Origin of the sequence: Pseudoalteromonas sp. MTN2-4, from assembly GCF_042848605.1 — a bacterium.
Classification (GTDB): domain Bacteria; phylum Pseudomonadota; class Gammaproteobacteria; order Enterobacterales; family Alteromonadaceae; genus Pseudoalteromonas.
On sequence record NZ_BTGK01000001.1, the window covers coordinates 173,014 to 230,684 of the forward strand.

Consider the following 57,671-nt stretch of genomic DNA (forward strand, 5'->3'; position numbering starts at 1 on the left):
GGATTTCGATGTCAGGCGCTTTATCTAATACAGCTTTAAATTCGGCATTGAGAATATCAATATATTTTAACTCTTGAACATTTGCAGAGGATGCATGCTCTACTAACCGCCACTCCACTTCGTTAATTAAATCAAGATTTTTTAACCGCTCGTGTAATACAAAACAAAACGGGCAATTTATATCAGCATAAACAAACGGTCTTTGAGTCATAATAGTCGGGCACAATGAAGTGTATTATTAAATATAGACAAGACTTTACCTTAGAATAAGCCAATAAAAAAAGAGCCAAGGCTCTTTTTTTAGAATTATCATAATTGATACTAGGGCGTGTTGACCTTTGCTGTTTGTTTTTGCAGCAGCGAGTTGGATATTTAGGCAAGGCAGAGGCTGCGTAGCAAGGGTTGCCCCGCATAGTTATTCTATGTAAGTCAGCCGATAACGCCGAATAAATGACCAACTCGCGCAGCTCGGAGAGTTCAACCAAAGGCTTCCACTACTTTGTCATTCGCCACTCACATAACCCATTATGCTTCGTAGCTCATTTCGTGTATTGAAAGCCTTTGATTTGAACAAAATTCATACCTCAAAGATAAACACGCCCTAATCGTTTTCTTCATAGAAGCGTTGTAGTTGCTCTTTTAGATTTGGCGGAATACCTTTTATTGTAAGCGTGTCATTTTGAGCATCATACAAGACCCGCTCGCCTAAGTGTTTACGCTCAAAACCCACACTTACACCGCCACCTAGACCTGAAAATTTCACCATAGTTGTTAACGTCTTCTTATCAACTGGGAAAGATTCAGCTAAGTCATAGCTTTGATCTTTATAAAAGTCTTCAAATTGAGCCTCTGAAGATTTTGACAGTGTTTCAGATAAGCCAGCTATATTGGCGTCTTCACCTGTTGTGATGCAGTCGTTACAGTAATCAAAGACTTCTTTCCTTAAGTCGTCTTTTTCTTCCTTATTAAACTGCTGTTCACTCAAATAATCTTCCACAGCTGCCAACATCACATTCGACTGCTGTTTAGCATCAATGCCTTCTTCACAGCCTAAAAAGTCTAAGAAAAAGTCAGCCACTTTTCGACCTGCTCGCCCTTTAATGAACGAGATGTAACGTGCATCTTCAGGTTGCGTATCCCAAGCAGACAAATCAACTCTTGCTGCAAGCTGCATGCGAGAAATATCTAAATGGCGCGAAGCAGATAAATCTAGCTCTGAAGTAATCGAGTAATGCTCTTTAATATTTATTAATGCGATTAGTACATATTCTGTTGCCACGTATTGGTAGTGGCAAAATACCAAGTACCCTGTTTCGTTAAAGGCGTATTTATTCAGCTCTTCTTTTAATACCTGCGTCGCTTGTTCGGTCACATTATAAAAATTGAGTTCATTATTGCGATAACTCTGCATCGCCGATGCAACTTGGCTATTTTTATCTGGGCTAAACGCACAGTATCCCTTGCCAGGTTTACTGGTGTAAGCATGATGTAATTGTTCAATAAATACATTCACTCGGTCGTTAATCGACATCTCATCATTGCGTAAATGGATTTGGGTATCTTCGTCCTGTTTGTCGACATAATGGACAACCAGTTTATTCACCTCAATGCTCATCTTTGTTTTTCGCGCCTCTGGTGTTAAAATAAAAAATTATTATTTATTGATTTTGAACCAACTGATGCCTATCCAATCTAAATATTCCAACAAACAAGTAGAACAAATTGTCGACCAGCTTATCGATGTGTTAACTCAACAACAGGCACCTGTTGATTTAAGTCTAATGTGTTTAGGAAATTCTATCACGCATATCCTAAAAGAACATGTGCCAGAAAATAAAAGACAAGCTGTTGCCGAAAATTTCGCTAAAGCGCTCGTGCAATCGGTAAAATAACTGAATGAATCTCACCCCTGACAACCAGTTTTCTTCGAAAGCCAGCCAACTTTTGAGTTGGGGACACTGGTTCACTTTTGCTAATATTGGCTTAGTACTGCTGATCAGTACAATTTATCTATTTGCCGAAAGCCAACCAAGTTCATCTCTTGGTTGGTTCTATATGTTGATAACTTGGGTGAGTCATACCAGCTTTATTACGTTTTGTGCGTTTGTTTTAACCATATTTCCACTGAGCTTAGTATTTCCTTATCCGAGACACATTCGTGGCATGGCTGCGGCTATTGCAACAATTGGTGTTTCAACCTTATGCCTAGATGCTTTTGTGTATTATAGCCTTGGCTACCACATTAATATTCAGTCGCTACCTGAGATAATTAGCTTACTTTGGTCGACACTCACTAGCTCGCCAGCCATAACTACTGCCATAGCTGGTTCTATCATTATCGTTATTTTAGGACTTGAATTGATTGCCAGTAACCATGCTTGGCGACACTTAGATAGACTGAAAAACCTGAAATTTGCCCGTTATGCTACTAGTGTGCTCGTGACTTGTTTTGCCCTAAGTCACAGTATTCATATATGGGCCGATGCAAACAACTATTTCGATATTACCAAACAAGACAATGTATTGCCGCTCTCTTACCCAACAACGGCAAAAACCTTACTTGCCCGTCACAATTTACTTGATATTGAAAAATATCAACAGGCTAGAAATGTACAATTAGAAGTCTCAAAGGGTGACTTTATAATTAAGTCTTCATTACCAAATTGTGAAGTAGCCAATCAAACCGTCAACATTATTGCCTTTAAAAACAGCGCTCTTTTGAGTGACTTTGTAGCTGGAAGTTCTGGTTTATCTGAGCTTGATAACATGTTACTGCCAAGTAATCGTCAAGATGCACTGTTTAACCTTATCTATGGGCTACCTGCATATTACAATTCTGAAAAGCTACGAGGCTCTTTACCCGCTTGGTCACAAAAAAATGCGCTGTTGGGCCTAACAGGCTTTACGGATTCAGGCTTCAAAGATATTGATGGTGAACACCCAGTCAACATCATCTTAGTAGATAAACTTGAAGGTCTTCCCACTGAGAATGTGATCGCTTTGTCTCTTGCTGACGACAACAACAAAGAGCTAATAAGCACCTCACAGGCTTATGTGTCAGATTCTATTCAAATTAAAAATAGTGATAGTTTTAAACAACTTAACGACATAATCTATTCTGTGGTATCAGAGCAACTCAATTGCCCTACACTTGCTGAGGCTACCATGTTAGGTAGAAACCTAAATCAAGACTTCCGCCAAGAGGGCGTGAACTACTCTAACGGTGTATTGATAACTTTCAAGAAAGACCGAATTACTTTAGTTAACCCAGATGGCAGTTATAAACAAATGTCAGGCTCAGAGGGTTTCCTATTAGAACAAAGTTTAGATATCCCTTTTCTAATCCAAAGTATCAAAGAATTACAAAAGTTCACCCACAGTAGTGGTGGCAATTAACTTGCATCTCCTTTTAGCTTTACTATATTTCTATAATCCTTCTGAAGGTCATGGAGAAAACTAAAAGGAGCTGTTTATGCTAAGAACTTATGCCATCATTCTTATACTAATGTCTATGAGTGTTTCTGCTGAAAAGGTTTCTGTCAGCTACTATAAGTGCGTTACAGATAGAGGCACAATTTTTAGTCAGCACCCTTGTGATAAAAATGGTACAATTCACACATTAACACATTCCAATCCTGAAGCAAAAATACCTGCTGAACAGCATTTCAAAACACTCAATAATCTTGAGAAGCAACAAATAGTTCGAAATTTAAAGCGTGAGATCCGGGCTAAGCGTCAGAAGTCTGCTATTTTAAGTCGTGACAGAGACAGAGACTCTAGAGAGCAACAAGCTCGCTTGAATCGCATTATGGATGACCGAAAAAAACAACAAACTATCCGAGATGTTAAAAAGCAGCTCAAATCTATCAATAAGCAATATTTAAAGGATGCCAGAGACATTGACAAACAAATAGCGAGACTAGAAAAGCAACTAGCCCGCTATCAATAAGGCTTAGCACAAGTTAAGTAAATCATAATCATCTGTAGACCATTGTGGGATAGCCAAGCACCCATTTTCATTATATAGTGTTAGCAAGATAATGCGTTTTTGGTAATTTTCACCCTATTTTGACGGCAAATTACCTAAATATCGAGGATGATGATGCACGCTTTCAGTCTAGCCCAATTGATACTTTCTGGCTTTGCTAAGCACTATCAATTATTTCAAGAGATCACAGGACAAGCCCCTATCGCTTTTGCCACACAAGACTGGGGGAAAATCCAGCAAATCAGCAAAGCACGTATCCATCATTATGATACTCGAGTCAACGAAACCATCAATGACGTAAAAGAACTATTAAACTGCGATGTGCTTGATGAATCTTTTTGGTATCAAGTAAAACAACACTATCTCGACTTATTAACCTTTCACCCTCAAGCTGAACTAGCCGAAACCTTTTATAACTCTGTATTTTGTCGTTTATTCGATAGACAGTATTTCAATAATGATTTTATTTTCGTCGAAACAACTTTAAAAGATGCTCCTGTGGTTGCCGTTGAAACCGAATATCGAAGTTATTTTCCAGTTGTTAAAGGGTTAAAGCCAACCATCAAACAGATTATTAATGAGTTTGACTTTCAGTGTGAGTTTGCCAATCTTGAGCAAGATATAAGGTTATTAGTAAAAGCATTTATTCAACAAGCACCCGATACGCACCACCAGCATCATCAGATGCGTTTTGATATGCTTCCCTCGCCATTTTATCGCAATAAAGGCGCATATATCATCGGTCGCGTAGTCTCTCTGAGTGGTATTCAACCTTTTATAATTTCTGTGTTGCACAACGAGAATGGTATGCTTTGTATTGATGCTTTACTGACAAACTCTTCACAGATGCGGGTCATTTTTGGTTTTGCACGGGCTTACTTTTTGGTTTCGACTAATACCCCATCTGCTATGGTACATTTTTTAAATCAATTAATGCCGAATAAGACTCCTGCAGAGCTCTACAATGCAATAGGCTTTCATAAACAAGGTAAAACCGAGTTCTATCGTGAGTTTTTACACCACCTAGACAACAGCAGGGACAAGTTTGTGATCGCCCCTGGTACACCCGGTATGGTGATGATGGTATTTACGCTCCCAAACTTTCCGTATGTTTTTAAAATCATTAAAGATAAATTCTCTGAAAGTAAGCCTTTTGGTCGCGATACTGTATTAGCCCGATATCAATTGGTTAAAAACCATGATCGTGTTGGTCGAATGGCTGACACCATTGAATACTCAGATGTTGTGCTGCCGCTAAATAGATTCTGCGCTGAATTACTTAAGCAATTACAAGCGACCATTGCTGGCAGTGTCAAAATAGAAAACAACCACATAGTCATAAAACACTTATATATCGAGCGACGAATGAATCCGCTCAACCTGTTTATTGAGCAAGCTTCAGATGAACAAAGCTTTGGAGTGATTGACGATTATGGGCTAGCCATCAAAGAGATGTTGCAGGCAAATATATTCCCAGGAGATATGTTGCTAAAAAACTTTGGTGTTAGCAAACACCACAGAGTGATATTTTATGACTACGATGAAGTGCAATATCTAACAGAAATGAATTTTAGAGCCTTGCCGAAGCCAAGTTTAGATGACTTATACTCAGGGGCTGATTTATATTCAGTTGCACCACAAGATGTATTTCCTGAGCAGTTATTAACTTTTGTGATGACGAACCCTAAATTAAAAACATTCTTTGAGCAGACGCATCCCGAATTACTAACCGTTGAATATTGGAAAAATGCACAAGCCGATATTCTCAACAAAGTGAGTAAGCATATTTACCCTTACCCGCCTGAGCAAAGATTTAACCACATTGCGAAACAAAAGAGATTAATGTGAATATCAGTAAAATAGATTTAAATTTATTAGTATATCTCGACACCTTATTACGAGAATGCAATGTTACTCGAGCTGCAAACCAGCTTAGTATTACACAACCAGCCATGAGTAATGGCCTAAAGAGGCTGCGTAACTTATTCAATGACCCAATTTTGGTTCGAACCAGTGATGGCATGGTGCCTACAGAGCGCGCCTTAGAGTTACAGCCCGTTATTCGCGGTATATTAATGACGCTTGAAGAAACGCTTGCACCAAATCGAGAGTTTGAAGCAAGTCAAAGTAAGCGTGTATTTAGGATCATGGCAAGTGACTACGCTGCAAGTACGCTTGCGCCAAAGCTATTAAATAAGTTACATGAAGAAGCACCTGACACCACACTCGATATATTAACGCCAAGTGACGTGACCTTTCATGATGTAGAAAATGGTAAGGTAGATATGGCCATCAACCGTTTTGAAAATCTGCCTCAATCTTTCCACCATAAACGTATCTGGAAAGACAGCTTTTGCTGTTTAATTAAGTCTGATAACCCAATTATCGATAAATTTAACCTCGATGCTTATTTAAAGGCACGACATATCTGGGTAAGTAAAACTGGTTTTGGTGTGGGTGTTGGAATGGACCCAGAAGATGTGCAGAAACTTGGTTGGGTTGATGAAGCGCTCGCGCATTTTGGTAAACACAGAAACATAGCTACCTTTACCCGTAACTATCATGTCGCTATTCACCTGGCGAAAGAACAAAACTTGATTGCTACACTGCCTTCAAAAGCCGCCAATATTTATAAAGATGATCCTCAGTTAGCTATTTTAGAGCCGCCGTTCCCTATTCCACCTTTCGAGCTGGATATGATCTGGAGCCCTTTGCTTCATCGCGATGCAAGCCATATTTGGCTTAGACAGAAAGTTGCAGAGGTAGCTGAAGAGCTAAAATAACCATAACATTATGAAATTAATAACGAATACCTGCTTTTGCAGGTATTTTTTTGTTCAGAAAACACAAGTTGTTTCATTTAAAATGGCAAATAAAGCTAACTCGAAGTAAAAAATTTTTGACTCAACCACAATTTTGACGTAATTTTATTAATGTTAAAAATACTTTACCTTAAGTCAAAAGGAACAAACATGACTAGACAACAAAAGTTTAAAGAATGGCTTGATAGCTGTAGCTTTCGAGAAGTGACATTACTCGTTGATTTGCTCGTTTGCGGGTACCTTTTATTTTATTATTTACGCGCAGTGTTATTTGCAAGTACCGAGCAATTGAGTGATATAACTTGGTTATCTGGGCTACTAGGTAATGTAATCATTTGTAGTATCATTTTGATGATCGCCAGTTACATTCTCTTAGCACTTGCAAGTGACAAAGAGCTAGAGCAACCCATGGATGTACGCGAAAAACAGATCAACTTAATCGGCTACAAATACTCTGCATGGATCTTACAAATAGGTTTGGGTATAGGCATTTTTCAATATCAGATTGAAGCTAACCAGTTTTTTGCAGATAAAATCAGTATGCCATTTTTACCACTACATATTATGGTAGTCGCCTTTATATTAGCTGAAATCGTTTTTTATGGTGTGCAACTTATTAAAGGCCGTACAGGAGCGATTTATGACTGATCGCGTTATCACTAATTCGATTAGGACGTTGAGATTTTTAAACAATGAGATGACGCAAAAGCAACTTGCTGAAGCCATCGGAGTGACTCGTCAAACAGTGATGGCCATTGAAGCCAACAAATACTCGCCAAGTTTAGAAGTTGCTTTCAAAATTGCAGAGGTCTTCTCTTTACCACTTGAAGAAGTATTTCAATATAAAGAAGTTGAATAAAGCCAAAGGGTTGGCTTTATTCTCTTTGAAAAGGGTTAGAGATTATTAGTCTCAACCTGATTTTTACCTTTAGCCTGTTCTAATTTATGTTGTTCAACTGCATCTTCATAACCAATCTGAATATATGTATGCATTGCACCTATGAACCCCACTATGAACAGTCCTAAAAACATAACTGCACAAGACTTCAAAAATACTTTTACTTTATTTTTATCAAAAAACGTCGTGTAAGCATAGATACTAAATAAGACTGAAATATACACAGAAGCAGAGGTTATAATTTTTGCATCTAACCAACTCGTAGCAACCAATATTGAAGTAAACCAGGTTACGTGTGCAGATGGTAGAATTGCTAATACGTAAAACTCAGTAAATTTAATCCCTTCTTTTCTAAAGAAGACTCTCAATAATAGGGCAAAAACTGCGGTATAGATAAAAGTTAAATACCACATTGAACTTTCCATAATTTGGCTTAATACCTCACCAAACCGTTGGGTTTCTGGTGTTGGAGAACCTATGAATGAGCTCGTTGCCAGCTCACCGACGGATTGCTCTGTTAACGCAGTTAAAAAGAAAAAAAATGTCAAACTCCAGAAAGCGTATTTAATAGGATTGAAATAGCTTGCCCTCTTGCCTTCAATATAATCTCTACAGACTCTACCTGGAGAAGTTGTCATGGTGATAAATGTTTTTAAAAATGGTGACTCAAATTCTAATATCGCTCTTTGAGCCGTTTTAAATAACTCTTTAAAAGTAATACGCCGAACTTTCTCTTGACCACATTCGCCACAAAAGCGTGTTGTTAATTTTGCACCACAGTTTAAGCAATTTGCTTGCTCATCAAAGTTTACCACGTGATTCATCCCTATCGAAAACGACTAAAAATAGAGTGTTAGACACTATACTTGTAAGCAAATTGTCCCTAACCTGATACTTCCTGTCAAAGATTTATTTACATATCCAATATTAATACATTGAATAAAGCATCAGTTTTAGTCCCTCAAAAAGATTAGGTATTAACGAGGGCTGGCATTATTAATAATCAGGAAAATAAAAAAGCTAATCATGTTATATGATTAGCTTTTCTAAATGCTTAAGAGGTCAGAGTGTACTTTAGGTAATGGCTTTTCGCCCTGAAAACGCATGCATTAGCGTCATACCATCAACTAAGTCAAGCTCGCCACCTACAGGCATACCATGAGCAATACGAGAAGCAAGTACATCATATTTTTGACAAAGCTCAGAGATAAAATGTGCAGTTGCTTCACCTTCTACGGTTGGGTTAGTAGCGAGAATCACCTCGTCAATATTACCTTCTGATAAACGACGCTCTAATACATCTAAACCAATTTCATTTGGGCCTATGCCGTCTAATGGCGATAAATGCCCCATTAATACAAAGTACAAGCCTGTGTACTGACCAGTTTGCTCAATAGCAAGCACATCAGTTGGTGATTCAACTACACATAATAAGCGACTATCTTGGCGTTTAATATTTTGACATAGCGAACACTCAGGCTCTTCACAAAACGTACGACAAGTTTGGCAATGCCCGATAACTTGCATCGCTTTAGTTAGACTTTGCCCTAACTGGCTACCGCCTTCTCTGTCTCTTTCAAGCAGATGAAAAGCAATACGCTGAGCCGATTTAGGGCCAATGCCTGGTAAACAGCGCAAGGCTTCAATGAGTTGTGATAAGGTTCCAGATAGTTGCATATCGCTTCTTTTTTATTTAAAACTCAACACTTATACCATCCTCTGTATTAAATGATCTACTTTAAGGCAGGTGGAACATGTCGATAACATGGCGAAAAGTTTCTATTTAGTTGTTCTAAATAATAAGTTTTCAACGAAGTTAACGTCAGTTTTATTTCCTCAAAATGATTGAATACTACTCAGAGGTGATATTGTGCACTAAGTATGTCTTATTAGATAAAAGTGATTATAAAAGTGCGACAAACCTGTCACAAGCATAATTGATTAACTAATAAAAAAATCATTGCTTAGTATCATTTAGGGCCAGCTTTTTATTTCCAGCTATACTAAAAAGATGAAAATAAATAGACGCCTTTTTATCAAAGGGGCATTGAGTGTTGGTGCCCTAAATTACTGTGCTCCGCTTTTATGTCTTCCAGTTGGAACTATTCAAATGGAATACGATCTTATGGAAGAGCGAGACAAACTAAGAAGAGCTGATTACATACTCAATTTTGCTTCCCCTTATCAGACCAGCCAGTACAGAACGACCCCACACCTTCACCAGCAACTAAAATTCTATATTGAGTCATTGTCTGAAGGTAAAATATATGTATCTCTATTTGATAATGGCCAGCTTGGTGTCGGTACTGAATTAATGGCCGCAATAAGCCATAAACACATTGATGCCGCATTAATTTCAGTTTCGAATTTATCTCGTGCCTTGCCATTACTTGACATCTTAAATATCCCTTTTTGGGCTAGTAACAACCAAGCTTACTTAAATTTAATTAGCTCTAAACAATGGCATGATCTAGTACTTACCCCCATCAAAAAGCAGGGTAAATTTCAAATTCTTTTGCACCATATTGTAGGTTCACGCACATTAACGACTATAAAACGCTCAAACAAACGCGTCATAACGCCAGGAGACCTTAAGGGGGTAACATTAAGAGTACCCGCATCTAAAGTGCTCACTCATTTTTATAAAATGACTCAGGCAAATATTGTCGAAGTACCATGGGGTAAAACAGCCAAAATGGTGCGCTTAGGTCTTATAGACGCGCTTGATCCAGGTATAGTTGGACTTCATTCAGGTCCTGGCGGCTTAAGAAAATACTTAAAACATGTCACAAAAATCGATAGTGTGCCAGATACATGGGTAACGGTTATCAGCCAAGCTTGGTTAAAGCAGCTACCAGGTACTTTGAAAGAGGTAGTTACCATTGCCGCAGAAAAGACATTTGAACATCACATCAGTAGTTTTAATGCCATTCATACCGAATGTATAAAAGGACTCTCAAAATATGGCACTGCTATTTACGAGCCTAGTAATAAAGAACAAACAGAATGGATAAGGCAATTTGGTCATCACCAACCTGCCTGGCGGGACATAAAAAAAGATTTATTAGGTGATCTCAACACATTTGAAAAATTACTTGATGCGACCAATGAAACCAGTATCTATCAGCTTTCTTAGTGTTGTGAACACCTATTTTTAGTTAATTATCCTTTGCTTTGGATAATGAATCTATTTTCATCAACAAGTTTTCGATTTTCATACTTTGGCCCAATAACTCACAACTAGTTTGCTCAAGCTTTCTGAATATAAGCTCATTATTTTTTATACCCTGCTCTTTATTAACAAGACTTGATATGTCATCAGTACAAAATACTTTAAGCCTTTCTCTTATCAAGGCGTCAGAGATCAAATCTTCTGAATGCCCAACTCGCCCATTTATTTTAATCTCTGCGAAACTTTCTACATTTGGATTCAATATGAATTCGCTACTTGCCGGGTAAAAATTATATAAAAATGAGTACTTTGAAACCTTTTCAAGTAGCACTACCCCTTGCTTGCCCAGCACAGAGAATTTATTTACTGCTTTTTCGACTTTAAGTGCTGTGGTTTCATCAACCCCAAAACCCCACCTTTGGTTAGTTTCGGCTAATAACACCGCTAGCCTTGGTGTGCGACCTCTTTCACTAAAATGCGTGTCTAGAATACCGAAATTAAAGCTGCCTAACCCACCTCGTTTGTCATATGTCAACGCATCATGGGGTAAAATGTCACATCCGCCATGTTGCTGACAGTTCTGCTTGGGCGAAGCTTTTGCAAATGCTCCCGACTCAAGCGCACTTAAGCTTGTGCCATTGGTAATCATAGGCACTTGTCCAGATGCATTTTGGCCACCAGACTGCACCGCTGTACCTGCACTGGTTCCAATCAGAACAGGCCGATTTTGTATCGCCTTCAACCAAGGAAACGCCTTGCCTGTTTCGTTATCAACCATGACCTGTTTTGTCAGAGACTGATCGCCGCCATTAAACATCATGCCACCAGCGCTTGTAATTTCTTGAGTGAGGTTGTCGATGCCTTTTTTACACAGAGCTAGCTCTTGCGCGGTTAAGTCGGGATAAACCAATTCACGATTAAACACGTTATTCAGCTTGTTTCGGTAAATATCTAGGTTGTCACAATCGTTATTACTGATTGCTTTGGCTAAAGCTGGGGTCAATGCAAACCAGGTTGCTTCTATACCATATGCACTAAAAAGACCCTGATAGAAATCAGCTGACTCGTATGGGTCACGAGAAGACGCGGTACTCAGGAGTAATTTTGCATTATTTTGCTGTTTTAGCGTTTTTACAATGTCATTTAAGATTTCAGTGCTGGCAGGTTCATTATTAAACTGCGTTAACACCTGCTCTTTCGCTCTACGTTGTTCATACAAAACAGGTACTTCTAACATATCAAAAACAAAGTAATATTCTTCATTACTCCAACGCTTATACAAGTAGCTATCTTGTTGCTTAATTGCAGCTATCAGCGCTGATTTTGAATACAACGTCTTCGATTTAATTGCTTTTAGCAGCTTTCTAGTGCGATGTTTATGTTGTGTGTTATGAGTTGGCCATTTTTCATTCACAGCATTTAGCGTGAGGTCATGAACTAAAAATAATTGTTGGCGCTTAGCAGCACTTTCAAAATTGACTTTTTTTGAACAATTTTGAGTACTTTGACTTGAGCAAGTTTTAAGCGAACCGCCAATAAGATAAAGGGTTTGCGCTAAAGATGACGCGCTAAAAAGTAACAAATAGCCCAGACTGATACTGGACAAAAAACGAGCAAAGTTCATACGGACTTTTCCATAAATTTAAAAAATCAGACTTGTCATCACAAAAAAAGCTGTGATATAACTTTTATGAACATTGCAGGAAGCAAGCTAGCACAGGCCAGTTTGCATTGTCAAAAATGAAGAGATGAAGCTATGTATAAAAAAGCGTTTAAGCTTGTTTGCTACTTCTACTCACCTCACTACCTTTCGGAGTGGTTCGACGAGTAGACACACGGTATCAACACCGTGGTGTTGTCTATTGGTATGCAACCCACCTCAAAAAATCATAAAAAATAAATTCTAGCTGTCGAAGGCTTTGATCATCTTGCGAGCTCTATGCTGATTAATGCCATTTACAGGATAGTTACGTTTTTTACCTGCTCTCATTATTCAGTTAAGTGTTTGTGAGGATGGTAAGACTCCTACCTGTTCACCCAAATTGCATCGACGGCTAACCAAAAGTTAGGTGAAACATGTACAACAAGTTATTTCTCGGTGTTGCTGCTGCGCTGCTGAACAGTGGCTACACTCATGCACAACAATCAGAACAAGCAAGTTTAGAAAAAGTCGAACGTATTGAAGTCACAGGCTCTCGCATTAAAGGCGTTGACCTAGAAGGTACTCAACCCATAACCATTATCTCTTCAGAAGACATTAGCCGCTCTGGCGCAACCTCTGTCATTGAACTTTTACAAGATTTACCACAACTTAAAGGTGGTGCGGGCACCTTTACAACCAGTGAAAGTGGCAGTACGTCGACTTCAACCCCTGCAGGTCAAGCAGCTGCCAGCCTTCGTGGTATGGGGCCTTCAGCTACATTGACACTCATCAATGGGCGAAGAATTGCACCAAGCTCTTTTGCAGCAGGTACACAAAACTTTGTCGATGTAAACGCCATTCCACTGGCTGCAATTGAACGTGTTGAAATTTTAGCGACCGGGGCTTCTGCGATTTATGGCGCAGATGCGGTTGCAGGCGTTATCAACTACATTCTTAAAAAAGACTTCACAGGTGCAGAGCTGGATGTGTCATTTTCAGATAGCTTTGAAGACAGTGATGAGAGCAAAAAACAACTTAACCTGATCTGGGGTAGCGAAATTGAAGGTGGCAATGTCACCGTATTTGCTGATTACTTCGATAAAAACCAGTTTAATGCCTCAGATCGTGAGTACACAGCTAACCCGTCTTTGATTAACAGTTACTCTTACCTACCTAAACTCGAAAATACCCCCAATATCTATTACTACAGTAGCCAAGATGGTAATGAAATAGGCGCGCCAGGCTGTAAAACTGAGCTTGTCACAACGGAATATGGGGAAGAAATTTGTGCCTATTATGGTAATCAAGATGACGTATTGAGCGCGCCATTTGAAAGCCTATCAGCCGGCTTTATAGTTAATAAAGCATTTAATGACCTAATCTGGAACACTGAATTTTTTTACAGCACCACTAAATCAACCGCCTATTCAACACCCGCAGCCATTAATCAGCTTGATGATGCTGAAGGTCCTTGGGTAAAAGAAGATGCGTTATTTATATTTGATGATGCCCAAGGCAATAACGCCCTCTTAGATGCTTTATATATCGACCCATTCGATACTTTTTTAGGCCAAGAACAATGGGGCTTCCGGTTTGATGCGCGATTTAACGACCCAAGAACCATTGAGGTAGAATCTAAAAACTTCCGCCTAGTTTCTAGTCTTGAAGGTCAACTTGGAGAGTGGGATTGGCAATCAGGTGTGCTGATCTCTGAGTCTCGCTCAGAGCAGCAAGCAATAAAGGGCGTGTATAACCGTTACCAATTCCATGCAGCATTGGCTGGCGAGATTTGCTCTGATGGTTCGATTGGTGCTCTTAGCGATAACGGTGTCACCTGTAACAGCGGTCAGTTGCTTGATTTTTATAATCCATTCTTAGTCGCAGACGCAAACAATGATGCAATTCTTGCACTCACACAAGCCATGCCAACACGCGAAGGCAAAAGTAGAGTCTATGGTATAGACCTCACTTTCTCGGGCGAGTTATTCACGCTCGGTGATATTGATGTGCAGTCTTCATTTGGATTTGAAGCCCGTAAGGAAGAGCTTTCCGATATTCCATCTGCAAATGCAGTGGCAAAAGCTGAAAATGACTATTTAGTTGATGTATTTGGCTACGGCTCGAGCATAGCTGAAGCAGAGCGTACGCAATATGGTGCTTTTGCCGAGCTTTATATTCCGCTCACTGAGCAAGTCGAGATGCAATTAGCGGGTCGATACGATCACTTTGATGATTTTGGCTCAACGTTTAACCCAAAAGTCAGTATCAGTTATCGACCAACTGACACCATTTTACTTCGCGCGGGTTGGGCAACGTCTTTCAGAGCACCGTCTTTAACGCAAGCAGGTGTCAAGCTTCGTACTACTACCTCAACTTTTGATTGCGGTACAAACCAAGCAATTGCTGACCTATATTGTGAAGGTGACGGCACACTTGTCAGCGTAAACAGCTTAGAGTTAGGTAATGAAAACTTAAACGCTGAAGAGTCTGATTCACTTTCAATTGGCTTTGCATGGAGTCCTTCTAGGCAGACCACAGTGATGATCGATTATTGGCAGTTTGACTACAAAGAAGTCATTGATACCAACATGACTGCAGTGTTAGAACGCGCTATTTCAGACGCCTCACTTCGCCACTGTGGCATCGTACCGCAAAATCAAATGGGCATATCATATGGTGAAGATGTTTGTAGTGTCACCGATAATGCAGGGCTTAAAATTGATGAATCTGGCGCGAACTTATCAGAAATATTAGGTGCTTATATCTCAGAGTTTGATCCACGTTCACGATCACTTCAGCTATATCGCGATCATGTAATCCAACTTGAAAATACTGGCACTCAGGATATTCGCGGGTTAGATATTAAGTTCGATCACAGATTCAAACTGGGTTTTGCCGATTTAAAACTGGCGTTAGATGCGACGCACTATCTTGAATATGACCGCAATAAGCCAGGCTCAGATCAAATTGAATCTCTTGTCGGCACATTTAGATACCCTGAAAATGTCGGGCGCCTGTCAGTCACATTAGATACTGATAGCTACTACATCTCGTTGTCTGCCAACTATACTGACAGTTACTCTGATGATATTGAAGGTTTAAAAGGCCGTGAAATTGATGAGCTTGACGAACTAGGCTTACTTGATGCACAACAGCAACACACAGTAGATAGCTGGACTGTTATGGATCTCAATGCAGGTCTGGAGTTGAGTGAAAACCTGTTTATTAGAGCCAGTATCAAAAATTTATTTGATAAAGCACCACCAACAGTATTTGGTTCAAAGCGTGGCTTTGATTCAATTAACCACGATGCGTTTGGTACGACTTATCAAATTGGCTTATCAGCTAAGTTCTAATGGAGGAATGGGGGTAACCCCATTCTAAATTAACATGCATCAAAAATATAAAATGCCAGATGCCTTCGTCATCTTAATGATGATGGTCGTACTATGTTATCTGGCCTCTTTTTTTGTACTCCCCGGTTTTTTTAATACGCCGGAGCAAACAAATACGGTCATGCTGTCGCAGTTTAGTCAAATTGCATCACCTGCCCCGATGGCATTGTTTGGCGAAGGTGGGACTCTCGGCTTCTTTAACGTCTTATTTGAAGGGCTAGTCAGTGGTGACAAAAATGGCGCGGCAATCGGTGTTATCGCATTCATTTTAATCACTGGCGGGGCATTTGGCGTGCTTATGCAAACCAAAGCCATCGATAATGGCGTGATGTCACTAATAAATAACACACAGAAAATTGATTGGTTATTTATCCCCAGTTTATTTGTTGCCTTTAGCCTAGGTGGGGCCATTTTTGGGATGGGGGAAGAAGCTATTGCGTTTTGTATTGTGCTCTACCCAATTATGCAAAAGCTTGGATATAACGCGTATGTCACCGTGTTAGTCACTTATGTTGCCACACAAATTGGCTTTGCCACCTCACCGATGAATCCATTTAGTATTGCCATCGCACAAAGCATTGCTGGGCTTGAGGTGTTCTCAGGTGCAGAACTTCGTGTTGCATTAACCGCTATTTTTATTGTGGTTGGCATGTTGTTTACCATGCGCTACGCCAAGCAATCTCGTAAAAGTGTGGACTGCTCAACACCACAGCCACATACTCAACTCTGCGCGGTCGATAAAGTACTGCTCATTGCGTTTTTAGCTGTAATTATATGGGTGGTTTATGGCGTTACTGCAAAAAGCTATTACATTCCTGAGCTCGCTGCACAATTCTTTGTTTTAGGCTTAATTGTGACCATTATTGCCAAGCTTGGTAAACGTCAAAGCATATCTGAGTCAGTCGACGCATTTAAACATGGTAGTGCCGCATTGTTACCGGCTGCTATGTTGGTTGGCTTAGCAAAAGGGCTGGTTTTATTACTAGGTGGCAGTGAATTAAACTCACCATCTATGCTTAACACCTTGCTATATCATTGTGCCAGTGTGATATCACATATACCCGATGTGATAGCTGCATGGTCGATGTATGTCTTCCAGTCTGTATTCAATTTTTTTGTTTCTTCAGGCTCAGGGCAAGCAGCTATAACCATGCCAATCATGGCGCCTTTGGCTGACTTAGTCGGCGTTTCTAGGCAAACGGCAGTGCTCGCATTTCAACTCGGTGACGGCCTCACCAATATCATCATTCCAACCTCTGCGAGTCTTATTGGCTGCTTAGGGGTGGTTAACTTATCTTGGGGCGATTGGGCAAAGTTCATTTGGCGGTTTATGTTGGTGCTTTTTGGTCTTTCTACACTTGCCATGGTTTTCGCTCAACTCATAAATTATCAATAAATTATCTATTAATTATGCTTACACTTATAAAAGATGCTGAGGTATATGCTCCACACTACCTTGGTAAAAAAGACGTGCTCTTCGGCGGTGAAAAAATCATTGCCATCGAAGAAAATATTACGCTTCATCATGACACACTCGTCAATCTAGTTGACGGTAATGGCTTTATCCTAGTGCCAGGGTTTGTTGACGCTTTGGTGCATTTCATTGGTGGCGGAGGTGAAGCCGGATTTGCCAGTCGTACACCAGAAATGCACCTCACTGATGCAACGTTAAACGGTATAACCACTGTCGTCGGCGCGCTTGGTACTGACGATATTAGCCGAACACATGCTGATTTGGTTGCCAAAGCAAAAGGGTTAAAACAAGAAGGACTAAATGCTTTTTGCCATACGGGTTCTTATCATTTTCCTATCAAAACGCTCACTGATTCGATCAGCAAAGACATCATGTTCATCGATGAAATAATCGGTGTCGGTGAAGTTGCCATTGCAGATCATCGTGGTCGCCAAATCACCGCTCAACAACTTGCCGAGGTCACCGCTGAATCACGCACAGCAGGATTGCTCAGCGGCAAAAGAGGCACAGTCTCAATTCATGTCGGTAGTGGCGATACACAACTCGCCCTATTGCATGAAGTGGCTCGCTCTACTGAGCTGCCTATAGATATATTTTACCCAACGCATATGAATCGTAATTCAGAGTTGTTGATGGCTGGTATTGAGTTCTGTAAAGCCGGTGGCACCATAGACTTCACCACCAGCACCACAGACTATGATTTAGCACATGGGGAATTAGCCGCTGCAGAGGCACTTGCCTACTGCCTTGAAAAAGGCGTCTCTGAGAGTCAGCTCACCATGAGCTCAGATGGGCATGCAAGCTTGCCTATTTATGATGCACACAATAACTTGGTTGGCTTTGAAGTGGGCCAAGAGTCATCGCTTTTACATGCATTTCAACAAGCTGTATTAGAATTTAACGTACCGCTTGAAAAAGCCTTGATGGCTATCACCCAAAACCCTGCGCATATACTTGGCTTAGTTAAAGGATTGATAAAAGTTGCAGGCGATGCCGATTTAGTCTTATTAAAAAAAGATGACTTAACAGTCCATAGTGTTTGGAGCAACGGGCGAATGATGGTTGAAAAGCAAAACATCATTACACAAGGATTCTTTGCAAAAGCCTAACGTATACCTCCCTAGCCTATTTTCGCTTTTAGCTTATTTAGGCTTTTTTACTTTCCTCCTAAAAATATAAGCCCCCAATAAACCACTGATAAAACCAAAAATATGATTTGAACTGCTGGTTTGAGCAGAAAAGTCTAATAATGTCGCCAAAAAAGCAAAATCCATGTAATAGGTAACGGCAACCAACACGGTAAAACTAATTGCACCAACCAAGTTACGATTGAACACAGCCGTGCCAAATAAAAAGCCATAATAGCCCATCACAATGCCCGATGCGCCAATATGATTTCCATATTCACCAAATACCCAAACCAAACATCCCGTCACAAACATTATAAAAACAGTGACACGTTTAAACCCAGCCTGCAAACTCGCTAAATATCCGCTAATGAATAAGCCAATGGTATTCCCGGTTAAGTGACCCCAACTCGCATGGATAAAAGGTGCTGTAAAAATACTGTATAAACGCTCGGGGAGCTGAGGCACTAACCCCAAATTAGATATAATAGGTGGGTAGAACGATGCCATTGCCATAAGTACATGCATAAGCAACATAGCTAACAGTAATAATCTGAAGTTGTATGGAAAAAGCTTTGTGCGCTTTTTTTCATTCATTCTATTTAGCATCTTTCATTATTTACAAAAATTTGTAGCTAGACATCATTCATCTAATTTACGGTATTTTTAGAGAAAATTAACACGAACTCTTACTATTCAACGGCATTTTACCCTCATTTACCTAAAAAACTTGCCCTTCACTGTTTGTGGGCTGACAATGGTTTCATTCCTCAATTGTTGTTTAATGAGGAACATTTCTTACTTAAAACATAGATTGAGATTTTACTCAATTAAAAAGAGAAGATAACAATGAAAAGAACTGTTATTGCGACAGCCTTGGCCGCTGTCTTTTTAGCTGGCTGTTCTGAGTCAGAACCAAAAGTTGAAAAAGTACAACAAGTAGAACAAACAGCTGGCAAAGCTGAACTTGGCACATTCGGTGTTGACCTAACTGCACGTGATGAAAGCGTTAAACCAGGTGACGACTTCTTCATGTATGCAAGTGGCTCTTGGTATAAAAACTACGAAATGCCTGCTGACAAAACGCGTTACGGCGCATTCACGTCACTTGCTGAGCGCAGTGAAAAGCAAGTTAACGCCATCATCGAAGACATTATTTCTCGCGATAACTTAAATGCAGAAGAGCAATTGATTGCTGATTTCTACAACGCATTTATGGATGTTGAAACCCTTAACAAATTAGGGATCACACCAATTCAAGGCTTACTTGATGAGATCAAAGCCATTGATAATACTGACGGCCTAACAAAAGCGTTCGGTCAGTCTTGGCTAACAGGCGTAAACTCACCGATTGGCGGTGGCATGTGGTTTAACCGCCTTGATCCAAACAAATATGAAATGTCTATGGGTGCGGGCGGTCTAGGTTTACCGGATCGTTCATACTATTTAGAAGAAGCAGAGCGTTTTGAGAAGACACGCGCAGAATATGTTGCTCATATCGCAAACATGCTTAAATTTGCAGGCTTAGAGAATACAACTGAGCGCGCCCAAGCGATCCTTGCGCTAGAAACTAAAATGGCTGAAGGCCATTGGCCACGTGAAAAGCGTCGTAACCGAGACCTGACACTAAACCAAATCAAACGCGAAGATTTAGCTAAAGAGTACCCTGGTTTCAATTGGGATCTGTACTTTGCACAAACAGGTTACAAAGTACCTCAGCTAAATATGTCTCAGCCTGAGCCAATCAAAGCAATGATTGACCTTGTGAATAAAGAAGACCTTGCGGTTTGGAAAGATTACCTGACTTTCCACGCTATTAGTGGCAATGCAAGCCTGCTTTCAGAAGATATCTTCAACGCATCTTTCGAGTTCTACGGTAAGCACCTGAGTGGTCAGCAAGAACCTCGTCCTCGTTGGAAGCGTGCTGTGAGCCAAATGTCTGGTACACAATCTTTAGGTTTCGCAATTGGTAAAGTGTACGTTGATAAACACTTCCCTGAGTCATCGAAAGAGCAAATGTCTGAACTGGTTGAAAACCTGCGTAAAGCCCTTGGTGAGCGCATTGAAGGTCTAGACTGGATGGGTGAAGAGACGAAAGTAAATGCGCAAGCTAAACTAGCCGCATTCGTACCTAAAATTGGTTACCCAGATGTATGGCAGTCATTTGATGGCCTAGCACTTAAAAACAATGACCTAATGGGCAATGTTAAAAATCTGCGTCAATTCTTCAGAGATGACAGCGTATCAAAAGAACTTGAGAAAACTGACCGTAACCGTTGGGGTATGACACCTCAGCGAGTAAACGCATACTACAACAGCTCATTCAATGAGATTGTATTCCCTGCAGCGATTTTACAACCACCATTTTTCGATCCAAATGCTGATGCAGCGGTAAACTACGGTGGCATCGGCGCAGTTATCGGTCACGAAATGGGTCACGGTTTTGACGACCAAGGCTCTAAGTCTGATGCTGAAGGTATCCAACGTAACTGGTGGACTGATTCAGATCGCGCAGCATTCGAAGCAAAAGCTGACAAACTTGCAGCTCAGTACAGCCAATACGAGCCAATCGAAGGTAATTTCGTAAATGGCCGTAACAGTCTTGGTGAAAACATTGGTGACGTAGGTGGCTTAGCAATGGCTTACCACGCGTACAAGCTGAGCTTAAATGGTAAAGAAGCACCAGTTATAGATGGTCTGACTGGCGACCAACGTTTCTTCTTAGCTTGGGCACAAGTTTGGAAAGAAAAGCGTACTGAGCAAAGCATGCTTAATCAGCTTCGCGCAGGTACACATGCACCAGGTCGCTTCCGTGCACTTGCACCTCGTAACCATGACGCATGGTACAAAGCGTTCGACGTAAAACCTGGTGATAAGTTATACCTTAAACCTGAAGAGCGTGTACGCATCTGGTAAAAAGCAACAAGCTTAATACTTAAAACGATAAACCCAGCGAATGCTGGGTTTATTTTTGTCTGCAATAATGTTTGAAAATAATAAAAGCTAACGTTTAATTTTATTTTGCCCATCAAACTTAAAACAAAAAAATAGCGCCTGAAGGCGCTATTTTTATGGGATTCTAAATTAGAACGGCATTTTGAAGCCTGGAGGCATCTGCATACCGCCAGTAACATCAGACATACGCTTAGCTGACTCTTCACCTACACGACGCACTGCATCGTTTACAGCTGCAGCTAGAAGGTCTTCAATCATGTCTTTGTCGTCTTCCATTAAGCTTTCGTCAATTTCAACGCGCTTAACATTGTGGCTACCTAGCATAGTTACTTTAACTAGGCCTGCACCTGCTTCGCCTGTTACTTCTAGGCTTTTGATCTCTTCTTGGGCTTTTTCCATGCGCTCTTGCATCTGCTGAGCTTGCTTCATGATATTGCCCATTCCACCTTTAAACATAATACGCTCTCTTACATATATTTTATTTGGCTAAAAGATAAGGTCTATTGTACTCGATTACAATGCCTGTATGGTATTTTCATCGACCTCGGCACTAAATTGCTCGATAAGTTGTAATACAATAGGATCTTGATTAATCGTTTCTATCGCTTGCTGATGCCTATGTGCATCTATTTTTTGTTGAATTAGATACGGTGAGTCTATCACCCATTCTGCAAATTCAACGATAAGTTCAACCTCAGAGCCGTACATATCGTTCAACGCTGCTTGAAGCTTTTGTCTTAAAACAGCACTGTCTAAATGACGCTGACTGATATCAACTTGAATGTTGGCTTGATTATTCTCGTAGTGATAAATCGAATGCAGTGCAAATTGGCGCATACGACCACCTAGTGCCATTTTCTCAATCAACTTCGCCCAGTCATCTTGCTGATGGGCAAAACGAATTTCACTGATTGGGCTCGCAAACCCTTCAGGTACTGGCACTGCTTCTTCTTTAGGCGCTTCTTGCGCCTGCGAGGTTTGCGGTGCAATTTGCTCTAACAACTCAGGCGCAAGTTTGCTTTCGTCCGCTTTGTGTCTTTCGCTAAATGGAACTGGTTTTTTCTTCGGTGTTACTTGCGCCACATTTGAGTCGGGCGCGTTTTGCGCCTCAGACTTTTTTGGCTCATCTCCTCGAGCAGATAATAACTGCCCTGCCCCTGAAATATTTCGATTCTGTAAAATACGAGCTATGGCAGATTGTGCTTGCCCTTGTTGAGCTTGTAAGCGTGCAGAAGCCGACTCTGAATTTTGAGAGCTAGCGTTTTGCTGCACTTCTTGTGTAGCCTGGGGTTCATAAGCTGGCGTATAGCCTTGCTCTTGAGCATCATGCATCACTTGCTCATATTGCGCGGCTAATTCTTGCTCTTGAGGCTCTGGCGCATATTCTTGATGCGCTGGTACTTGCGGATTTTGGTGAGCTTGCTGATTAAACGCATTGCTTTCAACATTCAGTTGATTGTGTGGTTGCTCAATAGAATGCTCTTGTGAACTTTGTGCAACCGATTGAGTTAATTCTGAATGCTGATGAGTAACATTATGTTCTCCTACCGACTGCTGGCTAGTTTCGGCCTGAATAGGTTCGGCCTGAATAGGTTCGGCCTGCTTAGGTTGAACTTGAACAGCTTCTGCTTCAACCTGAGGCGTTGCTGATTGTTCAGGTATCTCAGGTGCAGCATGAGTGTGCTGAGTGGTATTCCCACCTGCTGACGCATTATTTTGCTTTAAGCGAGCGCGAATGTCTTGCAAACCTTGTCTTGGTGACGCTGTAGGTGAAGGCTGAGCTTGAACCGAGTTGTTTGATGCAGAGCCAGTTTGGGCGCTAGACGCGGCAGAAGGTTGACTATCTGCATGCTCAAACGCAATTAAACGCAGCAACACCATCTCAAAGCCAAGTTTTTGCTCTGGCGCCCACTGAAGATCTTTTTTACCATTTAGCAGCAGTTGATAAAAAAGCTGTACTTGCTGGGGGTTAATTTGCTCACTGAGCGTTGCAATATCGGATTCTGAAAATACCGAAATTTTTGCTGCCTGTGGCACCAATTGCGTGAGCTGAATGGCGTGTAAAAGTGCAATTAAATCGTCTAATACGGCAAGATAATTACCATTTTTAACTGCAATTTGTGTAACTTCATCCAACACTGCCGGTGCATCTTGGCAAAGTACTGAAGCCAAAATACTCACGGCATGACTAACATCCATCAGACCGAGCATATCTTGAACAGCAGCTAAAGTAAGTTCAGCATTAGTTTGTGCTATGGCTTGATCAGTCAAACTCAACGCATCACGCATACTACCATCAGCGGCTTTCGCCAATGCTTTTAAGGCTGGCTCTTCAAACTGAATTTGCTCTTGCGGCAAAATATGAGTCAGTTGCGATACGATTTGCGATTGCGACATCGCATTCAAATTAAACTGTAAGCAACGTGACAAAATAGTAATCGGTAGTTTTTGCGGATCTGTCGTCGCCAATAAGAATTTTACATGCTCTGGCGGCTCTTCGAGTGTTTTTAAAAGCGCATTAAAACTGTGCTTTGACAGCATGTGCACTTCATCGATGAGGTACACTTTATAACGACCGCGAGTCGGCGCATATTGAACGTTGTCGAGGATCTCTCGCGTATCTTCAACTTTCGTTCTGGAAGCAGCATCGATTTCTATTAAGTCAATAAATTTACCCGCTTCTATATCTAAACAGCTTTGGCACTTTCCACAAGGGTTTGAAGTGATCCCTTCATCGCAGTTCAGACTTTTCGCGAATATACGGGCGATGGTGGTTTTACCAACGCCCCGAGTCCCAGTGAAAAGATAAGCGTGGTGCAACCTTTGCTCATTGAGGGCATTTACAAGCGCCTGTTTGACATGCTCTTGGCCGACAAGTTGATGAAAGGTTTGCGGACGCCACTTCCGTGCTAGGACTTGATAACTCATATTATTCGCCTTCGAACTCAACTAACTTAAGAATATTAATACCTAAGTCTGCAACACGTTGCTCACCGCCTAGTTCCGGTAGCGATACAACAAAAGCTGCGTCTGTTGCATTACCGCCAAGCTTTTGCACAAGCTTAGCTGTTGCTTCAATCGTGCCACCTGTTGCAAGTAAGTCGTCAACTAACAAGACTTTGTCACCTTCAACAATTGCATCAGTGTGTAACTCAAGCACGTCTTCGCCATACTCTAACTGGTAAGACTGGCTTATCACTTCACGAGGTAATTTACCTGGCTTGCGCACTGGAATAAAAGGAATACCTAGCGCATAAGATAAAGGGGCGCCAAAAATGAAACCGCGCGACTCTGTACCAATAATTTTAGTGAAGCCTTGATCTTTGTATGCTGCAATGAATGCATCAATTGTTTCTTTAAACGCTTTAGGATCAGCAAGTAAAGTGGTTACGTCACGGAACATAATACCTTCTTTAGGGTAGTTAGGTACCGTAGCGATACTCTCTTTGATCAGCGTGAGATTAGCTTGTGTCATAATGAAGCTTTCTATTTTGTAAAGAAAGTGATTATAACAAGAATGAGAAAAGTTGAAACTTTGAGAAATCACAAAGCCATGTTTTTAGCTTGTTTGCGCAATAAAACAGCAAAAGGCTACATAACGTAGCCTTTAGTTAAGACAAAATGTCTTTATTTTCTTTGATGATTAAGCTGTAAAAGCCGTTGCTAAACCAAGAATTGCATTTAGACAGCCAATACCTACAAAAACAGCTAAGAAAGCAATGAAGTATTTAGCATTAAACGGATCTTTAAAATCACCCTTTGACATAGTACACCTATAAATTTTTAAGCACGAAAAAACGGCGCTCATAATAGACGATCAGAGCTATGCGTTAAAGTGAGAAGTGCAAAAATTCGCTAAGCTGGTTCCACAAAAAGGTTATTTGGTGACTACAATGCCCAACTCTGCCAAGGCGTTTAGTGTTTGTGTTGCACCACCTATTAGCTGCTCCTCACTAAATTGTGGAATAATTTCTAACACTTTTGACACAAGCTCTAACAAGTTAATACCTGGATTATTATCTAGTTGCTCTAACAAAATCGCGGTCATAGGGTTTGAAGCGATGAAGCCTACATCATCCTCTTCGTCACGATACACGACAAAATAATGGGGTTGTTCACTGGGCTCAGTTGGTTGAAAGTCTTCACTAATTTGATGAACTGGGTATTGATAAGACAGGTTACGCGCGGTATTTGACAGATATAAAGGCTGATTATCTGAGTTTATAAGCTGTTTTTGCATTTCATCTTCAAAACAAACTGACACATCCAACTCAACCCACTCATAATGTGCAAGCTCTAACATAAATATGGGGTCATTTTCTTGCATAACATATTCATGCTGCAGAAAAGCTAAAAACTCAGCACTAATGTCCAAAAAATACGGAGATGAGCAATCATGGCTAATGAAAAATGTGCGAACAAGTGTCTGCCAATGTGATTCACAATATAAGCTTTTAAGAACCGGAAAGGCGGAGCTGACAAACCCTTCGACATTGTTAAAAAACAACTCTCTATAAACTGTCATTCTTTCTTCAGTTACATCATGAGGCTTTTCAACATTGTCTGGGTCACGAATATGAGCCATAAATTCATTTTGAACATCGATGAATGACACTAGGCAACCCCTTTACTTTTAGCTAAGAATTCTGACTGAAGTCTTTTAATTATATCTACTTCACTCAACACATCTGTCATGCTCGGAATGTTAAAGTCGCGTTCGAGCAAAGTAGGAAACAAACCATGATAATCATAGGCTTTTGCGAGTAAGTTCCACACAGGATCACATACATCCGCACCATGTGTATCAACTAGCAAAGAAGTACTTTCTTCATAATGTCCTGCAACATGGCCATACACAACACGTTCACTTGGCATGGCTTGTAAAAACTCAATTGCATCGTAACCGTGATTGACACTATTTACATAAATATTATTTACATCGAGTAGTAAGTCACAGTCAGCTTGCTTTAAAACTTCTAGCGTAAATTCTTGCTCTGACATTTCTTGACCGGGTGCGGCATAATAAGAAACATTTTCAACAGCGATCCGCTGCTCTAAAATGTCTTGTACATGCTTTATTCGATCTGCAACGTGTTTAATTGCGTCTTCTGTAAATGGAATCGGCATCAGATCATACATATGGCCTGTACCCGAGCAGTAGCTCAAGTGCTCACTGTAAAGTTTTATATTGTGAGTTTTAAAGAAACTTTTAAGAGACTTCACAAATTCAATATCAAGTGGCTCAGGTGAACCTAATGAGAGCGATAAGCCATGACAAATAAAAGTGTGCTTATCGGTAAGTTGCTTAAACTGCTTACCAAATTTCCCGCCTATTTTCAGCCAATTTTCGGGCGCAACCTCTAGAAAATCAACTTGACCCGGTGGTGACTCAATAAAGTCATCCAACATTTCACGTCTGAGGCCTAGACCGACCATGCCTATGTCACTAGCTACCATATTAATACCTTAGAATTCATGGCTTGTATTTAACCTGAGATCTGGATAATAAATCTATCTCCAGCGGCTACTTTCAGCGTTAACTGCGTCGGATTTTTTTGCAATAGACCCGTATTGACGCATAAATTCGCCTTGCCTACATAAATGTAGGTACCTTGACGATAGCAGGACGCGTGAGCGGTGTTATCGCTAAAACTTTCCGTCTGCAGACTTGAAAAGCGTTTATCATTATAATATCAATACGTTAGTAAATCTCTTACCCAAAGCTCAGGTTATTAAAATAAGAGGAAATTTTGCTAAGAAGTTTGAGGCAGATAACCTGCCTCAAAGAAGAAAACTAAGTATTAGTGAGCGCCACCACATTTACCTTCGCCGCACTTGCCTTCTTTCTTAGCCTTGCCACCACATTTACCTTCGCCGCACTTGCCTTCTTTCTTAGCTTTGCCGCCACATTTACCTTCGCCGCACTTGCCTTCTTTTTTAGCTTTGCCGCCGCACTTACCTTCTTTCTTAGCTTTGCCACCACATTTACCTTCGCCGCACTTGCCTTCTTTCTTAGCTTTGCCGCCACATTTACCTTCGCCGCACTTGCCTTCTTTTTGAGCTTTTCCGCCACATTTACCTTCGCCGCACTTACCTTCTGCAGCATCTAATTGGTAACCTGAAGACATAGTAGTAAATGCAAATGGGTTAGCGTTCACTTCTGCGGAAGCTGTTAAACTTGCAGTACCAACAACTACAGCACCTAACGTAGCAGCGATTGATTTAGTTTTTAAATTTTTCATACTCGACCCTTTGGGATATTTCGTTCAATTCACTTAGTAGACCCTACTACAAAAAAGAATATTTCATTAATTCTAAAAAAATTCAATTTTAACTTAGCAACACTCTTCCTCTCGTTTAAAATGAGCGCCCTTTAAGTAGTATAGAGCAAGTTATGAAATTGATTTTGGCACCAATGGAAGGCGTTGTAGATTTTAAAATGCGCCAACTTTTAACGAACCTTGGTGGCTTTGATTTATGTGTAACTGAGTTTATTCGCGTTGTCGATCTCACTTTTCCACGCAGAGTGTTTATCAAAACTTGCCCAGAACTATTAAATAATGGCTATACCGAATCAGGTACTCCCGTACGCATTCAGCTTCTTGGTCAAGTTCCTCATGCGCTTGCTGCAAATGCACGTAAAGCCGTCATGCTTGGCTCACATGGTATCGACCTTAACTTTGGCTGCCCGGCTAAAACGGTTAATAAAAGTAAAGGTGGAGCAGTTCTGTTAAAAGAACCAGAGCTGATGTATCAAATTATAAAAGCGGTAAGAGAAGCAGTACCATCCGAGCATGAAGTCAGTGCCAAGATACGTTTGGGCTTTGATGATGATAGTAATACTGCCGAAATTGTCGATGCTGTTCAAAGTGCGGGGGCTTCAAGCTTGGCAATTCATGCGAGAACCAAGCGAGATGGCTATAAACCGCCAGCATACTGGGAGAAAATAAAACCTCTTCTAGATCGAGTGACAATACCCATCGTCGCAAACGGTGAGATTTGGCAAGTCGAAGATGCTTATCGCTGTCAAGAGCGCAGTGGTTGCTCAGACCTAATGCTTGGCCGCGGTGCATTAGCTACACCAGATCTAGCAGCAAAAATTAAAGCTTACAGAAAGAATGAGGATTACACACCTTTATCTTGGGAAAATGTAATTTACCATATTTTGCATTCATCCATGCACCAAGACCCTTCTTTAAGTGAAAAATATTTTTCTTCAAGAACGAAGCAATGGCTTGGCTATCTTAAGTTGCAATATCCACAAGCCAATGATCTTTTTGACGAAATTAGAAAGCTTAAAAACAAAGACGAGGTTGTCTCTGTGCTAGAGAAATATGCAAAATGTCCTAGCATTGATTCAAATCATAACGACTTCGCCTAGAAGTACCATAATGATTGCTCATAGGAGAGCGATCATGAATGCAAATAAAACTAAAGACTTTCAAAGCAAGCTAAAAATTGAATTAGACTCTGTTCGATGTGAGTTTTTAAATGAGCTTAAAGACGCACAACATGAGTTTACTGGCGAATTGGCTTCAATGTTTGAAAACTCAACACCAGGAGAGTGGATTGACTTAGCTGTCACTAAAATTAACCCAAATCAGTTTCCCCGCTTTCAGCGGCTGATGGAGCTAGAAGCTGCTTTATGCCAAATAGATATTGGCCAATTTGGTTATTGTTGTGATTGTGAAACAAAACTTGATCTTTTTGAACTCTTAAAAGATCCTGCAAAACAACGTTGCCCGGTTTGCGAAGAGAAAAAGCGAAGAAAAGCGCATAACTAATAAAAAGGCCTTGGTAATAAAGGCCTTTTTATCATCAACTTCGCTTTAAAAATAAACTCTAGCTAAAGATAAAACTGCTGCGGGTTTCATGACGATATATTCTAAAAGTTTTCTGCCCTGCTCTTTTTCGAGTAATAACTTTTGATTTAATACCACCATAGCCTGATGCTCTGACCAAGCTTGAAAATGAATACCTAAATCTATTTCTGCCAATACTAGCATTAACGTTTTATAGGCTAGCAATCTCTGTTTTTCACACTGCTCAAATGTCTCATGTAAGTTAACAAACGCATGGTGCCAATTGAAACCACCCACAATTGGGCAATGTTTCTTTGCAATCTCAACTAAGCTAAGTACCTCTAGTTCGTTATTTTGATTGGAATACTCATTCGTTAATTCTTGAATACTAGCTAGTACGACCTGAGGATCTTTTACGCTACCTAAATAGTGATTCACTTTACTTTGATACCACTCTTTACCGTTAGGTAATTGGTAAATACCTAAACGGCTTCTCGGCCTGTATGTATTAAAATAGTCAGTTAGATCCGTTAATGATTCAGATTCAGAATACGTCTTTAACTTTTTCAGTTCATACCTGTTATAAAGTATTTTGCTTTGTTTCGCATCTTCTAACCTAGTCAGTACTAGATTCTGCCAAGCGTGTTTTTGTGCTTCACTAAGATTCTTTGCAACATTAATCGCTGCAGGCCAGGGTAAATATCGTTCAGGGTAACGTTCTTGAATTATCAAATATTTCAGTTCATTAACTTGATACTCAGTGAATGACTGAAGATCAGCAGATTTTAAAGCTATATGCCGTTGCTTTAAATAAGCCTCACTGAAAGGTAATACTTCTGACAGTTCACCTTTGCTCTCGGTTAGTAAAACAGCATTGATATTTTTTAGCTGTGACTGCACTTCTTCAAAAGAACTAAGTTTCTGCTGTTCAGTACACGCGGAAAACACAAGCAGAATGGGGAGTATTATTAAAAGAAATTTATTATTCACCTTCACTTCCAACTATAAAAAAAGCCCCTTTCGGGGCTTTTTATTTATAAGCTTATGCCTTTACGTTGTGCTTTGTCCTTAATGAACGTTGCCCAACCTCTAGCAAACTTACGAGTACGTGGGTCTTCTTGTGCTTTGACAATCGCTCTGTAGGCTTGCTTATACTTTTCTTGGTATAAGTAAGCTTCAGCTAAGTCAGAGTAAGTCGAACCCTTTTTGTCAGTACCTAGTTCAAGCGCTTTATTTAAACGCTCAACAGCCGCACTGTACTTTTGCTCAGTAAGTAATAAGTTACCTGCTTTTCTAAAAAGATCTGCATCGTCATCAAACTTAGCGGCTTCTTCATAGTATTTAGCGGCAGTTACAAGATGCTTCGACTGGTGGAAGTAACTTGCAACAGCTGTAACGTTTTGCTTAGTACGCTTAACTTTGTCTTCCTTTAAAGCTTTTTCCATAACTATGGCTGCTTTGTAAGGAATATCGTTTAACGAGTAATAGCTGCTTAAAATTTTGTAGTGGTTTTCTTTCTCGAAATAGCCTTTTCTATAAGCTACTTCCATAATTGTCTGACCTTCAGTGAACTGCTCGGTAGACATATAGAAAGAACCTAGACGAGTCCAGTTTTGTTTGTCCTCAGGGAACAACTTAACTAGAGTCTCACCAACTTCTACAACTTTATTAAACTGCTTAAGTTCAAAGTATGAACCGACCTTCAGCATGAAGTAATTTTTATTTGGCTCTTTTGCCAATTTAATTGCTTTGTCTGCTGGTTCGATAACTTTGCTAAATTGCTTTAACTCAAAGTAAGCCTGTGCAATTTTCGCATATACCTTGTCATCTTCCTCACCAGTAAAGTCCATCCAGTCGTTGTAGGCTTTAACACCTTCAACATACTTTTGCTGGCCAAAGTAAAGGTCTGCAACAAATTTTAGGGTATCAGCCTGGTCTTTGAAGTTTAAAACATCTTTCTCTACAGCACGCTTAACGAAATCTAGTGCTTTAACGTAATCTTCTTTTTGAGCATAGAAGTTACCTAAGTATCTATCTACAGTTGCTTTATCGAAATCATTAGACGGATCTAACTCTTCCATCAAAGCAATTGCTTCGTCAAGTTGGTCGTTGTTGTAAAGCTCAAATGCTTTAACAACTTTCTTACCAGTACGCTCACCCATGATCTTAGTCTTAGCTTTTTTACGAGCTTCGATCTTAGCTGGGTCAGGGGCAGCAACTGCGTTGCTGCATACACCTGTAAGCGTCATAAGTAGCGCAAGAGCTGTTGCTTTATGTAATTGCTTCATTTCCTCGCTCCTTATTAATCTTGGTTAAGTTTGAAGTCTAACTGTACAGTAAGACCAGGTTGCTTTTGTGGTTTGCCATCGATGATTTTCGGACGGTATTTCCACTTACGCAAGGCTCTGACTGCCTCACGGTTGAAAATACGCTTCGGTTCAGCATCAATAACTTTTACATCTTCAACACCACCAAGCTCGTTAATAGTGAATGAAAGTTGTACCCAACCTTCTTTACCATCACGTGCCGCTTGAGTCGGGTATTTCGGCTCAATACGTACGATAGGTGTTGCATCACCATCACGACCAAATTCACCAGGCCCACTTAGGCCACCTGCAGTGCCACCAATGTCGATGCTCGGCATGTTAAAGCCAATAGCACCCGGGTTTGGGTTAGCATTGTCAGGCTGCGGCGGCTGCGGTTTAGGCGGCTGCTGCGGCGGCGGCGGAGGTGGAGGCGGAACACGTCTGCGCTCTTGAACCTCAGATTCAGGTGGATTCGTCAAAATTTCGACTACAATTTCTTCTTTTTTATTTTCAGCTCTATCTGCTCCGCCAGAGATCAGAAATGCCATAAAATAAAATAAGCCGAAAGTAACTGCCCCACCTGTTACAAGTGAAAACAGAAAACGAATCATTACTTAGCTCCAGCGATTGAGATTTTTAGTTGATCGTCAGTCGCCTTGATTTGGTCCATAACTTTAACAACCACACCATGCTTCGCGCCTTTGTCAGCTTGAATAATGATAGTTTCTGTTGGTTGCTCAGCTAGGATGCTTTCAAGGTTTGCACTTACACGCTCAACGTCAACAGCACGCTTATCCATCCAGATCTCACCATTTTCTTTAATAGCGATAAAGACGTTAGCATTCTTTTTAGTTTGAGCTTGTGCAGCCTTTGGCTTTTGTACTTCAATACCAGCTTCTTTCACGAAAGAAGTTGTTACGATGAAGAAGATAAGCATGATGAATACGATGTCTAGCATCGGTGTCATGTCTACTGCTGCTTCTTCTTCCTCACGAAAACGTTGTTTACGTGCCATATTAATATCTCTCTTTAGTGATGAGGCAAACTATCTACTAGCTTTTCTTTAGCCATTTTCGCTCTAGCTTCTAGGCGAGTGCTGAAGAATACACCAGATAGTGCCGCAACCATTCCTGCCATTGTTGGTATCGTTGCCATTGAAATACCCGATGCCATTAGACGAGCGTTACCAGTACCTTGAGTAGCCATCGTTTCGAAAACGCTGATCATACCCGTTACAGTACCTAGTAGGCCGATTAATGGACACATGGCTACCAATGTTTTGATAATCAACATGCGCGCTTCTAATTTTTCAGACGCTTCAGAAATCCATGCATCGCGGATTCTGTGTGCGTACCAAGACGTAGTGTCCTGGCGGGCGTCCCACTTCGCTACGATATCCGCTTTCATTTTCGGATACTCGGCGAGTAGGAACCAATAGCGCTCAATCATTAATACCCACATTAGAAAGAGTGCTATCGCGACCACGTATAATACCTGGCCGCCTGTGCCAACAAAATCCCTGATAGATTCCCAAATCTCCATCAGGACTAGCATTAGGCTTTCTCCTTCTCCGCATGTGCAGCAACAATACCTGCACTCTGCTCGTCTAGGATATGTAGAACTGCTTTACTACGACCTGAAACGATTGCGTGTAATAGGATTAGTGGTAGTGCAGCAATCAGACCTAGAGCTGTTGTTACAAGCGCTAGAGAGATGTTACCTGCCATGATCTTCGGATCACCAGTACCGAATAGTGTGATTGATTCGAACGTTAAGATCATACCAACAACTGTACCAAGTAGACCTAGTAGCGGTGCGATAGCAGCTAAGATCTTGATGATGTTGATACCAGCTTCGATGCGAGGCGTTTCACGTAGAATTGCTTCGTCTAACTTAAGCTCAAGGTTTTCAACGTCTTGGTTTTTGTTGTCATGGTAAACTTTAAGAATACGACCAAGTGGGTTGTTTTCGTTAGGCGTGTTGATGTTCTTAACCTGTGCTTTGATTTTAGCACTAACCATAAGTAGGTCTAGGAAACGAACTAACGCTAGTAACGCACCAATTGCAAGTAATGCAGTGATGATGTAACCAACTGTGTCACCCTGGTGCCAACGTTCTTCAACAGTTGCACGCTGAGTGTTTAGACGTAAGATACCGCCACGCGCAGGGTCAACATAGAATTTAGTGTATGAACCAGCTTGTGTATTTAGAAGGTCAGCAACAGTGTTGAAGATGTGACCATCTGGCTGCTTACCTAGTGGAACGATAGCTTTGTTAGCTGCATCGTATACTACGTAGCCGTCTTTTGTGATTAGGTTGAAGTTACCAACACGAGTAACCTGCTTAGTATTGATTTCACCACTTAGCTCAGCAACTTGTGCTTCGAAAGTAGATACTTTTGCAGATTCTGTCATTTCAGTTTGGAAAGCAATCCAAAGCTCTTCTAGTTCGCGAGTAGTCGGTAGTTCTTTAGCTGCAGCAAGTGAACGTAAAACTTCTGCACGACCTGGCTTTTGAGCACTTACAAGTGATGCTTCGATTGAACCAATCGCTTCAGAAGCTGAACGACGAACAACACCGAACATCTCACCTAAAGTACCAGTCGCGTTTTGAAGCTCAACTTCTTTTTCAGCAAGTGTGATTTCGTTTTGTTTAAACTGGTTGTTTAAACGCTCACCACGAGCCTTCTCGTTTGCTAAATCACGCTTAGCTTTATTTAGAAGTGCTTGCTTGTCAGCACGAGCAGAAAGGAACTCTTGCTCACGTTGCTTGTTGATTTTACCTTCAGAAATACGGTTTTGTTTAACTTCTTGAAGGATTTTGTCTAGAGTTTCAGTGTTCGCGTGCGCGTTTAGAGCTGCACCAGCTGAAACAGATAGAGCAGCCGCTACTGCAAAACCTTTAAATAATTTCTTCATTATTTATTACTCCGCGCCAAAGATTGGAAGTGCTAGTAATTCAGGCGCAGCCTGGTTACGTGCGATACGGATGAAAGTTTTAACTGGCTTTAAGTAATCTTCGCTCAGCTCATCCCACTGTTTAGAATTGTTGTTCCAAACCCAAGCATGTTTCATGTCAAAAGACTGAGCAACATACGCAACACGACCAATACGTGCGAAGTCAACGTTGATGTTTTTACCGTTGATTTCTAGTGAACCTTGAGAAGATACCATAGTTGAGCTGTAATCAGTCTCAATTGTGTAAGCTTCAAGAACCTGACGGAACTTCTCTGAAGTTGTTACTTTAGAGTTAGAAAGAAGATCACGTAATTTTTCAACACGACCTAAACGACTTTCAGTGTCAAACGGAACGTCCGCTTTGATGAATTGCTCAAGCGTATCGATCATGCGATACATCAGAGGCACAACGTCCTGTTTTGTTTTCTCAATCGTACCAATCTGACGATTAAGTGACTCGATGCTAGCATTTTGGTCAGCTACCAAACGTGCTACGTGGTCGTTATAAACTTTTAATAATTCTGTTTCATCAACAACACTGCGGTACTCGCCGATCATCTCTTGAGTTTGACCATAAATGTTATCAATTTTTTCTTGTGATTTTTTTGCAGCCGTTTGAGTTTGCTGACCTACTTTTTGTATGTCATTCAAAGGATCTGCAATCACGTTGCTGCTTGCGAAAGCTGTTGCACCTAGAAGTGCTGTAGCTACAAGACTCTTTCTGATTTTAACAGACATAGTTCCCAACCAATTAAGTAATGTTACTTTTATAATTTTTTGCTCTTTTATAGTAGAGCTACCCTGATATCTTTCTACAGATATCAACTTTCCAATAATGCTAAATGCAAGGCCATGTGTCAACTTCATAGGCAAAACTAATTTTTTGAAAATGGATTAATATTTTTTATATAAAACATAATATTAACATCACAAATCATTCACTGAAGCATTTTGCCTTTGAAAAACGGGCAAAGCACACATTGTTTTTACATTTTGTTACAGGGTAAAAACATCCTGTAACTGAAGTTTTAAAACACCAAGGTTTAATTTTAAACCCTTGCTTTTAATAGATTTTTATTAAGTTTTGTTTTTTTGTATTTTTTTTACTTGTGATAGTAAAAATTCACTTAAACAGCTTAGTTTTATGCACAAATTTCTGCGACGACTTGATTAAAAACATCGATGAACTGCGATATATGCAATCCATCCATTAAGGCATGATGTACTTCTATTGAAACGGGGATTATTCCTTGCTCTTTTTGATATTGTCCAAATACAACTTTCGGAATGCCTGAAGCAATAGGCGTATGCTCTGCGTGTTTAAAACCTGAGAATTTAAACCATGGCAAGATTGAAATATACATTTGTGTTATTTTATTGGCTCCTTCAATAAATGAAGGGTTTAACAATGGTTTATCTAAAAAGGTCTGTTTTTGCTGGGTGTAATGTTCGCAATATTCTAATAAAGAATTTTGTCTTTCTAGCGGTACAAATCTAAAACTCTCATCTGAGCGCAGAAATACAGTACTCAAGGTAATATCTGTTACTTCTACTGGTTCATCATCCACTATTCTATACCTGATTGGTGCATAACGCGCCACTGCTTCTTGCAAACAATATAAATAGCAAGCTGTGAAACTCAGTTGCTGAGATTTTGCAAAGTTGAACAGCGCTTTCATTTCAAGGTCGATAACAACATTGAAGTAGGGTTGTGAGAAAGGTAAGAAGAATTTGAAGTGCTCGGCTCTAGGCCAAGTGTCGAGGTCAATTATTTTCATAAAAAAGGGATGTTTGATTACATCCCTCTATTAGACCAATTACATTATTTAAAGCAAAGGAATTATAGACCGTTTGCAATAATTTCTTGTGCTAGTTCGTCAGCAATAATATGAGTCGACTTTTGCTCTTCTTCTGAACGCTTGAAGATTTCAGCTAGTGTGTCATAAATGCCTTCCACATGCTTAGTGGCATCTGCTTCATTGTAACCAGCCGGCTTAGTTTCATAATAAACGTTAATAATACCACCGGCATTAATCACATAATCTGGAGCGTATAAGACGCCTTTTTCTCGTAAAATTTCACCATGGCGAGACTCAGCTAACTGATTATTTGCACAACCAGCAATGATTTGTGCTTTCAAACGAGGAATTGTTTCATCATTAACAGTTGCACCAAGTGCACACGGCGCATATACATCAACGTCTAGGTCGTAAATCTCGTCGATATTCACGGCTGTAGCGCCAAAGTCGTTTACAACTCTTTCAACAGATTCTTGATTAATATCCGTAACGAATAATTGTGCGCCGGCTTCATGTAAGTATTTACATAATGTGTAAGCTACTGCCCCTAGACCTTGAACAGATACTTTAACGCCATTTAAATCTTCATGGCCGTGCTTGTGTTTAAATGCAGCTTTAATACCTAGGAAAGTACCAAGCGCAGTAAATGGAGAAGGGTTACCACTTTTACCTTCTAAGCCCATGACATAATTTGTTTCTTTGTGCATTGTCATTACATCACCAGTTGTGATGTTAACATCTTCTGCTGAGTAATAAGTACCGCCTAAACGCTCAAGTTGCTTACCAAATGCTCTGAATAAAGCTTCTGATTTAATTGTTTTCGCATCGCCAATGATCACAGACTTGCCACCACCAAATGGTAAACGAGCAACCGCATTTTTATAAGTCATGCCCTTAGATAGACGCAGTACGTCATAAACAGCATCTTCGTCTTTTGCATAATCCCACATGCGACAGCCACCCACAGCAGGACCTAATTTTGTGCTATGAACAGCAATAATTGCTTTTAAGCCAGACTCTTTATCAGAGCAAAATACCACTTGTTCATGGTTATCAAATTCAACTTGGTTAAATACAGCCACTTTATAGTTCTCCGAAATTATTACCCAATAGTCGGGCATAGCGCTGAAACTTCGTCGACTCTATCACTATATTTTTAAATTCTCTATAAATTGAGGCAATCATCCCCTACAATTATTCTAATAGACAATTTTAATTCAACGAATGCGAACTTGCCGCAAATTATATTCAAATTAAAACCAGTAAATATTTGCTTAAGTTAAAAATAGTTACTCAAGCGGCATAAAGAGCTTACGTTAACGTAAAGGTTATGGGTAGTGTAAAATTTTTAATACAAAAAACCGCCATTTGGCGGTTTTAATTTGATTAGTGCTATATTCTGATAAATGCTCAGATTCTATAAAACAGGCCCTTCATCACGAAGGATATGTAAAAAGTGCATATGCTTTTGATATTGATTTATCACATCATTAATCACTGTAGTTTCTGACCAGCCCATAATGTCATAATCTTGCCCGCCTTCAAGTAAGTGCACTTCTGCACGATAATAACTTTCACAACCTTCTTCTTGATCATGACTAAAGCTTGGTTGCACGTGTTCTTTTTTATACACGCCGTATATAAAGTCATGCTCTTCACCGTGATTCACGACTAGAGAAATACTCTTGTCTGAAGTTTTAATTTCTACCGCAATATCATTTAATTCAAATTGTGCTTTTAACGCTTTGAATGCACGCTTTACTTCTTTATTCAAAAACTGATTGATGTCTTTTTTATCTGGGGTTGAGACTATGTTATTCAGCTTTTCTTTCCAGTCTGTAGTTTCTTCACTACTCATATTTAACACCGCATGATGCTGCAAGCTCTCACGCTTCGCACTTTCAACTTCTAAGGCTTTTACTAAACCAAAGCATGAAAACAGTAGAACTAGAGAGAATGGTAAGGCGCTGGCAATCGTCATGGTTTGTAAGGCTTCTAAACCACCTACCAGACTCAATGTTGCCGCAACCACACCAACACTAATCGCCCAAAACAAACGTTGCCAAATTGGCGTATTATTCTCACCATTTGAACACAGCATATCGATTACCATAGCACCCGAATCGCATGATGTGACAAAGAAAATAACAATCATAGCAACAGATAATAACGTCAATATTGTTGACCAAGGAAATTGCTGTAAGAACACAAATAAAGCCACAGAAGAGTTTTCGCTCACCATATTTGCAACTTGTTGAGCCCCCTGCTCAACCACCATATAAATTGCACTATTCCCGAAAACAGTCATCCAAAGCAGTGTAAATGCCGTTGGCACCACCATCACGCCTAATACGAATTCACGAATGGTTCTGCCTTTTGAAATACGTGCAATGAATAAACCAACAAATGGTGCCCAAGCTAACCACCAGCCCCAATAGAAAATAGTCCAACCACCGATCCAACTTTTCTTTTCGTAAGCAAATAAATTAAATGTGTTCGAGACAATTTCAGATAGATAGGCGCCAACGTTTTGCACATAGGCTTGTAGTAAAAATACGCTAGGGCCTAGTATAAAGATAAATGCAAGTAAAGCCATCGCCAATAGCATATTCGCTTCAGAGAGTATTTTAATGCCTTTATCTAACCCCGTTGCCACCGACACCGACGCCAGTGCGGTGATGACCACCATGATAATGACTTGATTGGTTTGGCTGACTTCAAATTCGAATAAATAATTAAGTCCGGCATTTACCTGACTTGCACCCAACCCCAAAGAAGTCGCCACACCAAAAACTGTACTGACAACCGCAAAAATATCGACTAGGTGACCTTGCCAGCCATAGATTTTATCGCCAATGATCGGATGAAGCGCAGAACGAAGCGTAAGAGGTAATTTATGACGATAGCTAAAGTAAGCCAATACCAAAGCAACGATGGCGTATATGGCCCAAGCATGAAAGCCCCAGTGGAAGAAGGTAATTTTCATTGCTTCTTTGATGGCTTCTAAAGAGCCCGGCTCCGCCGTTGGCGGGGACAAATAGTGCATAATAGGTTCTGCCACGCCAAAGAACATCAAGCCAATTCCCATACCTGCTGCGAAGAGCATGGAGATCCAAGTACCTAATGAGTAATCGGGGGTTGCATGGTCAGGTCCTAGTTTTACAGAGCCAAACCTCGATAAACTTAAGTATAAGACAAAGCCCAAAATGATGGCGACGGTAAGCACATAAAACCAACTGCCATTGACTGTGATAGTGTTTTGAATATCTGCAAATAGTGACTTTGCCTTATTTGGGGCTGAAACAGTGATAATCATTAAAAAGAGGATCACCAAAGAGGCTGGGTAAAACACCGCCTTATTAAATTTTGCTTGTTGTCCGAGCATCGAATACCTTTTATTTCGCTAAGAAAAGCTTTTATCTATAAGTAAAAGTACAAATCAAACTTGCAGATTTAATATGAAAAATAAAGAAATAGATAAAAACTTTATGAATAATTAATTTCATCTCTAACTAATTATATGAAGTTTTCTTACAAAAGTAATCCCGGCTCTAAGTAAAAGCTCTAATGTGAAAAGTGATGTATAAAAAAGCACTTAACTAAGTAAGTGCTTTTTAGTGTGATTTGATTTTAGTTGAACGCCTATTCAGGCTCATAGCCAAGGTTTGGTGACAACCAACGCTCTGCCTCTTCAAGGCTCATGTTGGTTCGCTTGGCGTAGTCTTCAACCTGATCCTTTTGTATTTGTGCTACTGCATAATATTTAGAATCAGGGTGAGAGAAATACCACCCTGAAACGGCAGCACCCGGCCACATTGCATATGAGCTAGTAAGCTGCATACCGATACGATCTTCAGTTTGCAGTAACGACCAGATCTTTTTCTTCTCTGTGTGCTCCGGACAGGCTGGATAACCTGGCGCAGGACGAATACCTTGATAATTTTCGCGAATAAGCTCTTCATTACTGAGGTTTTCATCAGCTGCATAACCCCAGTACTCTTTACGAACTTGCTCATGAAGATACTCAGCAAACGCTTCAGCTAAACGGTCAGCAACCGCTTTAACCATGATCTTGTTGTAGTCATCTTGCTGAGCGTCGAATGCTTCAGCTAAATCGTCTTCTTCTAGGCCGCCAGTTACAGCAAATGCACCAAAGTAGTCAGGTGTGCCTTTCGGCGCGACATAGTCAGCTAAACAGTAATTTGGAAAGTCGGTTTTCTCCGTTTGCTGACGTAAATGACAACTTAACTCTAATACTTCAGAGCGAGTTTCGTCTGTGTAGATTTCAATGTCATCACCTACACGGTTCGCTGGGAATAAACCAATCACACCAAGTGGCTTAAGTGCTTGTGTTTTTTCAAACTCATCAAGCATGGCATTGGCATCGTGATAAAGTTTTTTCGCCTCTTCACCGACAATCTCGTCATCGAGAATACGAGGGAACTTACCTGCCAATGACCAAGTCATGAAGTAAGGTGTCCAGTCGATGTATTCACGTAATGTTTTGATGCTTACATCTCTAAACTCTGTAACACCGAGCTTTTTCGGCACAGGTGGCATGTAGCTATCCCAATCAAGCTTTGCGGCATTATCACGGGCACGTTGGATAGTAACCGGTTTACTGCGTGGCTTTTTACGCGCTTGTTGCTCACGAACCTTTTCGTACTCAGCAGTGGTTTTTGTTAAAAATTCCGGCTTTTGTGTTTTGCTTAATAAGCTTGATACCACACCTACCGCACGGCTGGCATTGTTTACATAAACCACGCCTTTGTCGTACTGAGGCTCAATTTTAACCGCAGTGTGAGCTTTAGAAGTCGTTGCACCACCAATTAATAATGGTATATCAAAACCACGACGCGTCATTTCTTTCGCAACATGAACCATTTCATCAAGCGATGGCGTAATAAGGCCCGATAGACCAATGGCATCGGCTTTTTCATCAATGGCAGTTTGCAAAATTTTCTCAGCAGGTACCATCACACCTAAATCAACTACTTCATAGTTATTACATTGCAGTACTACGCCTACAATGTTTTTACCAATGTCGTGTACGTCGCCTTTAACCGTTGCCATGATGATTTTGCCATTGGTGGCGCCCTCTTCTTTCTCCGCTTCAATATACGGGTCAAGGTAAGCAACGGCACGTTTCATTACACGGGCTGACTTTACAACCTGAGGTAAGAACATTTTACCAGCACCGAATAAATCACCCACCACGTTCATGCCGTCCATCAATGGACCTTCAATCACTTGAATTGGTTTATCCATTGAAGCGCGACACTCTTCGGTATCTTCTTCAATATACTCGGTAATACCTTTTACAAGTGCGTGTTCTAAACGCTTTTCTACTGACCATGTACGCCACTCTAAATCTTCCACTTTTTCAGCTTGCGCTAAACCAGAATATTTAGGGGCCAACTCAACCAGTCGCTCACCTGCGCCAGGGTCGGTATTTAATACAACATCTTCTACGGCTTTTCTCAGCTCAAGAGGAATATCATCATAAACAGCAAGCTGACCGGCGTTTACAATGCCCATGTCCATGCCTGCTTGAATAGCGTGGTATAAGAACACTGAATGAATCGCTTCACGAACCGGATTATTACCACGGAACGAGAATGACACGTTAGATACACCACCCGATACTTTACAGTGTGGCAGATTTTGCTTAATGCGACGTGTGCCTTCGATAAAGTCGACCGCGTAGTTATCGTGCTCTTCAATACCAGTTGCTACCGCAAAGATATTCGGGTCAAAGATGATGTCTTCGGGTGGGAAGCCTAGTTGGTCCACCAAAATACGATAAGAGCGTTCACAAATTTCGAATTTGCGGTCGGCTGTTTCGGCTTGACCTGTTTCATCAAATGCCATGACAACGGCTGCAGCGCCGAATCGCTTGATGATTTTAGCCTGACGGATAAACGGCTCTTCACCTTCTTTCAGTGAAATCGAGTTAACGATCGCCTTACCTTGAATACATTTTAGGCCCGCTTCAATGACTTCCCATTTAGACGAGTCAACCATGATAGGGACGCGAGAAATGTCTGGTTCAGAAGCAATCAGATTTAAGAATTTGGTCATCGCCGCTTTCGAGTCTAACATGGCTTCATCCATGTTGATGTCGATAACTTGTGCGCCGTTCTCTACTTGCTCACGCGCAACATCAAGGGCTGTTTCGTAATCTTCTTCTAAAATTAGGCGTTTGAATTTTGCAGAACCAGTAACATTGGTACGCTCACCAACGTTGGTAAAAATTGCGGTATTTTGTTGCGTCATCTGATACTTCCTAATTCAAGTTACACGCTTCAAGGCCCGCCAAGCGCATACGCACATCTAGCTCAGGCAGAGATCTTGGTTTAGTTTGTGCAAGGCCATTAGCAAATGCTTTAATATGTTCAGGTGTTGTACCACAACAACCACCGACAATATTAATGAAGCCTTCTTTGCCCCAGTCGATGATTTCTAATGACATTTCATCAGCTTCTAAGTCGTACTCACCAAATTCATTCGGTAAACCCGCGTTAGGGTGGACTGAAGTAAAGGTTTCACACACACGCGACAGCTCTTCAACATAAGGACGTAATAAGTCTGGACCTAGTGCACAGTTCAAGCCAATTGAAATGGGTTTAATGTGGCGAATTGAATTATAGAATGCCTCGGTTGTTTGCCCTGACAGTGTGCGACCAGAAGCATCGGTAATAGTACCTGAGATCATCACTGGTAGCGTTATACCCGCTTGTTCAAACGCATCTTCTACCGCAAATGACGCAGCTTTCGCATTTAACGTATCGAAAATCGTCTCAATCAAAATTAAATCTGCGCCACCTTCAATCAAAGCAAGCGTAGACTCAATATAGGCCTCAACCAGCGCATCGAAGGTAATATTACGATAACCAGGGTCGTTCACATCTGGTGAGATTGAGCACGTTTTCGAGGTTGGACCTAATACACCTGCTACATAGCGCGGTTTGTGCGGCTCTTTCTCAGTGAACTCATCACAGATTTTACGTGCTAATTTAGCCGACTCAAGATTAATTTCACGACTCAAACTGCCCATTTCGTAATCTTCCATCGAAATGGTGGTCGCGTTAAAAGTGTTCGTTTCAATGATATCAGCACCAGCTGCTAGATATTTACGATGAATATCTGCAATGACATCAGGTTGAGTTAGGCTTAATAAATCGTTATTGCCTTTCACTAACACATGCCAATCTTTAAAGCGCTCGCCGCGATAATCTTCTTCTTCAAATTTATATTCTTGGATCATGGTACCCATGGCGCCATCTAAAATAAGAATACGTTGTTTTAAAGCCTCTTTTAAGGCTGCACTTTTATTCGGCATAGTTGTTAGTCCTTACATCTTGGCTAACTAAGTTAATATCGTATGGGGTTGTTTGGTAAACGTAATAATTCAGCCAATTTGAGAATAACAAAAAGGCATGACTTTGCCATGTTTTACTCGGCTTTTGCTCAGCATCGTTATTCGGGAAATACCCTTCTGGCTTAGGCGCATCAGGGCTTTTAGCTAGGTCGCGTAAATATTCTTTTTGTAAAGTATCAGCATCGTATTCAGGGTGACCAGTTAAAAACACCTGACTGCCAGACTGGTTTTTAATTAAATACGCACCCACTTTTTCTGAGCCAGCCAACACCGCAAGTTCAGGCGTATTTTGTATTTTAGCCAGGTCAATGTGACCATAGCGAGAATGCGGAACTAAAAACTCATCGTCAAAACCACGAGTTAGCGCACCATGCTCAAACAAACAACGGTGCTTAAATACGCCGCATAATTTATCATCTCGAAGTTCACGCTTTAAACCGTAATGATGATACAAACCCGCATGGGCTGCCCAACAAGAAAATAATGTTGAGGTCACATGGTTTTCAGCCCAATCAAATAGCTCTTTGAGTTCTTGCCAGTAAATGACATCGTCATATTCCAGATGAGCCAGCGGCGCACCTGTGATGATCATGGCATCGTAGTTTTCATCTTTTACATCAGAAAAATAGCGATAGAACATATCTAAGTGTTGCTCAGAATTTTCTGAACTACGATGCGTATCTAAACGTAATAAATCGACGTTAACCTGAAGCGGCGTATTCGCAAGTAAACGAATAAACTGCACTTCGGTTTCAACTTTGTTGGGCATGAGATTAAGAATCGCCAAGCGCATCGGACGGATCTCCTGCGTTCTTGCACGTGATTTAGGCATCACGAAGACATTTTCATGTCTGAGTGTAGCAATGGCAGGTAGCTCATCTTTTACGGTGATCGGCATACAATTCTCCCCAACTTAATTTATGGGTGTCATTATGAACGTAAAGTCGAAAAATTCAACCTCTAGATGTTTAGATGTCTAAAATCTCAACTCATTTGTTTGCAACTGAAAAATTTACTTAGATAATTCACGCGTCAAACATCATTATATAAAGAGAAAAAAAATGGGGATCGGTGAACTTGCCGCAATCAGCGCAGCCATAGTCTGGGCGTCATCTACAATTTTATACAAACGCTTTAGCCATCATTTATCGCCCCTGCAATTAAACGTCAGTAAGGGCATAATTGCGTGTGCACTGATGTTATTAATTTTGCTAATTATGCCTGCCAGCCCTTTACCGCAATTAGCCAGCTCTTGGGCTTGGCTTATTGTCAGCGGCATTTTGGGTATTGCTATTGGCGATAGTGCTTATTTTGCTGCACTTAGAAATATTGGCCCAGCACGTACACTTGTCATTGAATCACTCGCGCCAGCCATTGCAGGAGTTCTAAATATTGTATTGCTAGGCGTATGGCTCAGTGGTCTTGCATGGCTTGGTATTGTTATCACAACTTTAGGCGTTTTGTTGGCAATTAAACCTAAAAATCCATTACCTCAAGTTGAGCACAGCATTTACATCAAAGGCGTTAGTTTTGCCTTACTTGCAGCAACTTGCCAAGCGGCAGGTATGGTGATGTCAAAAGGTGCTATGAACGCTGAACAAATTGGTAGTTTGTGGGCTGCTTTTATTCGTTTATTTTCAGGCACACTGGCTGTCGCTTGCGTTGTCGCATGTCTAAAAGAACAAAATCTCAAACAAGCCATTACCTTGAATGGCATAAGTCAAAAGCAATGGCTTTTTGTCGCGGTGTTTTTTGGCACTTTTATTGGCCTTTGGTTGCAGCTTATTTCAGTCAAACATACCGATCCGGCTATCGCACAAACTATTTTCGCAACCGCCCCACTGATGGTGATGACCATTGGTGCCCTGCGCAAAGAACCCATGACAAGGAATATGATATTGGGTGGGTTAATTGCTTTTTCTGGTGTAGCGTTGTTGGTTTTGAGTTAATTTCATGAGTTTAAAAGAGAGATAACCTGCTGTTTGATTGACGAAATCGCTAGGTAAACTCTACAATATGCAAGTTAATTTTGAACATGAAAGGTTTCATCTATGGCATTGCCAGATAAGTTTATTTATTCAATGCACCGCGTTAGCAAAGTGGTGCCACCTAAACGTACGATTTTAAAAGATATTTCATTATCTTTCTTCCCTGGTGCGAAAATTGGTGTACTTGGTCTAAACGGCGCAGGTAAATCGACTCTTTTACGCATCATGGCAGGTGTTGATAAAGAGTTTGAAGGTGAGGCGAATGCACTTGCTGGTACTAAAATCGGCTATCTTCCTCAGGAACCTCAATTAGACGAAAACAAAACAGTTCGTGAAACTGTTGAAGAAGCTGTAAGCGAAGTTAAAAACGCTCTTGCGCGCCTTGATGAAGTTTATGCTGAATATGCAATGGATGGCGCTGATTTTGACGCTCTAGCAAAAGAGCAAGGTCAACTAGAAGCTATTATCCAAGCACATGATGGCCACAACCTAGATAACGCACTAGAGCGTGCTGCTGATGCACTTCGTCTTCCTGAGTGGGATGCAAAAATTGAGCACTTATCGGGTGGTGAGCGTCGCCGTGTTGCTATCTGTCGTTTGCTTCTAGAAAAGCCAGATATGCTTCTACTAGACGAACCAACCAACCACTTAGATGCTGAGTCTGTTGCATGGTTAGAGCGTTTCTTACACGACTATGAAGGGACTGTTGTGGCTATTACCCACGACCGTTACTTCTTAGATAACGTTGCTGGTTGGATCTTAGAACTTGACCGTGGCCATGGTATTCCGTGGGAAGGTAACTACTCTTCTTGGCTTGAACAAAAAGATGCACGTCTTAAACAAGAAGAAAAAGCTGAAAAAGCACGTCAAAAGTCGATTGCTCAAGAGCTTGAATGGGTGCGTTCAAACCCGAAGGGGCGCCAAGCTAAATCTAAAGCGCGTATGTCGCAGTTCTCTGAACTACAGCAAAGCGATTACCAAAAACGTAACGAAACAAATGAGCTATTCATCCCACCGGGTCCTCGTTTAGGTGATAAAGTAATTGAAGTAAATGGCCTCACTAAAGGCTATGGTGACCGTGTACTTATCGACAATCTAAGCTTCAGCGTACCAAAAGGTGCAATCGTTGGTATTATCGGTGCTAACGGTGCAGGTAAATCAACGTTATTCAAAATGATATCAGGCCAAGAGCAAGCAGATGCTGGTACTGTTGATGTTGGTGAAACTGTAGAACTCGCTGCGGTTGATCAGTTCCGTGATAACATGGACGACAGTAACACTGTTTTCCAAGAGATCTCTAACGGTCAAGACGTACTGAAAATTGGCAACTTTGAGATCCCAAGCCGTGCCTATGTTGGCCGCTTTAACTTCAAAGGTAACGACCAGCAAAAGTTTGTAAAAGAGCTATCTGGTGGTGAGCGCAACCGTCTTCACCTAGCTAAGCTTTTAAAAGCTGGCGGTAACGTTTTACTACTGGATGAGCCAACCAATGACTTAGACGTTGAAACACTTCGTGCCCTTGAGAATGCGATTTTAGAATTCCCAGGCTGTGTAATGTGTATCTCGCACGACCGTTGGTTCTTAGACCGTATCGCTACACATATTCTTGATTACCGTGACGAAGGTCAAGTGAACTTCTTTGATGGTAACTATACAGAGTACGAAGCTTGGTTGAAAAAGACTTACGGTGCACAAGCTGCTGAACCTAAGCGTATCAAGTATAAGAAAATTAGCTAAATAATCTACGCATTAGCTAACTTTTGCAAATCATTATTACAAGCCCTGTTTATGCAGGGCTTTTTTACACTGTAGCCTAAGTGTATTAATATCTATGCTTAGATTATCTAGAATATTGAGAGAATGATGATGGAAGAACGTAGACGTTTTACGCGTATTTTGTTTTCAAACCCGGCGACCTTAATGACTGCCAGTGGTGATTACAATTGCCAAGTACTCGACCTTTCATTAAAAGGCGCATTGATCACCTTGCCTGTAGGCTATGTCCCCCTACAAGGTGAAGCCGCTAACCTAAAGTTTCATTTACCAGACAGTGATGTACTGATTTCAATGGAAGTCGAAGTAAGACATGTCGAAAGTGAATATTTAGGCCTTCACTGTAATCAAATCGACCTTGAAAGTGTGACACATCTGAAACGCTTGATTGAACTCAATGTGGGTGACGATGCAGTACTGCATCGAGAAATCGAACAACTTGCTTTTAAAAACGCTTAAACAAATTAAAAACTAACTATCAGATATAAGAAGAGATAAAAAATGATTTTGGAATCTTTACAAGGGTTTTTGCCTTTTATTAGTTATTTTGTAATCGGTTATATTATTACACTGTGCTTTTTATTTGTGTATACCTATATTACGCCACACTGTGAATGGCGTTTAATGAAAGAAAACAACCCTGCTGCTGCCGTTGCTTTCTGCGGTACTTTAATCGGCTTTATTTTACCAATCGCCAGTGCAGCGGTGAATGCGGTGTCACTTACAGATTTCGCGGTTTGGGGTGTGATTGCAGGCATTATGCAGCTAGTTACATTTTTTACTGTTCGCTTATACATGCCGAAGCTGTCTGAAAAAATTGAAGCACAACATTTGAGTGCTGGTTTATTTTTGGGTGCAGCCTCATTGGCTACGGGAGTTTTAAACGCCGCCTGTATGACTTACTAGGAGGCCTGATGAAACGTAGCAAACACATTAAACTGACTTTATTCATGGGCGCTACTGGCTCACTTGCAGGCTGTGGTGATAATGAAGAGTCTGCTTTGTTATTCCAAGATACGATGGAATGTAACTCTTTTGGTATTGAGTTAGAAACTTGTCAAGCTGAGTATCAACAAGCACTTGAACAACACTTGAATGAAGCACCGCGTTACGCCACCGAGCAATTATGTGAAGGTGATTTTGGTTTCGATAGATGCGAATCAAACGGCGGGATTTGGCAGCCTTTAATGGCAGGCTTCATGATAGGCTTAGTCGCTGAAGCCGTTGATGAAGGACTCGATGCCCTAAAGAAGAAACGTAAACATAAGCGTGCCATGTTAGGCGGCAAATACTATTCAGGTGCCAAACCTTTATACCGTAGCCGTGACGATTTCTTTAGCTATCGTAACTCTAACAATGACTATGTAGCCACTGCGAGTAGTAGCGGTTCTACACTCGTCAAATCAAGTAAAGTGAACTACAAAGCAAAACGAAAGCCCGTTACTCGTAAACGCGGTGGTTTTGGTCGTAGTGCTTCAAGAAGTAGCTGGGGAGGTTAAGCTAAAGCTTAACCTATAGTTTCACATTATGTTCAGAAGATCATCCCTGCCTCGCCCACACTGGCAACAACTCGCCAAAGAAACTGGCTTTAACTTTCATACCATGCACGGTGAAACTTATTGGGATGAAAGTGTCTATTACCAATTTACTTTACAGCAAATAGAGCAAGACATAGAAGATCCTAGTGTCGAACTCAATCAAATGCTGTTAGAGCTAGTTTCTAAGGTCTGTGACGACGATGAGCTCATGAAGCTATTTGCCATCCCAGAACAACAGTGGGATTTAATTCGTCGTTCTTGGTTTAGACGGGATCCGCATTTATACGGCCGCTTTGATTTTAGTTACAACGGCATTGGCCCTGCAAAATTACTCGAAGCAAATTTTGATACGCCCACATCATTATTTGAAGCAGGTTATTTTCAATGGCGTTGGCTTGAAGATATGGTAGATACTGGACAACTGCCTAGAAAAAGCGACCAGTTTAATGCCTTACAAGAAGCACTGATAAAACATTTTCGACAGCTTCATCGTTTTCATCGTGCTCAACGTTTATATTTCTCGTGCTGCAAAGACACAGAAGAAGATCTAGGTACAGTTGAATACATGCGCAGCTGTGCCATGGAGGCGGGTTTAAAAACTGGCTTTTGTTTTGTAGAAGACATTGGTCTTAATGACGCCAACCAATTATCCGACTTGAACAATAACCCCATAAGTTGGATGTTTAAACTTTACCCTTGGGAGTTTATGTTTACCGATGAGTTTGCACCTGCTTTATCGAATTTAAAAATGCAGTGGTTAGAGCCGGCTTGGAAAGCCATCATTTCAAATAAGGCGATTTTGCCTTTACTTTGGCAAATGTATGAAGGTCATCCAAACCTGTTACCTGCTTATTTTTCAAAAGATAAGCACAAACTCGATAGTGCCGCTGGTATCGTTAAGAAGCCGCTTTACTCTCGTGAAGGGGCAAATATAGAAATCACCAAAGCAGGCAAAACACTTGCTAGCTCTGGGGGCGACTATGGTGATGAAGGTTTTATTTATCAAGCATTTCATGCTTTACCAAATTTTGATGGCAACTACCCTTTAATTGGTAGCTGGATGGTAAAAGATGAAGCTGTTGCTATGAGTATTCGAGAAGACAGCTCTTTAATCACACAAGATCTGAGTCGCTTTGTACCGCATATAATCTTGGGCTAATTTGCAGCTTTTAAGTTAAAGCCATTTAAGCGTATTCTCAAATGCGCTACCATTAACATAAATCATTTCATAGGGATAAATACTATGTCGCACGCACGTGCTTTTCCTTTGAACCAACATCTCATTTCAGTTTCAGGCCAAGATCAGCTTAACTATTTACATGGCCAACTGACACAAGATTTGAATTTAATTAACGAACAGCAATTTCTGTGGGCAGGTCATTGTTCACCTAAGGGCAAGCTTTGGGGTGCATTTAAGTTATTTAAGCATCAATCAAAGTTTTATTTATTAGGCAGCCCTGCTGAATGTGAAGCTTCAGCGAGAGAGCTAAAAAAGTACGGGGTTTTTGCAAAAGTAGAAATCGAACTCCACGAAAGCCCAAAACTTTTCGGACTTTTAACCAACGACTTTTCTGCAACCTGTGCGCAATTTGAGATCTCATTCTCAGACGAACACAATAGTTGTGAGTTTGCTGGCGGTATTGCCCTGAAACTCGATGAAACTCGTCTAGTTGTTTTATTAAACAATAACGCAGAATTACCTAATGGCATTGCCCTTGAAAACGATGCAACTGAGTTTACAGAAGCAGCCATTTTAGCCGGTGAGCCATCTCTAAGCACTGATTACATTGAAGAATTTGTACCGCAAATGATCAACCTTCAAGCAATCGGTGGCATTAGCTTTAAAAAAGGCTGTTATACAGGTCAAGAAACTGTTGCACGTATGCGTTACTTAGGTAAAAACAAACGCGCTATGTATATAGTTCAAGGCTGTGCTTCTCAAGCAGTTGAAGACTCAGATTTAGAAATTCAACTTGAAGACAATTGGCGTCGTGCTGGCAAAATCATTTGCCAAGTGTTTAATACAAATTCAAACACCTACTCTGCACTGGCTGTATTACCAAATGATACACAATCAGATGCTACACTTAGGTTAAAACAATCTCCAGAGCAGTTGGTTTCAGTCCAGCCTCTTCCTTATTCTCTTGAAGATCAATAATTGGATCATATTATGAAAATCACTAAAGACGCCGTTGTAAAAATGCACTTCTCTGTTATGGATGATGAGCAAAATACCATAGATAACACTTATGACGGTGAGCCACTTGAGATTATCTCAGGTCACGGTTACTTAGTACCTGGCTTAGAAGCAGCTATTGCAGACAAAAAAGCTGGTGATACTTTCTCTGTAACAATTGAGCCAGAGCAAGGCTATGGTGAGCGTCACGATAACCTAACGCAGGTTGTTGAGAAGTCAATGTTCGACGGTATGGACATTGATGTTGGCATGCAGTTCAGAGCGACCACAGACGAAGGTGAGCATACTGTGATCATCATTGGCATTGAAGGTGATGAAGTGGTGATCGATGGCAATCACCCGCTATCTGGTTTAACGCTGACTTTTGACGTTGAAATTGTTGATGTTCGTGAAGCAACCGCTGAAGAACTAGAGCATGGTCATGTTCATGCAGAAGGCGGCTGTGGTCACGACCACTAATGCAACTATAAGCTATAAGCTATAAGCTATAAGCTATAAGCTATAAGCTATAAGCTATAAGCTATAAGCTATAAGCTATAAGCTATAAGCTATAAGCTATAAGCAAAAAAATAGCGCCAATGTTATGTTCGGCGCTATTTTTTATTTAGACTAAATGAGCTAACTATGTCTAACTAAAATCAAATGGGTCTTTGCGCTTTTTAATTGGCTCATATTCCTCGTCGTCTTCATCAATGTCAGCTTGTTCAGGGGTATTAATCACCTCAGGAACATGCTTGAGTGCTTCAGGAAAACTTGCAAGCAAGGTTTCTTGGTCATTTGTACCAATTCGATATTTAGTGCCATCCTTTAGTAGAATTTCGATCGCAGAGAAACCAGCAGCGGCATAAACCCAACCATCATGGCTGATGCGCATTCCGACACCATGCCGTAAAGAATTACGAACCGCTCTCACAGACTCTATATCATTAAAATTTAGTGTTTTCTTACCTACACCTGGGCCAAACCAAAAACTAACTGAATGGTTGCTTTGATTCACTTCAACAGTCAGACCATAAAAAGCAATAGCAACCAAAACGAGTAATACAGCAAAACCAATGATACCCGCATTAAACCCTATTAATTGCGCAGCAACGGCTAAAAAACTGCTGATCCACAATAAGATTGCCCATATCACCCATGCAAATTGTGTATGTTTATACATAAACTCTCTTTAATTAATCTTCAATTTTAACTGGAGTTGGACGCGAGAAATCTTGCAGTCCACCACTAAAGCTGTAAATCAATGTCGCACTGATTTCGCTGTCTTTTTTAAGTTTGTTTTCTTCTGGCTGTGAGTTGTGCCTGTAGGTATAAGCCACTTTAAAACCAATTCCGCCTAGCACTTGAGTTACCAGTGCTGTCTCACTCAAAACTCGGGTATTTAACCCTGATAGTGAGCGCTCAAAACTGATATCTTGGTTAAAACGCGTTCTCTCCGACACTTTACGTTCCCACTGTAATGCCAAACGTACTAATTGACCTTGCTGAACACGATCTACACCCTCTAACAAATCAATTTCATCACTGGTTCGGGTAATTGATAAACCAGGGCCTATGTCTAAATCAACAGTGTTCTTTCTGCCTTCAAATAAACGCGTGCCGTATCCGAGAGCAAAGGTAGCGGTATATTCTTTACCGTTAAATTCGTCGTCTTCGAAGTCCGCGTATAAGAAAAACGATTCATTATCCTCACCAATTTTATAGTTCCCTTGCATTGACACAAAGTAACGTTCAGCTGAAACTGTTTCATCCCCAGTCTCTGCGTCTCTGTCTTCGCGGTAAAGACCGTCAAACTTAAAGTGATTTCGCCAATGAGTGAAATCCTGATACAAATTGCCCTTTAATTTATAAGCGGTGTTCTCTGCGTTACCTTTGTTAATAATCAGGCCAAACTCAGTATCACCATATAAAAACTCCCCCTTGTGAAGTTCATGTATTTCTTCATCTGATAGCTCACCATATTCATGGAAATCTTCAAATGGGTCTACCGCATAAGTAGGGTTGCTGAAAGTAGCAAAGCAAAGACTGGCTGTGAGTGCCGGTATTGTTATTTTTTTTATTAACATGCTTATCTATTGAATGTTTTCTTCGGCTTCTTGCTTCCATAACACATGACAGAACGGCGCATCCAAATCGCGACTGATAAGAATTTTAGCAAGTACTTCATCACCATCTTCGTATTCAATGCCCACTGAAACTTGTACAAAATCTTCAAGATCACTTTCAAGAGATACAAACTCTTGCCAGCTATCATCGGGTTCACTGTCTTCAATAAAGCCAAACTCTTCATGATGTTGGTTAAATTCAGCAATATCTAACTCAGATAAATTTTGTGGTGCTAACTCTTGAAAAATTTCATAAGCTTGATGGGTTGCTTCTTCAATACTACAAAGACGTGCAGGCATAGAAAGTCTCACTAACAAATATTGTCGCTATAATACAAAACCGTCAATTACTTGGCTACGGTCTTGAGTCGAATTGATGAATTTACATGGCAAACAAAGCCATATAGAGTGTTAACTCTAAACCTATAATAACAAACAGGCTTACTATGGTTTCTCTCGAAATACTAAATGATATTGCTTACGTCACACTGAACCGTCCTGATAAACAAAACGCTTTAAGCGTTGAAATGTTTATCCAACTTGATCAATGCATTAAAAAAATCAAAAAACGTCGTGAAGTTCGAGCTGTAGTAATTCGTGGAGGTGGGGAGCATTTCTGTTCTGGGCTAGATGTTAGGTCCGTCATGGCCAAGCCTCTGAACATCGTTAAGTTACTATTTAAATGGCTGCCTGGAAACGCTAACCTTGTGCAGAGGGTCGTACTTGGATGGCACACTATCCCAGCACCTGTTATTGCGCTGATGCAAGGCAATAGTTTTGGCGGAGGTCTTCATATTGCGCTAGGTGCTGATATACGCATCGCCAAAAGCAACACACAAGTTGCAATTATGGAGTCACGTTGGGGCTTGTGCCCTGACATGGGCAGCGCACCTTTGTTACTTGGCATCACGCAATACGACAAAGCCTTATTGCTGAGTAGCCAAGGAGAGCCAATTGATGCCCAGCAGGCCTTTAAACTTGGATTGATCACTGAAATAGTTGAAGACCCTGAAAAGCGCTGTAATGAGATCATAGAACAACTCAGAACGCGCTCCCCAGATGCACTCGCTGCAATTAAACGGGTGAGCCAAGCAAGTTTTCATTTCAACCGCAGACGCATTCTTGCAAAAGAAACTTGGTCACAAATAAAACTGTTATTAAGTAAAAATACCCGTATCGCCATGCATAATGCGACTAAAGACGATCCAAAACCATATAGACTACGGGGCAAATGGTAAGAAGGTCGCATCGACACTCCTTACTGACTCTTTATACTTGAGCTATGAATAATACAAAAACATATCTTGTAGCTTGGTTTAAATTCAGCGCCAGTTTGATGTTGCTGATTGGCTGTTTATTTATCTCAAAGCTAACAACCTCATATTTTCAAATTGCTTTTCCCAGCGCGCTATTGGCTATGTTGATTGTGTTTGTCTTATTAATGACGAATATCGTGAAAGAATCTTGGCTTGCACCTGCTTGCCAGCCTATTTTGAAGTATATGGCGTTGTTTTTTATACCTGCGGGTGTTGGATTAGTTGAGCATATAGATGTCTTTGCGACTCATTGGTCATTATTGTTGCTGGTATTGCTGCTAGTACCTTTTATAGGGCTTGTCTTGGTTTCATTCATTGCTAGTTTAAGAGGTAAGCATGCTAAGTGACTTGCTTATCTCAACTTTTGTCTGCGCGACCATTACTGGGCTATTTATAGTTACCAGAAAGTTGAATAGTCAGTTTCCCTCTCCTTTACTTAACCCTCTGCTACTTTGTATTGTGATGCTGAGTGCAGTACTGATTTTTGCAGATATTAATTATCAGGACTTTTCCAAAGCCAGTTATCCCATTCATTTCTTTCTAGAAGTGGCGGTTGTCGCACTCGCCTACCCGCTCTATAAGCACACTCATGAAATTAAGCGCAGCTTGGGCTTGCTATTACTATGTGGTTTTATAGGTGTCACCAGTGCCTCATTAATTGCCTTCATACTATGTAAACTCTTTGCTGTACCTGATGAACTGTTAAACTCTTTAGTGGCGCTCTCAGTGACCACTCCAATTACACTCATTATCACAGAAGGATTAAATGGCATTCAAGCTATCGCCGCCTTTATGGTTATCTTAATCGGCATGTTTGGTGCCGTGTTTGGGTTGTCTTTGTTACATTTATTTAAAGTTAAAGACCAAAAAGTAAAAGGCCTTGCTCTTGGGGTAGTATGCCACGGTATCGGCACCGCAGCTGCGATTGAACACCACCCTCAGGCTGGTGCTTTTGCTTCGGCAGCCATGATAATCAGTGCATTGATCACCGCAATTTGGGTCCCCACGCTTTATGCTATATTGACGCAACTAAGTGGTGGTTGATTTTTTAGCGGATAAAGCAACTCATAAGTATTATAAAACAATGGGTTATTTTATTTCTTATGCTAACCTCTCATTAACTCCATTATTTGTTTTAAATTTATTAGGTATTGATCGTGATCCAACAAGAAATAGAACAAGTTGAACGTTACTACACCATTATTAAAGATTATTTAGTCAACTACAGCATGCAAGTGGCTGCTGCAATCTTAATCCTCATAGTTGGTTTGTGGGTTTCTAAGAAGCTCTCTAAAACGGTGGAACGTTTATTACTAAAGCATAATATTGATATTGCATTAACCAACTTTATTGCCAATGTGGTGAAAGTGCTGCTTATTGTGATGTTTGTGGTTATTGCCCTCGGAAAACTCGGGATCAGTATTACGCCGTTTGTTGCTGCGATAGGTGCAGCATCACTCGGTGCAGGCTTGGCTTTACAGGGAATGCTTTCAAACTATGGGTCGGGCCTTGCGATAATTGCTACGCGACCATTTGTTGTCGGTGATACGATTTCTGTTAAGGGTGAATCTGGTCAGGTTAAAATGATAGAGCTGGGCCATACCATTTTAATCAATGAAGAAAACGTCGAGATCACCATTCCTAACAAGCACATCGTTGGTGAAGTGTTACACAACTCATTTAATAATTCATTAGTAATGGGTGAAATCGGCATTGCGTACAGTGAAGACAGCGATAAAGCCATCAACGTTATTAAAAATATTCTCTCTGCTCATGGCAAAGTTGCAAATGAGCCGCATGCTAAAATTGGCATAGAGCGCTTCGATGATAGCGCGGTGATTATCAGCTACCGCTATTGGGCACCCACTACCGAGCTGATTGATACTAAGCTCGATATTAACCAACAAATCTATGCGCAGATTAAAGCCGCTGATATTGAAATACCGTTCCCGCAACGGGTGGTAATGATAAAGAATAACGACTAGATTAAACATCTTTTTGATGATTAATAAATGGTTAAAAAATAAAAAAGCTGTTCGAAGCGAACGGCTTTTTTATTTTGTTTAAGAACTGCTTAAGTTAAGGCTTAGGTGGTACCACAGGAGCAGTTGGATCAGATGAAGATGATTCAACTTGATTCGGTTCAACTGCTTGACTCTTCTTTGGCAGTTCAGGAGAATCTGAACCACTAACAATGATACCACCGCCAAAAATTAGCCTTAAGCTTTGTTTACTTAATTCCATTCTTTATCTTCCTCTTCAGACTTTATGTTTTTGATATATTTTCTATTAGATTTAAATACAAGTGAAAAACAAACCAGTGTTGAGATAACTATCATAAATTTCTGAAGAAAGTCTCGTACATAAAGTTTGTAATAGGCATTGTCTAGCCAGTCTATCCAATACAAATACACTTCAATAAATGTAATAAAATTACTAAATATACAAATAAGGCTAACAATTAGTAGTGTAGCTTCTTGAAGTGTATATCTATGTTGTTCATAAGCTTTTGTAAAAAAACTGATCTTTTGGAATTTATAAGCCCAATACCGTCTACCAAAAACAAATATAAAAAACAGTCCTGACATACTCATAGACCATAGATAAAACAATATTGGCTTCGTCATTGCCCAGCTTAATGTTGATAAACCTATAACTGAGGATAATAAACAGCAAAGTAACAAGTACCTAATATTTATATCTTTCCAAGTTAAAGCTAAAGTAAAAAGGCAAACAATTGGGCCTAACCAATCTAAATGTGGAATAGTCATTATTTCACCTCTTCAACATCTTTATTATTCTTATTTTCTTTGTCATTTTTCTTACCGAAAATATCAAAGTATGAGGCAGGATCGCGACCACTGATCAACAGTATGTCGATAAATTTACTGAGGGGAATTTCGTTCTTACCACTTTCCCAATTTGAGATAGTTGATTGGTCGCACTCAGATATCATACGTTTAGCAAGCTCAGCTTGGCTTAAGCCTAACTCTTGCCTAATTTGACGTACGAATCGTTGCGCTTCAACCTTGAAGC

The 57,671-nt window shown here is 40.6% G+C and carries 58 protein-coding genes (2 of these 58 only partly in view); 26 read left to right on the forward strand and 32 right to left on the reverse strand.

Going from position 1 to position 57,671, the window contains the following annotated elements:
* Together ACGHEH_RS00835 and yejK are read right to left on the reverse strand one after the other, a co-directional pair.
* A protein-coding gene (locus tag ACGHEH_RS00835; protein WP_390440922.1) for a diguanylate cyclase crosses the window boundary here: on the reverse strand, positions 1 to 211 show its 5' end (the start). It extends 1,277 nt beyond the left edge of the window; only the first 211 of its 1,488 coding nucleotides appear in the window; the start codon lies at positions 209 to 211; the stop codon falls past the left edge of the window.
* A gap of 390 nt (positions 212 to 601) precedes the next feature.
* Positions 602 to 1,615, reverse strand: coding sequence for a nucleoid-associated protein YejK (yejK, locus tag ACGHEH_RS00840; RefSeq protein ID WP_390440924.1), 1,014 nt, complete (start codon positions 1,613 to 1,615; stop codon positions 602 to 604).
* 64 nt (positions 1,616 to 1,679) lie between these two features.
* Here yejK and ACGHEH_RS00845 point away from each other — a divergent pair, with 64 nt between their 5' ends.
* From ACGHEH_RS00845 to ACGHEH_RS00875, 7 genes are all read left to right on the forward strand, one after another.
* Complete coding sequence (locus tag ACGHEH_RS00845; protein WP_390440926.1) at positions 1,680 to 1,892, forward strand: DUF1414 domain-containing protein; 213 nt, start codon at positions 1,680 to 1,682, stop codon at positions 1,890 to 1,892.
* Between the two features lie 4 nt (positions 1,893 to 1,896).
* The gene (locus ACGHEH_RS00850) at positions 1,897 to 3,396 is read left to right on the forward strand and encodes a DUF3413 domain-containing protein (RefSeq protein ID WP_390440928.1); all 1,500 of its coding nucleotides are present in this window, start codon (positions 1,897 to 1,899) and stop codon (positions 3,394 to 3,396) included.
* Positions 3,397 to 3,472: 76 nt separating this feature from the next.
* Positions 3,473 to 3,949: a DUF4124 domain-containing protein gene (locus tag ACGHEH_RS00855; RefSeq protein ID WP_390440930.1), complete on the forward strand. Its 477-nt coding sequence runs from the start codon at positions 3,473 to 3,475 to the stop codon at positions 3,947 to 3,949.
* 153 nt (positions 3,950 to 4,102) lie between these two features.
* Positions 4,103 to 5,836 carry a bifunctional isocitrate dehydrogenase kinase/phosphatase gene (gene aceK / locus ACGHEH_RS00860; RefSeq protein WP_390442373.1) on the forward strand — a complete coding sequence of 578 codons (1,734 nt, stop codon included), beginning with the start codon at positions 4,103 to 4,105 and terminating at the stop codon, positions 5,834 to 5,836.
* Positions 5,833 to 6,771, forward strand: coding sequence for a LysR substrate-binding domain-containing protein (locus ACGHEH_RS00865; RefSeq protein WP_390440933.1), 939 nt, complete (start codon positions 5,833 to 5,835; stop codon positions 6,769 to 6,771). The genes aceK and ACGHEH_RS00865 overlap by 4 nt, the downstream gene beginning before the upstream one ends.
* Positions 6,772 to 6,960: 189 nt before the next feature.
* Positions 6,961 to 7,458 (forward strand): hypothetical protein, encoded by a 498-nt coding sequence (locus ACGHEH_RS00870; RefSeq protein WP_390440935.1) that lies wholly within the window; start codon positions 6,961 to 6,963, stop codon positions 7,456 to 7,458.
* A complete protein-coding gene (locus ACGHEH_RS00875; RefSeq protein ID WP_130255819.1) occupies positions 7,451 to 7,669 on the forward strand; it encodes a helix-turn-helix transcriptional regulator in 219 nt (72 codons plus the stop codon). Before ACGHEH_RS00870 ends, ACGHEH_RS00875 begins: the two co-directional genes overlap by 8 nt.
* A gap of 35 nt (positions 7,670 to 7,704) precedes the next feature.
* Here the strand turns inward: ACGHEH_RS00875 and ACGHEH_RS00880 are convergent, their stop codons facing one another.
* Together ACGHEH_RS00880 and recR are read right to left on the reverse strand one after the other, a co-directional pair.
* Positions 7,705 to 8,523, reverse strand: coding sequence for a DUF3667 domain-containing protein (locus ACGHEH_RS00880; RefSeq protein WP_390440937.1), 819 nt, complete (start codon positions 8,521 to 8,523; stop codon positions 7,705 to 7,707).
* Positions 8,524 to 8,782: 259 nt separating this feature from the next.
* Positions 8,783 to 9,385 (reverse strand): recombination mediator RecR, encoded by a 603-nt coding sequence (gene recR / locus ACGHEH_RS00885; RefSeq protein WP_138482184.1) that lies wholly within the window; start codon positions 9,383 to 9,385, stop codon positions 8,783 to 8,785.
* Positions 9,386 to 9,818: 433 nt separating this feature from the next.
* On the opposite strand from recR, the gene ACGHEH_RS00890 reads away from it, so the two are divergent.
* On the forward strand, positions 9,819 to 10,844 hold the full coding sequence (locus ACGHEH_RS00890) for a TRAP transporter substrate-binding protein (protein ID WP_390440939.1): 1,026 nt from the start codon (positions 9,819 to 9,821) through the stop codon (positions 10,842 to 10,844).
* Between the two features lie 22 nt (positions 10,845 to 10,866).
* Here ACGHEH_RS00890 and ACGHEH_RS00895 read toward each other — a convergent pair whose 3' ends face one another.
* On the reverse strand, positions 10,867 to 12,504 hold the full coding sequence (locus ACGHEH_RS00895; protein ID WP_390440941.1) for a cyanophycinase: 1,638 nt from the start codon (positions 12,502 to 12,504) through the stop codon (positions 10,867 to 10,869).
* Between the two features lie 452 nt (positions 12,505 to 12,956).
* Between ACGHEH_RS00895 and ACGHEH_RS00900 the strand changes: the two genes are divergently transcribed.
* Genes ACGHEH_RS00900 through iadA form a run of 3 tightly spaced genes read left to right on the forward strand, consistent with a single transcriptional unit; the run spans position 12,957 to position 18,500 of the window.
* On the forward strand, positions 12,957 to 15,878 hold the full coding sequence (locus ACGHEH_RS00900) for a TonB-dependent receptor domain-containing protein (protein WP_390440943.1): 2,922 nt from the start codon (positions 12,957 to 12,959) through the stop codon (positions 15,876 to 15,878).
* A gap of 52 nt (positions 15,879 to 15,930) precedes the next feature.
* Entirely contained in the window at positions 15,931 to 17,313 is a 1,383-nt protein-coding gene (yfcC, locus tag ACGHEH_RS00905) for a putative basic amino acid antiporter YfcC (RefSeq protein ID WP_390440945.1), read from the forward strand.
* Between the two features lie 14 nt (positions 17,314 to 17,327).
* Positions 17,328 to 18,500, forward strand: coding sequence for a beta-aspartyl-peptidase (gene iadA, locus ACGHEH_RS00910; protein WP_390440947.1), 1,173 nt, complete (start codon positions 17,328 to 17,330; stop codon positions 18,498 to 18,500).
* A gap of 33 nt (positions 18,501 to 18,533) precedes the next feature.
* Here iadA and ACGHEH_RS00915 read toward each other — a convergent pair whose 3' ends face one another.
* Positions 18,534 to 19,115 carry a rhomboid family intramembrane serine protease gene (locus tag ACGHEH_RS00915; protein ID WP_390440949.1) on the reverse strand — a complete coding sequence of 194 codons (582 nt, stop codon included), beginning with the start codon at positions 19,113 to 19,115 and terminating at the stop codon, positions 18,534 to 18,536.
* Positions 19,116 to 19,367: 252 nt separating this feature from the next.
* On the opposite strand from ACGHEH_RS00915, the gene ACGHEH_RS00920 reads away from it, so the two are divergent.
* The gene (locus ACGHEH_RS00920) at positions 19,368 to 21,434 is read left to right on the forward strand and encodes a M13 family metallopeptidase (RefSeq protein ID WP_390440952.1); all 2,067 of its coding nucleotides are present in this window, start codon (positions 19,368 to 19,370) and stop codon (positions 21,432 to 21,434) included.
* A gap of 168 nt (positions 21,435 to 21,602) precedes the next feature.
* Here the strand turns inward: ACGHEH_RS00920 and ACGHEH_RS00925 are convergent, their stop codons facing one another.
* From ACGHEH_RS00925 to ACGHEH_RS00955, 7 genes are all read right to left on the reverse strand, one after another.
* Positions 21,603 to 21,929, reverse strand: a complete 327-nt coding sequence (locus tag ACGHEH_RS00925; protein WP_058030182.1) for a YbaB/EbfC family nucleoid-associated protein — start codon at positions 21,927 to 21,929, stop codon at positions 21,603 to 21,605.
* Positions 21,930 to 21,986: 57 nt separating this feature from the next.
* Positions 21,987 to 24,401 carry a DNA polymerase III subunit gamma/tau gene (dnaX, locus tag ACGHEH_RS00930; protein WP_390440955.1) on the reverse strand — a complete coding sequence of 805 codons (2,415 nt, stop codon included), beginning with the start codon at positions 24,399 to 24,401 and terminating at the stop codon, positions 21,987 to 21,989.
* 1 nt (position 24,402) lies between these two features.
* Positions 24,403 to 24,948, reverse strand: coding sequence for an adenine phosphoribosyltransferase (apt, locus tag ACGHEH_RS00935; RefSeq protein ID WP_138634070.1), 546 nt, complete (start codon positions 24,946 to 24,948; stop codon positions 24,403 to 24,405).
* Positions 24,949 to 25,116: 168 nt separating this feature from the next.
* Positions 25,117 to 25,239: a hypothetical protein gene (locus ACGHEH_RS00940; RefSeq protein ID WP_257720514.1), complete on the reverse strand. Its 123-nt coding sequence runs from the start codon at positions 25,237 to 25,239 to the stop codon at positions 25,117 to 25,119.
* 111 nt (positions 25,240 to 25,350) lie between these two features.
* Positions 25,351 to 26,088: a DUF2063 domain-containing protein gene (locus tag ACGHEH_RS00945; protein WP_390440958.1), complete on the reverse strand. Its 738-nt coding sequence runs from the start codon at positions 26,086 to 26,088 to the stop codon at positions 25,351 to 25,353.
* Entirely contained in the window at positions 26,088 to 26,909 is an 822-nt protein-coding gene (locus ACGHEH_RS00950; RefSeq protein ID WP_390442376.1) for a DUF692 domain-containing protein, read from the reverse strand. The genes ACGHEH_RS00945 and ACGHEH_RS00950 overlap by 1 nt, the downstream gene beginning before the upstream one ends.
* A gap of 365 nt (positions 26,910 to 27,274) precedes the next feature.
* Positions 27,275 to 27,715 carry a hypothetical protein gene (locus tag ACGHEH_RS00955; protein WP_390440961.1) on the reverse strand — a complete coding sequence of 147 codons (441 nt, stop codon included), beginning with the start codon at positions 27,713 to 27,715 and terminating at the stop codon, positions 27,275 to 27,277.
* Positions 27,716 to 27,867: 152 nt separating this feature from the next.
* Between ACGHEH_RS00955 and ACGHEH_RS00960 the strand changes: the two genes are divergently transcribed.
* Positions 27,868 to 28,854: a tRNA-dihydrouridine synthase gene (locus ACGHEH_RS00960; RefSeq protein WP_390440963.1), complete on the forward strand. Its 987-nt coding sequence runs from the start codon at positions 27,868 to 27,870 to the stop codon at positions 28,852 to 28,854.
* A 34-nt stretch (positions 28,855 to 28,888) separates the two neighbouring features.
* On the forward strand, positions 28,889 to 29,257 hold the full coding sequence (locus ACGHEH_RS00965) for a conjugal transfer protein TraR (protein ID WP_390440966.1): 369 nt from the start codon (positions 28,889 to 28,891) through the stop codon (positions 29,255 to 29,257).
* A gap of 45 nt (positions 29,258 to 29,302) precedes the next feature.
* Here the strand turns inward: ACGHEH_RS00965 and ACGHEH_RS00970 are convergent, their stop codons facing one another.
* The 13 genes from ACGHEH_RS00970 to metA all read right to left on the reverse strand — a co-directional run bounded on the left by ACGHEH_RS00970 (position 29,303) and on the right by metA (position 44,616).
* On the reverse strand, positions 29,303 to 30,265 hold the full coding sequence (locus tag ACGHEH_RS00970; protein WP_390440969.1) for a hypothetical protein: 963 nt from the start codon (positions 30,263 to 30,265) through the stop codon (positions 29,303 to 29,305).
* A gap of 44 nt (positions 30,266 to 30,309) precedes the next feature.
* On the reverse strand, positions 30,310 to 31,563 hold the full coding sequence (locus ACGHEH_RS00975) for a hypothetical protein (protein ID WP_390440971.1): 1,254 nt from the start codon (positions 31,561 to 31,563) through the stop codon (positions 30,310 to 30,312).
* A 14-nt stretch (positions 31,564 to 31,577) separates the two neighbouring features.
* Positions 31,578 to 32,192, reverse strand: coding sequence for an energy transducer TonB (locus ACGHEH_RS00980; protein WP_390440974.1), 615 nt, complete (start codon positions 32,190 to 32,192; stop codon positions 31,578 to 31,580).
* Positions 32,192 to 32,596: an ExbD/TolR family protein gene (locus ACGHEH_RS00985; RefSeq protein ID WP_390440977.1), complete on the reverse strand. Its 405-nt coding sequence runs from the start codon at positions 32,594 to 32,596 to the stop codon at positions 32,192 to 32,194. Before ACGHEH_RS00985 ends, ACGHEH_RS00980 begins: the two co-directional genes overlap by 1 nt.
* Before the next feature lie 14 nt (positions 32,597 to 32,610).
* Positions 32,611 to 33,135, reverse strand: coding sequence for a MotA/TolQ/ExbB proton channel family protein (locus tag ACGHEH_RS00990; RefSeq protein ID WP_058030193.1), 525 nt, complete (start codon positions 33,133 to 33,135; stop codon positions 32,611 to 32,613).
* Positions 33,135 to 34,499, reverse strand: a complete 1,365-nt coding sequence (locus ACGHEH_RS00995) for a MotA/TolQ/ExbB proton channel family protein (RefSeq protein ID WP_058030194.1) — start codon at positions 34,497 to 34,499, stop codon at positions 33,135 to 33,137. The genes ACGHEH_RS00990 and ACGHEH_RS00995 overlap by 1 nt, the downstream gene beginning before the upstream one ends.
* A 6-nt stretch (positions 34,500 to 34,505) precedes the next feature.
* The gene (locus ACGHEH_RS01000) at positions 34,506 to 35,276 is read right to left on the reverse strand and encodes a DUF3450 domain-containing protein (protein WP_390440980.1); all 771 of its coding nucleotides are present in this window, start codon (positions 35,274 to 35,276) and stop codon (positions 34,506 to 34,508) included.
* Between the two features lie 404 nt (positions 35,277 to 35,680).
* Positions 35,681 to 36,316, reverse strand: coding sequence for a CatA-like O-acetyltransferase (locus ACGHEH_RS01005; protein WP_390440983.1), 636 nt, complete (start codon positions 36,314 to 36,316; stop codon positions 35,681 to 35,683).
* Between the two features lie 62 nt (positions 36,317 to 36,378).
* Positions 36,379 to 37,419 carry a Glu/Leu/Phe/Val dehydrogenase gene (locus tag ACGHEH_RS01010; RefSeq protein ID WP_138480870.1) on the reverse strand — a complete coding sequence of 347 codons (1,041 nt, stop codon included), beginning with the start codon at positions 37,417 to 37,419 and terminating at the stop codon, positions 36,379 to 36,381.
* 335 nt (positions 37,420 to 37,754) lie between these two features.
* The gene (locus ACGHEH_RS01015; protein ID WP_390440986.1) at positions 37,755 to 39,722 is read right to left on the reverse strand and encodes a BCCT family transporter; all 1,968 of its coding nucleotides are present in this window, start codon (positions 39,720 to 39,722) and stop codon (positions 37,755 to 37,757) included.
* A gap of 257 nt (positions 39,723 to 39,979) precedes the next feature.
* Positions 39,980 to 42,613, reverse strand: a complete 2,634-nt coding sequence (gene metH, locus ACGHEH_RS01020; RefSeq protein ID WP_390440989.1) for a methionine synthase — start codon at positions 42,611 to 42,613, stop codon at positions 39,980 to 39,982.
* 10 nt (positions 42,614 to 42,623) lie between these two features.
* Positions 42,624 to 43,679: a homocysteine S-methyltransferase family protein gene (locus ACGHEH_RS01025; RefSeq protein ID WP_390440991.1), complete on the reverse strand. Its 1,056-nt coding sequence runs from the start codon at positions 43,677 to 43,679 to the stop codon at positions 42,624 to 42,626.
* Positions 43,669 to 44,616 (reverse strand): homoserine O-succinyltransferase, encoded by a 948-nt coding sequence (gene metA / locus ACGHEH_RS01030; RefSeq protein WP_390440993.1) that lies wholly within the window; start codon positions 44,614 to 44,616, stop codon positions 43,669 to 43,671. The genes ACGHEH_RS01025 and metA overlap by 11 nt, the downstream gene beginning before the upstream one ends.
* Positions 44,617 to 44,779: 163 nt before the next feature.
* Between metA and ACGHEH_RS01035 the strand changes: the two genes are divergently transcribed.
* From ACGHEH_RS01035 to ACGHEH_RS01070, 8 genes are all read left to right on the forward strand, one after another.
* Complete coding sequence (locus ACGHEH_RS01035; protein ID WP_390440995.1) at positions 44,780 to 45,667, forward strand: DMT family transporter; 888 nt, start codon at positions 44,780 to 44,782, stop codon at positions 45,665 to 45,667.
* Positions 45,668 to 45,769: 102 nt separating this feature from the next.
* Positions 45,770 to 47,443, forward strand: a complete 1,674-nt coding sequence (ettA, locus tag ACGHEH_RS01040; protein WP_390440997.1) for an energy-dependent translational throttle protein EttA — start codon at positions 45,770 to 45,772, stop codon at positions 47,441 to 47,443.
* Between the two features lie 123 nt (positions 47,444 to 47,566).
* Entirely contained in the window at positions 47,567 to 47,938 is a 372-nt protein-coding gene (locus ACGHEH_RS01045; RefSeq protein ID WP_390440999.1) for a PilZ domain-containing protein, read from the forward strand.
* Positions 47,939 to 47,980: 42 nt separating this feature from the next.
* Positions 47,981 to 48,385: a DUF350 domain-containing protein gene (locus tag ACGHEH_RS01050; RefSeq protein ID WP_390441001.1), complete on the forward strand. Its 405-nt coding sequence runs from the start codon at positions 47,981 to 47,983 to the stop codon at positions 48,383 to 48,385.
* Between the two features lie 8 nt (positions 48,386 to 48,393).
* Positions 48,394 to 48,978 (forward strand): DUF1190 domain-containing protein, encoded by a 585-nt coding sequence (locus ACGHEH_RS01055; protein ID WP_390441003.1) that lies wholly within the window; start codon positions 48,394 to 48,396, stop codon positions 48,976 to 48,978.
* A gap of 28 nt (positions 48,979 to 49,006) precedes the next feature.
* Entirely contained in the window at positions 49,007 to 50,176 is a 1,170-nt protein-coding gene (locus tag ACGHEH_RS01060; RefSeq protein WP_390441004.1) for a glutathionylspermidine synthase family protein, read from the forward strand.
* 84 nt (positions 50,177 to 50,260) lie between these two features.
* The gene (locus ACGHEH_RS01065; protein ID WP_390441006.1) at positions 50,261 to 51,175 is read left to right on the forward strand and encodes a YgfZ/GcvT domain-containing protein; all 915 of its coding nucleotides are present in this window, start codon (positions 50,261 to 50,263) and stop codon (positions 51,173 to 51,175) included.
* A 12-nt stretch (positions 51,176 to 51,187) separates the two neighbouring features.
* On the forward strand, positions 51,188 to 51,673 hold the full coding sequence (locus tag ACGHEH_RS01070) for a peptidylprolyl isomerase (RefSeq protein ID WP_390441009.1): 486 nt from the start codon (positions 51,188 to 51,190) through the stop codon (positions 51,671 to 51,673).
* Between the two features lie 169 nt (positions 51,674 to 51,842).
* Here ACGHEH_RS01070 and ACGHEH_RS01075 read toward each other — a convergent pair whose 3' ends face one another.
* The 3 genes from ACGHEH_RS01075 to ACGHEH_RS01085 are packed head-to-tail and all read right to left on the reverse strand — an operon-like array spanning position 51,843 to position 53,619.
* Positions 51,843 to 52,376, reverse strand: coding sequence for a hypothetical protein (locus tag ACGHEH_RS01075; RefSeq protein WP_390441011.1), 534 nt, complete (start codon positions 52,374 to 52,376; stop codon positions 51,843 to 51,845).
* A gap of 13 nt (positions 52,377 to 52,389) precedes the next feature.
* Complete coding sequence (locus ACGHEH_RS01080; protein WP_390441013.1) at positions 52,390 to 53,280, reverse strand: YdiY family protein; 891 nt, start codon at positions 53,278 to 53,280, stop codon at positions 52,390 to 52,392.
* 6 nt (positions 53,281 to 53,286) lie between these two features.
* Positions 53,287 to 53,619 carry a DUF440 family protein gene (locus tag ACGHEH_RS01085; protein WP_390441014.1) on the reverse strand — a complete coding sequence of 111 codons (333 nt, stop codon included), beginning with the start codon at positions 53,617 to 53,619 and terminating at the stop codon, positions 53,287 to 53,289.
* A gap of 146 nt (positions 53,620 to 53,765) precedes the next feature.
* On the opposite strand from ACGHEH_RS01085, the gene ACGHEH_RS01090 reads away from it, so the two are divergent.
* The 4 genes from ACGHEH_RS01090 (at position 53,766) to ACGHEH_RS01105 (ending at position 56,620) form a co-directional block, all read left to right on the forward strand.
* Positions 53,766 to 54,557, forward strand: a complete 792-nt coding sequence (locus ACGHEH_RS01090) for a crotonase/enoyl-CoA hydratase family protein (protein WP_390441016.1) — start codon at positions 53,766 to 53,768, stop codon at positions 54,555 to 54,557.
* A gap of 44 nt (positions 54,558 to 54,601) precedes the next feature.
* Positions 54,602 to 54,982 carry a CidA/LrgA family protein gene (locus ACGHEH_RS01095; protein WP_390441018.1) on the forward strand — a complete coding sequence of 127 codons (381 nt, stop codon included), beginning with the start codon at positions 54,602 to 54,604 and terminating at the stop codon, positions 54,980 to 54,982.
* Positions 54,972 to 55,679: an LrgB family protein gene (locus tag ACGHEH_RS01100; RefSeq protein WP_390441021.1), complete on the forward strand. Its 708-nt coding sequence runs from the start codon at positions 54,972 to 54,974 to the stop codon at positions 55,677 to 55,679. Before ACGHEH_RS01095 ends, ACGHEH_RS01100 begins: the two co-directional genes overlap by 11 nt.
* A 113-nt stretch (positions 55,680 to 55,792) precedes the next feature.
* Entirely contained in the window at positions 55,793 to 56,620 is an 828-nt protein-coding gene (locus ACGHEH_RS01105) for a mechanosensitive ion channel family protein (RefSeq protein ID WP_390441023.1), read from the forward strand.
* Between the two features lie 94 nt (positions 56,621 to 56,714).
* Here ACGHEH_RS01105 and ACGHEH_RS01110 read toward each other — a convergent pair whose 3' ends face one another.
* The 3 genes in view from ACGHEH_RS01110 to ACGHEH_RS01120 are tightly spaced (each overlapping or abutting the next) and all read right to left on the reverse strand, a layout consistent with a single transcriptional unit that may run on beyond the window.
* Positions 56,715 to 56,879: a hypothetical protein gene (locus tag ACGHEH_RS01110; protein ID WP_349286227.1), complete on the reverse strand. Its 165-nt coding sequence runs from the start codon at positions 56,877 to 56,879 to the stop codon at positions 56,715 to 56,717.
* Positions 56,870 to 57,406, reverse strand: a complete 537-nt coding sequence (locus ACGHEH_RS01115; protein WP_390441025.1) for a hypothetical protein — start codon at positions 57,404 to 57,406, stop codon at positions 56,870 to 56,872. Before ACGHEH_RS01115 ends, ACGHEH_RS01110 begins: the two co-directional genes overlap by 10 nt.
* Positions 57,406 to 57,671, reverse strand: the 3' portion of a protein-coding gene (locus ACGHEH_RS01120) for a helix-turn-helix transcriptional regulator (RefSeq protein ID WP_349286229.1). Its footprint extends 34 nt past the window's final position; the window shows 266 of its 300 coding nt (coding positions 35-300); its start codon lies beyond the right edge, outside the window; it ends in the stop codon at positions 57,406 to 57,408. The genes ACGHEH_RS01115 and ACGHEH_RS01120 overlap by 1 nt, the downstream gene beginning before the upstream one ends.

Bases quoted from the DNA above. Each gene is read 5' to 3' on its own strand.
- yejK (WP_390440924.1), bottom strand. From the start codon at position 1,615: ATGAGCATTGAGGTGAATAAACTGGTTGTCCATTATGTCGACAAACAG.
- ACGHEH_RS00845 (WP_390440926.1), top strand. From the start codon at position 1,680: ATGCCTATCCAATCTAAATATTCCAACAAACAAGTAGAACAAATTGTC.
- ACGHEH_RS00850 (WP_390440928.1), top strand. From the start codon at position 1,897: ATGAATCTCACCCCTGACAACCAGTTTTCTTCGAAAGCCAGCCAACTT.
- ACGHEH_RS00855 (WP_390440930.1), top strand. From the start codon at position 3,473: ATGCTAAGAACTTATGCCATCATTCTTATACTAATGTCTATGAGTGTT.
- aceK (WP_390442373.1), top strand. From the start codon at position 4,103: ATGCACGCTTTCAGTCTAGCCCAATTGATACTTTCTGGCTTTGCTAAG.
- ACGHEH_RS00870 (WP_390440935.1), top strand. From the start codon at position 6,961: ATGACTAGACAACAAAAGTTTAAAGAATGGCTTGATAGCTGTAGCTTT.
- ACGHEH_RS00875 (WP_130255819.1), top strand. From the start codon at position 7,451: ATGACTGATCGCGTTATCACTAATTCGATTAGGACGTTGAGATTTTTA.
- recR (WP_138482184.1), bottom strand. From the start codon at position 9,385: ATGCAACTATCTGGAACCTTATCACAACTCATTGAAGCCTTGCGCTGT.
- ACGHEH_RS00890 (WP_390440939.1), top strand. From the start codon at position 9,819: ATGGAATACGATCTTATGGAAGAGCGAGACAAACTAAGAAGAGCTGAT.
- ACGHEH_RS00895 (WP_390440941.1), bottom strand. From the start codon at position 12,504: ATGAACTTTGCTCGTTTTTTGTCCAGTATCAGTCTGGGCTATTTGTTA.
- ACGHEH_RS00900 (WP_390440943.1), top strand. From the start codon at position 12,957: ATGTACAACAAGTTATTTCTCGGTGTTGCTGCTGCGCTGCTGAACAGT.
- yfcC (WP_390440945.1), top strand. From the start codon at position 15,931: ATGCCAGATGCCTTCGTCATCTTAATGATGATGGTCGTACTATGTTAT.
- iadA (WP_390440947.1), top strand. From the start codon at position 17,328: ATGCTTACACTTATAAAAGATGCTGAGGTATATGCTCCACACTACCTT.
- ACGHEH_RS00915 (WP_390440949.1), bottom strand. From the start codon at position 19,115: ATGAATGAAAAAAAGCGCACAAAGCTTTTTCCATACAACTTCAGATTA.
- ACGHEH_RS00920 (WP_390440952.1), top strand. From the start codon at position 19,368: ATGAAAAGAACTGTTATTGCGACAGCCTTGGCCGCTGTCTTTTTAGCT.
- ACGHEH_RS00925 (WP_058030182.1), bottom strand. From the start codon at position 21,929: ATGTTTAAAGGTGGAATGGGCAATATCATGAAGCAAGCTCAGCAGATG.
- dnaX (WP_390440955.1), bottom strand. From the start codon at position 24,401: ATGAGTTATCAAGTCCTAGCACGGAAGTGGCGTCCGCAAACCTTTCAT.
- apt (WP_138634070.1), bottom strand. From the start codon at position 24,948: ATGACACAAGCTAATCTCACGCTGATCAAAGAGAGTATCGCTACGGTA.
- ACGHEH_RS00940 (WP_257720514.1), bottom strand. From the start codon at position 25,239: ATGTCAAAGGGTGATTTTAAAGATCCGTTTAATGCTAAATACTTCATT.
- ACGHEH_RS00950 (WP_390442376.1), bottom strand. From the start codon at position 26,909: ATGGTCGGTCTAGGCCTCAGACGTGAAATGTTGGATGACTTTATTGAG.
- ACGHEH_RS00955 (WP_390440961.1), bottom strand. From the start codon at position 27,715: ATGAAAAATTTAAAAACTAAATCAATCGCTGCTACGTTAGGTGCTGTA.
- ACGHEH_RS00960 (WP_390440963.1), top strand. From the start codon at position 27,868: ATGAAATTGATTTTGGCACCAATGGAAGGCGTTGTAGATTTTAAAATG.
- ACGHEH_RS00965 (WP_390440966.1), top strand. From the start codon at position 28,889: ATGAATGCAAATAAAACTAAAGACTTTCAAAGCAAGCTAAAAATTGAA.
- ACGHEH_RS00975 (WP_390440971.1), bottom strand. From the start codon at position 31,563: ATGAAGCAATTACATAAAGCAACAGCTCTTGCGCTACTTATGACGCTT.
- ACGHEH_RS00980 (WP_390440974.1), bottom strand. From the start codon at position 32,192: ATGATTCGTTTTCTGTTTTCACTTGTAACAGGTGGGGCAGTTACTTTC.
- ACGHEH_RS00985 (WP_390440977.1), bottom strand. From the start codon at position 32,596: ATGGCACGTAAACAACGTTTTCGTGAGGAAGAAGAAGCAGCAGTAGAC.
- ACGHEH_RS00990 (WP_058030193.1), bottom strand. From the start codon at position 33,135: ATGCTAGTCCTGATGGAGATTTGGGAATCTATCAGGGATTTTGTTGGC.
- ACGHEH_RS00995 (WP_058030194.1), bottom strand. From the start codon at position 34,499: ATGAAGAAATTATTTAAAGGTTTTGCAGTAGCGGCTGCTCTATCTGTT.
- ACGHEH_RS01000 (WP_390440980.1), bottom strand. From the start codon at position 35,276: ATGTCTGTTAAAATCAGAAAGAGTCTTGTAGCTACAGCACTTCTAGGT.
- ACGHEH_RS01005 (WP_390440983.1), bottom strand. From the start codon at position 36,316: ATGAAAATAATTGACCTCGACACTTGGCCTAGAGCCGAGCACTTCAAA.
- ACGHEH_RS01015 (WP_390440986.1), bottom strand. From the start codon at position 39,722: ATGCTCGGACAACAAGCAAAATTTAATAAGGCGGTGTTTTACCCAGCC.
- metH (WP_390440989.1), bottom strand. From the start codon at position 42,613: ATGACGCAACAAAATACCGCAATTTTTACCAACGTTGGTGAGCGTACC.
- ACGHEH_RS01025 (WP_390440991.1), bottom strand. From the start codon at position 43,679: ATGCCGAATAAAAGTGCAGCCTTAAAAGAGGCTTTAAAACAACGTATT.
- metA (WP_390440993.1), bottom strand. From the start codon at position 44,616: ATGCCGATCACCGTAAAAGATGAGCTACCTGCCATTGCTACACTCAGA.
- ACGHEH_RS01035 (WP_390440995.1), top strand. From the start codon at position 44,780: ATGGGGATCGGTGAACTTGCCGCAATCAGCGCAGCCATAGTCTGGGCG.
- ettA (WP_390440997.1), top strand. From the start codon at position 45,770: ATGGCATTGCCAGATAAGTTTATTTATTCAATGCACCGCGTTAGCAAA.
- ACGHEH_RS01045 (WP_390440999.1), top strand. From the start codon at position 47,567: ATGATGATGGAAGAACGTAGACGTTTTACGCGTATTTTGTTTTCAAAC.
- ACGHEH_RS01050 (WP_390441001.1), top strand. From the start codon at position 47,981: ATGATTTTGGAATCTTTACAAGGGTTTTTGCCTTTTATTAGTTATTTT.
- ACGHEH_RS01055 (WP_390441003.1), top strand. From the start codon at position 48,394: ATGAAACGTAGCAAACACATTAAACTGACTTTATTCATGGGCGCTACT.
- ACGHEH_RS01060 (WP_390441004.1), top strand. From the start codon at position 49,007: ATGTTCAGAAGATCATCCCTGCCTCGCCCACACTGGCAACAACTCGCC.
- ACGHEH_RS01065 (WP_390441006.1), top strand. From the start codon at position 50,261: ATGTCGCACGCACGTGCTTTTCCTTTGAACCAACATCTCATTTCAGTT.
- ACGHEH_RS01070 (WP_390441009.1), top strand. From the start codon at position 51,188: ATGAAAATCACTAAAGACGCCGTTGTAAAAATGCACTTCTCTGTTATG.
- ACGHEH_RS01075 (WP_390441011.1), bottom strand. From the start codon at position 52,376: ATGTATAAACATACACAATTTGCATGGGTGATATGGGCAATCTTATTG.
- ACGHEH_RS01080 (WP_390441013.1), bottom strand. From the start codon at position 53,280: ATGTTAATAAAAAAAATAACAATACCGGCACTCACAGCCAGTCTTTGC.
- ACGHEH_RS01085 (WP_390441014.1), bottom strand. From the start codon at position 53,619: ATGCCTGCACGTCTTTGTAGTATTGAAGAAGCAACCCATCAAGCTTAT.
- ACGHEH_RS01090 (WP_390441016.1), top strand. From the start codon at position 53,766: ATGGTTTCTCTCGAAATACTAAATGATATTGCTTACGTCACACTGAAC.
- ACGHEH_RS01095 (WP_390441018.1), top strand. From the start codon at position 54,602: ATGAATAATACAAAAACATATCTTGTAGCTTGGTTTAAATTCAGCGCC.
- ACGHEH_RS01100 (WP_390441021.1), top strand. From the start codon at position 54,972: ATGCTAAGTGACTTGCTTATCTCAACTTTTGTCTGCGCGACCATTACT.
- ACGHEH_RS01110 (WP_349286227.1), bottom strand. From the start codon at position 56,879: ATGGAATTAAGTAAACAAAGCTTAAGGCTAATTTTTGGCGGTGGTATC.
- ACGHEH_RS01115 (WP_390441025.1), bottom strand. From the start codon at position 57,406: ATGACTATTCCACATTTAGATTGGTTAGGCCCAATTGTTTGCCTTTTT.